The sequence below is a fragment of the Microbispora corallina genome (assembly GCF_016863035.1).
GTDB lineage: Bacteria > Actinomycetota > Actinomycetes > Streptosporangiales > Streptosporangiaceae > Microbispora > Microbispora corallina.
Genome location: NZ_BOOC01000050.1, coordinates 1 through 54,913 on the forward strand (window position 1 = coordinate 1; position 54,913 = coordinate 54,913).

Consider the following 54,913-nt stretch of genomic DNA (forward strand, 5'->3'; position numbering starts at 1 on the left):
TGAACCTCGGCAGCTTCAACTACATGATCCTCGCCACCGAGGGATACCAGAGCAGCGGCAACTCCAACATCACGCTGGACGGCTCCACCTCCACGCCGCCTCCGAGCAGCCCGCCCCCCGGCGGCGGTGGCGGGACGATCAGGGGCGTCGGCTCCGGCCGCTGCCTGGACGTGCCCAACGCCAGCACCACCGACGGCACCCAGGTCGCCCTCTGGGACTGCAACGGCAACAGTAACCAGCAGTGGTCCTACACGTCCGCCCAGGAGCTCCGGGTCTACGGCAACAAGTGCCTGGACGCCGCCGGCACCGGCAACGGCGCCAAGGTCCAGATCTACTCCTGCTGGGGCGGCGACAACCAGAAGTGGCGCCGCAACTCCGACGGCACCATCGTCGGCGTCCAGTCCGGACTCTGCCTGGACGCCGCCGGCCAGGGCACCGGCAACGGCACCCAGATCCAGCTCTACTCCTGCTGGGGCGGCAGCAACCAGAAGTGGACCTGGTGAACTGATCCGCGAGGGCTACGGCGAGACCTCTCCTCCTGGTGAGTGACGCCTCCGGTGCGGCGGACGCCGCCGCACCGGAGGTGCGCCGACCGACTCGCCTACCGGGTCTGGTCGGTCGGGCGGATGAGGATCTCGTTGACCGCGACGTGCTCCGGCTGGGTGACCGCGTACACGATGGCGTCCGCGATGTCCTCGGGCTGCAGGGTGCGCATGGACGCGGCCATCTTCCGCGCCATCTCCCGCATCGCGGGGTCCTTGACGTGGGCCATCAGTTCGGTGGCGACGAAGCCGGGTTCGACCACGACGACCCGTACGCCCTGGGCGGTGATCTCCTGCCGCAGCGACTCCGCGAAGGCCGTGATGCCGAACTTCGTCGCCGCGTAGACGCCGCTGTTGGCCGAGGCGATGCGGCCCGAGGTCGAGGAGATCTGCAGGACGGTGCCCTTGCTCTCCAGGAGGTGCGGCAGGGCCGCGTGGACCGTGTACATCGACCCGAGCAGGTTCGTCTCGACCATGCGCGTCCATTCCGAGGTGTCCGCCCCCAGGACCGGGCCGTTGAGCATCACCCCGGCGTTGTTCACCAGGACGTCGAGGGCCCCGAAGCGCTCGACGGTCCTCGCGACGGCGCTGCGCACCGACTCCTGGTCGGTGACGTCCAGTTCGAGAACCAGCACCTCGCCGGGAGCCTTGTCCGCCAGCGACTCCAACCGGTCGGTCCGCCGGGCTCCGACCGCGACACGGGCCCCCTCCGCTGAGAGGGCCAGGGCGGCCGCCTCACCGATGCCCGACGACGCTCCGGTGACGAGGACGACCTTTCCGTCCAACCTGGTGCTCATGTGCTTCCTTTCCCTACATGGTCTCCGCCGCCGTATGACCATGTGCGCACACATGATCTAAACGGACCGGCTGGTCACGTTGAGCGTAACACCAAAGCGGACCGCACGGTCATGTTGGGGGCGTAGACTGCTGGCGGAAGGAGGCACATGACCGGAACGACGTCCGCCGTCCCCTCGCGCAGCGACGCTGTGCGCAACCGCCGGCTGCTGCTGGACGCCGCGGCCGCGATGTTCGCCGAGCACGGAGTCGAGGTGTCGATCGGTGAGATCGCGCAGCGTGCCGGGGTGGGGAAGGGCACGGTCTTCCGCCACTTCTCCTCCAAGGACGAGCTGTTGGCGGCCATCATGCTCGGCATGCTCGGTGAGCTCCTGGACACCGGCACCGCCCTGCTCACGGCCGACGATCCCGGCACTGCGCTGCGGGAGTTCATGGCGGCCGGCGTGGAGCTCTTCGTCAGAGATCGCGCGTTCTGTGAGGTGATCGGACGCCCGTCCCTGCAGCACGCGGAGGTGCGCGACGCCATCGACCGCCTTCGCGACGTCGCGGAGGGGCTCACCGCCCGCGCCCGTCACCAGGGCGTCGTCCGCCCGGACGTCACGGGCACCGACGTCGTACTCCTGCTGGCCGGCATCCAGCACACGGCGGCGCCGTTGCTGGTCACCGAGCCGCAGGCGTGGCGCCGGTACCTCCAACTGGCCCTCGACGGCATCACCACCCAGACAGGGCGGAGCCTTCCGTACCCACCGCCGAGCCGCCTGCCCCTGGCTCCAGCGGATACCGACCAGGCGCGCTAACGGCGCCCGAGGGTGGAAATCGCTTTGCCCGGCGGCGATCGGCATGCCCACACTGATGGGGTGATACCGCTGCTTCCCGTCGCCGACATGGACGACGAGCATCTGGTTGACGCGCTGGCGAGCGCGCCTCGCAGAAGCACGGCCCATCGTGAGCTGCTCCGGCGCGGCAGATCCGCGGTTCCCGCCATCCAGGCCGGTCTCGGCCACGCCGAGGAGGACGTACGCGAACAGTGCTGCAGGCTCCTCGACCAGCTCCTGGTCGAGGAGGCTCTCGACGGGCTGGTCGCGATGCTGAACGACCTGAGCCCGAAGGTGCGGGTGGCGGCGTTGCACGCCCTGGCCTGCGAGCGATGCAAGCAGGACGCGTGCCGGCCGTCCGAGGCCGCTGTGCTGCCGCCCGCGACGCGCCTGCTTCGCGGCGATCCGGACGCCCACGTGCGGGCGATGGCCGTCGAGCTGGTGGCCTCCTTCGCGCACAGCCGCCAGGAGGCGGTCGAGGCGCTGATCGAGGCCAGGGAGCACGACCCGTCCCCGACCGTTCGCAAGAAGGCGGGCTGGTACGCGCCCGGCGGGGTGATCCATCGCCGGACCGCTCCCCGCGCCGGCCGGGCCACCCGGCGCCGGGCGGCCCGCTCAGGAATGCCGAGTGACTGACCCGCGGCCGGGTGTCCGCCTCGGTCCACGAGACGGCTCTCCTCGCTCCGCCGCGCACGACAAGGCACATGTGGCCCGGCCGTGAACCCGGGAATCCTCGGGCAGGCGGCCGGACTGTTCGCCGTGACGAACGTCGACGACATCGTGGTCCTGGCGCTGTTCTTCGCGCAGGGGGCCGTCCACCGAGGTGCGGCCGCACGCATCGTGGCCGGTCAGTACCTCGGTTTCCTCGCGATCCTGGCACTGTCCGTGGCCGCCGCCTTCGGCGCCGCCTTCCTCCCCGAGCAGGCCGTGCCCTATCTCGGCCTGCTGCCGCTCGCCCTGGGCGGCAAAGCCGCCTGGCAGGCGTGGAGGAACCGCGGAGAGGAGGAGAACGGCGAGGAGGGCCGCCCGGCCACGACAGGGCCGAGGACGCTGGAGGTGGCGGCCGTCACCTTCGCCAACGGGGGCGACAACATCGGCGTCTACGTGCCGGTCTTCGCCACCGCCGGTCTCGGCGCGACGAGCGTCCACGTCGCCGTCTTCCTGGCATTGGTCGGGGTCTGGTGCGCCGCCGGACGCTTCTTCGCCACCCGTCCCCTTGTCGCCACGGCCCTCGGCCGGTGGGGACATCTCCTGCTCCCCCTCGTCCTGATGGGCATCGGTCTTCTCATCCTCGTCGAGGGCGGCGCCTTCGGCCTCTGACCGTTCGCCGACGGGTGTCCTCTACGCGCCACCCTGTTCGACGTCCCCAGTGAAGGGGGCCGCGACGGCGGCCTCATCGAGTCGAGGAGGACGAACATGAGCAAAGTCATCACCACGGCGAGCATGTCGCTCGACGGCTTCATCTCCGGGCCGGACGAGTCAGGGTTCGAGCACCTGTTCGCGTGGTACGGGAACGGCGACGTCCCCGTGCCCACCGCGCAGCCCGAGCGCACCTTCCGCATGACGCCGGAGAACGCGCGCCTGTGGGCCGGGCTCACCGCGGCGACCGGCGCGCTGGTGACCGGACGCAGGCTGTTCGACATCACCGGGGGATGGGGCGGCACTCATCCCCTCGGCGTCCCCGTCGTCGTCCTGACGCACACCGTGCCGGACGACTGGCCGCACCCCGACGCGCCGTTCACGTTCGTCACGGACGGGATCGAGAGCGCCGTCGCCGAGGCGCGACGGCTCGCGGACGGCAAGGACGTCGGGGTCGCCGCCGGAACCATGGCGGCGCAGGCCCTGGACGCCGGGCTGCTGGACGAGATCTGGGTGATGCTCACCCCGGTCGTCCTGGGCGGCGGCACCCCCTTCTTCGAGGGTCTCCGGCAGCTTCCCGTCGTCCTGGACGACCCCGAGGTCACCGTCGCCGCGGGCGTGACCCACCTGCGCTACACGCTCCGGCGGTGAGACGGCGTTCCAGGCAGGCACGGCGCCGGCGGAGGGATCGGCGCGTGCCGGTTTGTCGGTGGCAGGCGCAAGAATCGGCTTCATCATGACCACCAGCACGTCGCCGACGGCGCCCTCACGTCCCCTGCCGGTCGAGCTCGTCGACGGGCTCAGCGGCCTGCTCTATCTCGTCCCCCGCGGGCCGCTCACCCTCGACGAATGCGAGGCCCTGTCCGCGGTCCTCGCCGCACGGGCCGCCGCCGTCCGTACGCGAAGAGCGGACGCGGACCGGGGCGCGCCGGTCGCCGGGTAGCCCGGCTGTCAGCCGTGCTCGATGGCTGCGAGGTAGGTCCAGTCGCCGTCGTGGCGGACGAAGCGGCTGTGCTCGTCCATGTGGCCGTCCACGCCGCAGTCGACGTAGTGGGCGCGGAAGCGGACCGTGCCGTCGGTGTGGACGACCGAACCGCCGGTGGTGCCGAGGATCTCCAGCCGTGTCCAGCTCACCCGTCGATCCAGGTCCACGCGCGGGGGACGCGTCGAGGGATGCCAGGTGCGCAGGAGGTAGCCGGCGTCGCCGACGCTGAACGCGCTGAACCGCGACCGCATCAGCGCCTCCGCCGTCGTCGCCGAGGCTGCTCCCCGGTGGAACCGCCCGCAGCAGTCCTCGTACGGCGAGGGCAGCCCGCAGGGGCAGGCAGACCCGGCGGGCTGGCGGGTGGGCCGGTCGCGTCGTGGCACGTTTCCATTCTGCCCCGGGCGCGCGACGGCTTCTCGCAGGCGGGCGGCCTTTAGACCCGCGTTACGACCCGCTCGCTACGGTACGGCCGAAGCCGTCTCGGGAGAGTCGCGGGAGTTACCCATGTCACAGCGGAAGGTGAAGCGCAGGCGCGCCGCCCTGCGGCGTGAGGAGGCCAGGCGCCGGGAGGAGCAGCGGCGTCTGGCGCGCAGGTTCGCGTTCGCCGCCGCCGCCGTCGTGGCGGTCGCGGTCGTCGCGGTGGGGGTCGTGGTGACGGTCTCCGTCCGTTCGCCGGGGACGAGCACCGCGGCCACGAGGAGCACGGCGAGCGCGACGAGCACGGCGGCCACGAAGGGTGCGGCCGCGGGCGCGGCCAGCACGGCGGGCGCGACGAGCGCGGCCAGCGCGGGGGGCGCGGGGTTCGCGGCACGCCCCTCTGCTTCGGCGAGTCCGGCCACCGCGTCGCCCGTCCCCAGCCCGTCGCCCACCCGGTAATCCATCCGGTCGCCCACGCACAGCACGAAGGCGGCAGGCCGGTAAGGCGGGGCCCGGCCTGATCGGGTACCGCCGGCGGGCGGTTCGGCGAGGTCCCGCGGACCGCGCGCACCACGGCACGGTCCGCGCGACGACCGTACGGGGCACCGCATGCGACTCCCGCCGATTGTCGGTGGTCGGTGGTTCAATGAGCTGCCATGAGGGCCAATCGATCCATCCCGGCGTCCACCGTCATACCGGTCCTTGTCTATCCCGACGTGCGGGAGGCCGTGGCGTGGCTGTCGGCGGCCTTCGGGTTCGCCGAGAGGGTGCGGATCGGGGAGAACCACCGCGCCCAGCTCCGGTTCGGCGACGGCGCCGTCATCGTCGGCGACGTCCACGGCGAGCGCCGTCCGCCCCGTCCCGGCGAGGTCACCCACTCCGTGACCGTGCGGGTCGAGGACGCCCGGGCCCACTGCGAGCGGGCCAGGGCGAACGGCGCGCGCATCCTCATGGAGCCGACCGACATGCCGTACGGCGAGCGGCAGTACACGGCCGAGGATCCCGCGGGCCACCTGTGGACGTTCTCCGAGACCCTCGCCGACGTCGCCCCGGAGGAGTGGGGCGGGGAGCTCGTCGATCCCGGATGAGCCCGGGAGCCACACGGCCCGTGAACCTTTCACGGCCCGGCCTCCGGCCGGGCGCGGAGGCGGCGGGACGACCGGCCGCCACCCTGCGGATCCGCCGGGCGCCTCGCTGAACGGCGTCGCCGGATCGTTGACCGCATGATCGGCGCCGTTTACGGTTCCGGTGCGCAATGCCCTGTACCTCGCTCCACGATGACGCGACACGGAGGCATCGATGTCCCGGAAGCTCGTGCGGTTCGTCCCCCTGACCGCCGCGGCCGTACTGGCCACCGCGCTCGCCACAGCGGCGCCCGCCGTCGCCGGTGCGGTCGATCCCGCACCGATCGGCCCGAACCAGTACTTCTCCGGCCTGGTGAACGGGCAGTCAGGCACCTCGACGATCAAGATGGCCTGCTTCGGCCCGGTGTACCCCGGTCAGACCGGCCACCCTCTGGCGGGCCAGACGGTGGAGGTCCGGCGGGCGCTCTCGACCTCGACGACCGGCGTGGGATACACGGGCGGCGCGGCGAAGGCGATCGGGGTCGCCTTCGGCAACGCCACCTCCGCCACCGCGCCCATCGTCCTGCGCTTCTACGGGGCGCCGGCCGAGATCCCCACCTCGCTCAACCTGCCGTGCTACGGAAGCGGGACCGTCTCGTTCGTCCCGGCGCCGTCCAGCCCGTCCGCCCGCCCGGCCACGGTCACGGTGAACTTCGTCGGCCAGCCCTGACCTCGGACGACGGAGGTCCGGCGGCGCCGGGGCACGCCCCTCAGGCCGGCACGCACCTGCGCGGAGACGCGGGCGTCGCCTGATCCGGTCATCCGTACGCCGGGCGTCCCGGGGAGGGCGCCCGGCCACGGCGTGCGGGAGGATGGCCACCGCCGGGCCGCGTCACGGCCGGGCGTGAGGAGGCGGCCGATGTCCATCCAGGTGCGTGCGGGCGGTCCCGGCGACGTCCCGGTGCTGCTCCGGATGTTCGACGACGCCGTGAGCTGGCTGACCGCCCGGGGGAGCGCCGGCCAGTGGGGGACCGAGCCGTGGTCGCGGGACCCCCGGCGGATCGAGCGCGTCCGGGGCATCGCCGCGAGCGGCGGGCTGTCGATCGCCGAGATCGACGGCGTGCCCGCCGGGGCGATCGCGGTCACCGAGCGGCCGCCCGCCCACATTCCCCCGGTGGACGAGCGGGAGCTGTACGTCGACATGCTCATCACCGCCCGGTCCCACACGGGACGCGGGGTCGGCGCCGCCCTGCTCGACGAGGCGCGGGCCGAGGCGCGGACACGGGGCGTCACGCTCCTGCGGGTGGACTGCTGGGCCGGTGGGGACGGCGACCTGGTGCGCTACTACCAGGGCCAGGGCTTCACGCCGACCGGGAAGTTCGACGTCGGCGGCTGGATCGGCCAGGTGTTCGAGCAGCGCCTCACGTGAGCGGGCTCACCGGTAGACGACGGTAGGCCTCCCGTGCCGGGGAACACCATGACCAGCAGCTCCACGGCGCATGACAGCGGAGGCTACCGGCAGGAGCCGGGAGGCGTCAGTGGTCGGTCTCCGCGGGGCGGACGGTCGCGGACCACCGCTGTTCGATGCGGCCGAGGCGCCAGACGCCCAGGGCGACGATCCAGGTGACGAAGAACAGCGCCACGATCACGTATCCGACGTGGTTGAGGTCGAGGCCGGCGACGGCGGCGAGGGGGCCGGTCTCGATGCCGAGCTTGTCGGCGACCAGGCCGACCAGCTCGACGGCGCCCACGATGACGGCGACGGCCACCGACAGGGCCGTGATGGTGATGTTGTAGTAGATCTTGCGGACGGGCTTGGCGAAGGCCCAGCCGTACGCGAAGTTCATGAAGCAGCCGTCGATGGAGTCGAGCAGGCTCATCCCGGCGGCGAAGAGCACCGGCAGGGTCAGCACCGCGTACCAGGGCAGCGCGAACACCGCGGCGCCGCCGGCCAGGACCAGCAGGGAGATCTCGGTGGCGGTGTCGAAGCCCAGGCCGAACAGCAGGCCGACCGGGTACATGTGCCAGGGCTTGCGGACCGCCCGGGTGGCGCCGCCGAGGATGCGGTTCATGAAACCGCGCTTGTCGAGCTGCTCCTCCAGTGCCGCCTCGTCGTAGTCCCCGCGGCGCATGCGCCGGAAGACCTTGACGATCTGCCACAGCACCACGGTGTTGATCAGAGCGATGATCATGAGGAAGACGCCGGAGACCAGGGTGCCGATGAGCCCGGTGACGACCTGCAGGGTGGAGGCCTCGTTCTCCACCTGGCCCGCCAGGGCCCGCACGCCGATCCCGAGCAGCAGGCACAGCCCGAAGACCACCGACGAGTGCCCGAGCGAGAACCAGAACCCGACCGAGACGGGGCGCTGGCCGTCGCTCATCAGCTTCCGGGTGGTGTTGTCGATCGCGGCGATGTGGTCGGCGTCGAACGCGTGCCGCATGCCGAGCAGGTACGCGGTGACGCCCAGGCCGACGGTGAAGCCGCCCGCGGTGCCGAGCTGGTAGTGGCGCGGGACGATCAGGGCGATCAGCGAGAACCAGCCGACGAGGTGGAGCGCGATGACGAACAGGGCCATCCCGCCGATGCGCCGCCACTCCCCGCGGGAGACGGCGCGGATGGGGACGGGTGTGCTCATGTGCCACTCCGGGTGTCGCGGGGATCGGCGGCGAAGGCGTGGGCACGCCCGGTACGACATCTCCCCTTATTTGCAAACTCCTCGCAACTACAAATATCAGGCGATCATTCGTGGAGCGCAAGGGGGTGGCACACGAGGTGCGGCGGGTCAGGCGGCGCGCACCGCCTCCATGGCCGCCTCCAGCGAGGGCTCGACCTCGAACGCCTCGTACAGGCCGGAGATCACCATCATCCGTTCCAGGTAGGCGGGCAGGGCGGCCAGGATCAGCCGCCGGCCGGAGTCGTGGCGCTGGTCCAGCAGCCGGGCCAGCACGACCAGGGCCGAGGAGTCGGCGAACGTCAGCTCGCGGAGCACGATGACCAGGACGCGGTCGTCCCCCGTCTCCCGCCACGCCGCGCCGACCCGCTCCTGGAAGCGGTCGGCGTTGCGGTAGTCCACCTCTCCGGCCACGTCGGCGACGAGGCACTCCTCGTGGGGGAAGATGACGAGGCGGAAGCCGTCGTCCGTCTGCTCTGGCATCGATCATCCCGTCATGTGCTCGCGGGTTCCGGGCAAGCGCCTGCGCCCATGTCTACCCATGTTCTCGGGCTGCTCACGACCGTGCGCACGCTTCTACTCACCGGTACGCAGCGGGAGGCGCAGGACGAAGCGAGCACCGGACGGGCTGTCCTCGATGGCGAGCGTGCCTCCGTGGCACTTGGCGATCTCCCGGGCGATCGGCAGGCCGAGGCCGGTGCCGCCGACGTCCCTGCTGCGGGCCGTGTCCAGCCTGGTGAAGCGCTGGAAGACGACCTCCCGCTGATCCCGGGGGACGCCGGGCCCGTCGTCGAGCACCTCGGCGACCGCGCTGCCGTGCGGGTGGCCCGGATCAGCGGGCTCGGCGCGGACGGTCACGACGATGGTGGTGGCGGCGTGCCGTTCCGCGTTGTCGAGGAGGTTCCCGAACAGGCGGGAGAGCTGGAGGCGGTCGCCGAGGATCTCCGTCCCGTGGTCCAGGCGCCTGACCACGTTCTTCGCCGGGCCGCGCTGGTCGAGCTCCTCGTCGACGAGTTCGGCCAGGTCGATCGGACGGTGGTCGGCCGGCGCCCTGGCGTCGAGCCGCGACAGCGTGAGCAGATCGGTGGTGATCGCCTGCAGCCGGTCCAGACTGGGCAGGAGGGAGCGGGCCACGGCCACGACCTCCCGGCTCTCCCCCGCCAGCAGCACGTCCTCCACCTGGGCGCGCATCGCGGCCAGCGGGGTGCGCAGCTCGTGGGAGGCGTCCGAGGCGAAGCGGCGCTGCTGCCGCATCGCCGTCTCGAGCCGTTCCAGCGTGCGGTTCACGCTCTCGGCCAGATGCTGGATCTCGTCCCGGCTCGGCGGCACCGGCACGCGCTGCCCCGGAGAGGTCAGGTTGATCACGTCCAGCTCGGTCTGGATGGCGGTCACCGGCCTGAGGGAGGCGGCCGCCGTACGGCGCCCGAGGCAGGTGACGACCACGACGAGCAGGACCGCGCCGCCGATGACCGCCGCGATCAGCCGGACGTTCCGCCACGGGGGAACGAACGGTGAGGCGGAGTAGACGACCCAGTCGCCTCCCTGACGGTGGGCGCGCTGGGCCACGACGATGTCGCACTCGCCCCGGGGGAAGGTGCCGCCGCAGACGACGGAGGTGGCGGCCCGCCTGCCGTCGGGGACGAAACGCCACATCACCGGCTTTCCCTGAAGCGCGGGCGTCGTCGCGATGATCCTTCCCTGGGCGTCGACGACCTGGATGTTGCGGTGCGGCCGGTCGGCGAGGGGGAAGTCGAGCCGGCCCCGCTCGACCTGGAGGGCGACGCGCCCGCCGGCCGCGGCCACCTCCGCCCGCAGGTTCGCGGCGGTGAAACGATCGACGGCGATCATCAAGGAGATCGCCAGCAGGGCGGAAAGCACGGCCGCCACGGCGCTGGTGAAGAGCGTGATGCGGGTTGTGATGGGCAAGCGTCCCGCGCTCATCGTCCACCCCTTCGACCAGTGGACCACACGCCCCCTGGGGCGACGGCGACGGGGTTCGCGAGGGCCCCGGCGCGGGGGATCGCGCCCGCGCAGAACTACAGAAGTAGTGCCTTCCACAACTATGGTAGTGAAAGGCACTACGATGGTAGTGTCAGAGTATGGCGAACCGGCGCGACGACCTCCTCGACGCGGCGATCCAGGTCCTCGGCGAGCGCGGGATGCACGGCCTGACCCATCGGGCCGTCGACACCGCGGCGGGCGCGCCGGCCGGCTCGTCGTCCAACCACTTCCGCACCAGGGAGGCGCTGCTCACCGCCGTCGTCGAGCGGTTCGCCGAGCGTGAGCGCGCCAACTGGGAGGACATCGCCGTACGGGTCTCCCCCACGACGCCGCTGGAGCTGGCCCGCGTGACGGCGCTGTTCGCCCAGGACGCCGTGGGCCCGCGGCGCGTCCTCACACTGGCCAGGTACGCGATCCTCGTCGAGGCCGCGATCACCCCGTCGCTGCGGGCGCAGCTGACGGCCACCGGGAGCCGCGTGGACGCCTGGTTCACCAACTGGCTCCGCATCGCCGGCTCCCCGGACCCGGAACGTCACGCGCCGATCATCATGAACCACGCGACGGGGATCATCCTGCACCAGCTGGCCAACCCCGATCCGGCGTTCGATCCGTTCCCGCAGATGTCGGCGCTCGTCACCGCCCTCATCCACCCCCAGCCCGCGGAGGTGTCTCATGACCGCCGATCAGCCCCCGACCGGCCTCCTCGACCGCGACCAGGTGTGGCGGGCCATCGATGAGCAGCGCGCGCGGGTCACGGACCTGCTCCGATCGCTCACCGACGAGGAGTGGGGGCGGCCCTCGCTGTGCCGGGGATGGACCGTGCGGGACGTCGCCGCGCACCTGACCCTCCAGCAGGTCGGCCTCGGCGCCGCCCTCGCGATGACCGTCAGGGCCCGCGGTGACCTCGACCGGGCCATCGAACGGGCCGCCCGTGAGCGGGCCGGCGCGCTGTCGACGGAACGAATGATCGACGAGATCCACGGCATGATCGGGTCTCGCCGGCACAATGTCGGGGTCACCTGCCGCGAGACGCTCATCGACATCCTCGTCCACGGTCAGGACATCGCCGTCCCGCTCGGCCGTACCCTCCGCATCCCGCCGGAGGCCGCGGCGGCGGCGGCCACCCGGGTCTGGACGATGCGCTGGCCGCCGCCGTTTCCCGCCGTACGGACGATGCGGGCATTCCGGGTGACCGCCACGGACACGGCCTGGTCGGCGGGCGAGGGCGCGGAGGTCCGCGCGCCCATCGGCGCGATCCTGCTGCTGGCCGCCGGGCGCCTCGTCGCGTTGCCGGAGCTGTCCGGCCCGGGCGCGGCCGCCCTCACCGCCCGCCTTTCTGCGCCGGCGGCGCGGGGGCGTAAAAATGCGGTGCGATCGGGCGAGGACCGCCGATAGCGTCGGCGCTCGTGGCCCCACAACGCGTCCGCCCTCCCCTGGTCGCCGACGAGCGCACCCAGCTCCTCGGCTGGCTCGACATGCAACGGGCGATCATCCACTGGAAGTGCGAAGGGCTGTCCGACGAGGACGCCCATCGGCCCGTCCTGCCGAGCTCCCCTCTCATGACGATGGCGGGTCTCGTCTCCCACCTGCGATGGACCGAGAACACCTGGTTCGAGGTCCTGTTCCTCGGGCGTCCCGCCGAGGGGCCGCAGTTCGCGGACGATCCGGAGGACGCCGACATGAGGGTGGACGGCGTGCCGCTCGCCCGGCTCCTCGACGACTACGAGCGGCAGTGCGCGGTCTCCAACGAGATCGTCGCGGCCCACTCGCTCGACGAGGTGGGCCGCCACCCGGAGTTCCGCTCGGCCGGCGCCACCCTGCGGTGGATGCTGATCCACATGGTGGAGGAGACCGCCCGGCACGCCGGCCACGCCGACGCCGTCCGCGAACTGCTCGACGGCCGGGTCGGCTACTACTGACGCCTGAGGGATCCCGATGCGCATCGTCATGCCGCTGTTCGACCGGTTCACCGCGCTCGACGTCGTCGGACCGTACGAGGTCCTGAGGTTCCTGCCGGACGCGGAGATCGTGTTCGCCGCGGCCACGCCCGGCCCGGTCAGGGACGGGGCCGGACGGCTCACCCTCACCGCCGAGGCGGCGTTCGCCGAGATCGCCTCCGGCGACCTGCTCCTCGTCCCCGGAGGCCCGGGCACTCGCGGGCTCGTCCACGACGACGCGCTGCTCGGCTGGATCCGGCGCCTGCACGGCACGACGACCTGGACGACCTCTGTCTGCACCGGGTCCCTGCTGCTGGCGGCCGCGGGGCTGCTCGACGGGCTGCCCGCCACCACGCACTGGAACGCCGCCGACCTCCTCGAGTCGTTCGGCGCCTCCTACACGCCCGAGCGCGTCGTCTTCCAAGGGAAGATCGTGACCGCGGCCGGGGTGTCGTCCGGGATCGACATGGCGCTGTCGCTGGTGGAGCTGCTCACGGACCGGACGACCGCCGAGGCCGTCCAGCTCGCCATCGAGTACGACCCGCGCCCGCCGTTCGACGCGGGCTCGCCCGACAAGGCCCCTCGGGAGGCCAGGGACCTGCTCGCCCGCAGTCTGCGGCGGTGACGGCGGCGCTCGGCGGCCGTCGCCGGTCTCAGGCGGCCGCGGCGTAGGAGCCGGTGGTCAGCTCGTCGAGCAGGCCCTTCGCGGTGGCCCGCCAGCCGAACAGCCGCTCGGCCCGGGAGGCGTCGAGCGGCGAGGAGCGGACGAGCACCGCGGCGTACGGGCCGAGGGCCTCGGCCGCCTGCTCGAAGGTGATCGAGACAGCCCGGGTAGCGGTGATCCGGGCGACGGCCTCGGCGATCTCGCGCATCGAGGCCGGCTCGCCGGAGGACGCGTTGACGACCGTGCCGCCGGTGCCCCGCTCCACGGCGGCGACGTACAGCCGGGCGAGGTCGTCCACGTGCACCGACGACCAGCGGTTGGCGCCCTCGCCGATGTAGGTGGCCGCTCCCCGGGCCCTCGCCCCGCCGATCATCCCCTCCAGCAGGCCGGAGCCGCCCCGGCCGTACACGAGGGCGGCGCGGACGACGATCCCCGCCGCCTTCTCGTGGGCGAGGACGGCCCGCTCGCCATGGATCTTGTACGGCTGGGGGGACGCCGCCGGGTCGACCGGGTGGTCCTCGTCCACCGGAACGCCGCCGGTGTCGGGGTAGACGAGCCCGGTGCTCGTGTAGACGAACGGCCGCCCGCCGTCGGTCCCGTCCAGCATCGCCCCGAGGGCGTTCCGCTCGATCTCCGGCATCCGGGGGTTCAGGTAGTCGACGGCCGTGTGGACCACGGCGTCGGCGCCGGCCACGGCCGCGCGCAGGACGTCGAGGTCCTCCAGGCCGCCCGCGACGGCGGTGAGCCCGAGCCGCCCGGCCCGCTCCCGGGACCCCTCCGACCGCGCGAGCGCCGAGACCGTGTGCCCGGCGCCGAGGAGGTGCTCGGCGACGACCCCGCCCAGGTATCCGGTCGCCCCCGTCATGAACACGTGCATCGTGTGCCGCTTCCTTCCGTGGTGCCCGGCTCCGTGCCGGACCCTTTCCTCCACGGTGCGCGGGGGCGGCCGGCGCAGCCAGGGACCATGGGTCCATGGCTGGGCCGCCCGGGGGACGCGTACGGTGACGGCATGGACAGACTGGCCCTGGCGGAGTTCCTGCGCGGCAGGCGCGAGCGGATCGCGCCGTCCGACGTGGGCCTGCCGCGCGGTCCACGCCGGCGCACCCCGGGACTGCGCCGCGAGGAGGTCGCGCAGCTCGCCCACATCTCGGTCGACCACTACACCCGGCTGGAGCAGGCCCGGGGCCGGCGTCCGTCCCGGGGCGTGCTCGCCGGCATCGCCCGCGCCCTGCGGTTGTCGGACCAGGAACGGGCCCACCTGTTCGCGCTCGCGGGGGAGCTCGAGGACGACCGGCGGGCGGGGCCGTCCCGCGAGGTGCCCGCCGGCACGCTGAACCTGATCGACCGGCTCACGGACGCGGCGGCCATCGTCGTCGACCCCACCTGCCGTGTGCTCGCCTGGAACCCGCTGGCCGCGGCGCTGTTCGAGGACTTCTCGGCCCTGCCGGGCGGCGAGCGCAACGTCATCCGCCGCTACTTCCTCCATCCGGACAGCCGTCACCGCTCGTACGGCATGGGCGATCCCGAACGGTTCGCGCTCACGGCGATCGGGTACCTGCGCGTCGCGGTGGCCCGCTATCCGGACAGCCGCGAGCTGAAGACGCTCATCAGAGAGCTGCTGGAGGGCAGCGAGGAGTTCGCCCGGCTCTGGAGCTCCCACCAGCTCGACATCGAGCACCACCACCGGCAGACGGTCCATCACCCGGAGGTCGGGCCGATCGAGCTCGACTACGACGTGCTCAGCGTTCCGGACCAGGACCAGCAGGTGGTGATCTTCACGGCCGAGCCCGGCACCGAGGCGTACCGGACGCTCCAGCTGCTCAAGGTCATCGGCACCCAGCGCATGGACGTCGACGCCTGACATCGGGCGTCGGCCGGATCTCTGACACGAATTCCGCTCTGGCAGAATCCACAGTGTGAAACGCGCGGTGCAGCAGACGACACGCGACCTGCGTCGCCACAACCGCTCCACCCTGCTGTCGTCTCTGTACCTGCAGGGGCCGCTGAGCCGGCAGGACCTGATCAAGGAGTCGGGCCTGAGCTCGGCCACCGTCAGCAACGTCGTCTCCGACCTGATCGGCGACGGCGTCGTCGAGGAGGCCGGGCTGGTCGGGTCCGACGGCGGCCGCCCGCGCACCCTCATCCGCGTGCGCGGCGACTTCGGCAGGGTCGTCGGCGTGGACATCGGCGAGACGCACGTCCAGATCGGCCTGTTCGACTACACGCTCGACACGATCACGACGGCCACCTACCCCATCGCCGGCATCAGCCTGGAGCCGGAGGCGGTGGCCCGGCTGGTCGTAGCCGGGATCGACCAGGTGACCGCGGAGGTCGGGCTGAACCCCGCCGACCTGCTCGGCGTCGGCGTCGGCGTCCCCGGCGCGGTGGCGACCGCGGCCCACGAGCTCGTCTACGCGCCGACCCTCGGCTGGTCGGCCGCCCCCCTCGCCGACCTGATGCGCCGGGACGTCTCCGTCCCCCTCTACATCGACAACTGCGCCCGCACCCTGGGCAAGGCGGAGATGTGGCGCGGCGCCGGCCGGGGGTCGAGCCGGGCGGTCGTCGCCCTCATCGGCGTCGGCGTCGGCGCGGCGGTCACCACGGCGGCCGACCCGCTCCGCGACGCCACCAGCATGACCAGCGAGTGGGGCCACACGGTCATCAACGTGGACGGCCGGCCGTGCCGGTGCGGCTCGCGCGGCTGCCTGGAGGCGTACGTCGGAGCCGAGACCATCCTGGAGGACTACCTGTCGCTCCCGGGCGCCCGGTCGTTCGAGAGCGACCACACCGAACGGCGGCTCGCCGAGCTGGTGGAACGGGCGGCGCAGGGTCCGGGCCCCGAGGCCGAGATCCTCGGCAGGACCGCGAAGTACCTGGGCATCGGCATCGCCAACCTCGTCAACCTGCTCAGCCCCGACCTGGTCGTGCTGTCGGGGTGGGCGGGGGCCATGCTCGGGCCCGCCATCCTGCCCGCCGTGCGGGACACGGCCACCCGGCACGCGCTCACCTACCTGCACGGCCAGGTACGGATCAAGCTGGGCGAGCTGGGGACGGAGGCCGTGGCGATGGGCGCCGCGACGCTGCCGGTGATGCAGGTCCTCGCCAACGGCGGCTTCCCCCTCCAGCGGGCTACCGCATAGGCGCCGATTGACCGTTTTGCCGAAGGGACTTAACTTAAGTCATGGACTAAGTACCCTGACCGTGGTGCGGAGCGCCACCGGAGATCCCCTCGGAGTTCAGATGACGTCACGTCCTGCCGACAGCCGCCTCTACATCGACGGAGCGTGGCGGCCGTCGGCATCCGGCCAGGTCGGCGACGTGGAGGAGAAGGCCACCGGTGCGCGCATCGGCGGCTACGCCCTCGGTGACGAGCGTGACGTCGACGAGGCGGTGGCCGCGGCTCGGGCCGCGCAGCCGGGATGGGCCGCCCTCGCCGCCCCCGAGCGGGCCTCCTATCTGCGGAAGATGGCCGACTACCTGCGCGAGCACTACGAGGAGCTCGTCACCCAGAGCATGCGGGAGACCGGCGGCGTACGGGCCAAGGGTGAGGACGAGGTGTCGACCGGCATCCGCCAGCTCGACATCTCCGCCGTCCAGGCCACGGAGAACGCGGGCGAGATCCTGCCGCCGTACAAGGCCGGGAAGCTGTCGCTGTCGCGGGTCGTGCCGCTGGGCGTGATCGGCGTCATCACGCCGTGGAACTACCCCCTCAACCTGGCGATGCGGGCGGTGGCGCCCGGCCTCGCGTTCGGCAACACGATCGTGCTCAAGCCGGCCGAGCTGTCGCCGGTCATCGGCGGGCAGGTGCTCGCCGAGGCCGCCGACCACGCGGGGCTGCCGCCCGGGGTCCTCAACGTGGTGACCGGCGACGGTCCCTCGGCCGGCTGGGCGCTGGCCACCCACCGCGGGTTCGACCTGGTCGACTTCACCGGCTCGCGCTCGGTGGGTCTCGCCATCGCCGCCGCCGCAGCGGCCGAGCTGCGCCCGATCCGGCTGGAGCTCGGGGGCGATAACGCGTTCCTCGTCCTCGACGACGCCGACGTCGAGCTGGCCGCGTCGAGCGCCATGATCGCGTCGCTGGAGTTCCAGGGCCAGACGTGCATCAGCTCCAGTCGCCACATCGTCGTACGGGACGTCGCGGAGGAGTACGTCGCGGCGGTGACCCGGCGCGTGGAGGCCCTGCGCGTGGGCGACCCGATGAGCGGCGAGGTCGAGCTCGGGCCGCTGATCAGCGTGGCCCAGCGGGACCGGGTGCACCAGCGGATCGTCGAGCCCTCGGTCGCCATGGGGGCGAAGCTCGTCACCGGCGGCACGTACGACGGCCTCTTCTACCGGCCGACCGTGCTGACCGGCGTCACCCCCGAGATGCCGGCGTTCACCGAGGAGATCTTCGGGCCCGTCATCCCGATCACCGTGGTCGAGGACGAGGAGGAGGCGATCGCGCTGACGAACGGCCACCCCATGCTGATGAACTCGGTCTTCACCGCAGATCTCATGCGGGGCATGCGGGTCGCGGAGCTGCTGCAGGCCGGCGAGGTGCACGTCAACGACGCGCACGCCCGGCACGGCGCCGAGAACCAGATGCCCGGCTTCACGCGCCGCCAGTGGATCGGTGTGCAGCGCACCCCGCTGACCCTCCCGGCGTGGACGGCCGACCCGGCGGGCCGGGCGTGAGCGGGAGCGAGCGCAGGGCGCTCATCGTCCGCGGCGGCTGGGAGGGCCACGTCCCCGTCGAGGCGACCGACCTGTTCCTGCCGTCGCTGAAGGAGGCCGGTTTCGCGGTCACGATCAGTGAGGACCTGGACGTCTACCGGGACGCGGAGCTGCTGGCCGCCACCGACCTGATCGTCCAGTGCTGGTCGATGGGAACGCTCACAACGGAGCAGTGCGCCGGCCTCGTCTCGGCGGTCCACGCGGGCACCGGGTTCGCCGGATGGCACGGCGGCGTGGTGGGGACGTTCAACGAGAGCCTCGACTACCTGCGGATGGTCGGCGGCCTGTTCCTGCACCACCCGCCGGACTTCCTCGACTACCGGGTCACGATCGTCCCCGAGCACGCGGACCACCCGATCGTCGCCGGGCTGGGGGACTTCGACGTCACCACCGAGCAGTACTGGATGCTCACCGACTCCCACAGCACGGTTCTGGCCCGCACCTCCATCGAGGCCGGGAACGGCGGCCACGGGGGCGACCCGGTCGACATGCCCGTGGTCTGGACCCGCCGCTGGGGCGCCGGGAAGATCTTCTTCTCCGCCATCGGGCACCGGATCGCCGACCTCACGCCGCCGACGGTCCGCACGCTCACCGAGCGCGGCCTGCTCTGGGCCGCACGATGAACGCCGCGGGCGTGGTGCTCGCCATGTTCCCCAACCTGCCGTCCCGGCTGTTCCCGGGGGAGTGCGGAGACCGGCTGCGCGCCGTCGCGGGCGGCGACCCCGGGCCGCCGCTCACCGGCTTCACCACCCGCGAGGAGCGCGAACGGCTGGCCGGGGCGCGGATCCTGCTGACCGGATGGGGGAGCCCGGTGATCGACGAGATCGCGCTCGCGTCCACGCCGAACCTGGTCGCCGTGGTCCACGCGGCCGGCACGGTCAAGGCCCACGTCACCCCCGCGGTGTTCGAGCGGGGGATCGCGGTGAGCTCGGCGGCCGACGCGAACGCGGTGCCGGTCGCCGAGTACACCCTGGCCGTGATCCTGCTGGCCAACAAGGCCGTGCCGGACCTGGCCAGGCAGTACCGCGCCCGGCGCTCGGCCATCGACCTGATCGAGGAGTTCCCCCGCATCGGCAACTACGGCAAGACCGTGGGCCTGGTCGGGGCCTCCCGCATCGGCCGCCGGGTCGCCGAGCTGCTCCGCCCGTTCGACCTGGAGGTGCTGGTCAGCGACCCGTACCTGGACGAGGCCGGGGCGGCGGCGCTGGGCGCGCGCCTGGTGTCCCTGGACGAGCTGTTCCGCGCGTCCGACGTCGTGTCGCTGCACGCGCCCGCCGTCGAGGCGACGCGCGGCATGGTGACCGGGGCGCTCCTCGCGTCCATGCGCCCGGGCGCCACCCTCGTCAACACGGCACGGGGATCGCTGGTGGACCAGGACGCCCTGGTGGCCGAGCTGGGCCGCGGGCGCATCCGGGCGGTCCTCGACGTCACCGAGCCCGAGATCACGCCGCCGGGGTCGCCGCTGTGGGAGCTGCCCAACGTCGTCCTCACCCCGCACGTCGCGGGGTCCCTCGGCACGGAGCTCGTACGACTCGGATCGCACGCCGTGGACGAGGTGGCGAGGGTCGTGGCGGGCCACCCCCTGGGCCACCCCGTCGACCTCGCGGTCCTGTCGGTCACGGCCTGACGCGTGGCCGGCGCCGTCGAGGGGCGACCGGCGGCGGCCGGATCAGCGCGGACGCCGCCAGAAAACAGCCCTGTATCAATGTTTCGGATGTGTTGACGGCCAATGGCTAGAGACTTACCTTAAGTCTTGTACAAAGCCTGGGCCGACGTGGTCGGCGCTTCATACGGCGACCCGCGGGTCTGGCGAATCGTCCTCGAACCCTCCTCGAGAAGACGGCATTTCCGGCCTTGTCCAGGGTCTCCAGGGTCCCCGGTTCGTAGCACACGGAAGCGAAGGAATGGCGATGAAAGCGAGCCATGCAGGGTTCACGGGCGTGATGCTGGCGGGCGTCCTGCTCGCCGCGGGCTGCGGCGGCAGCGAGAGCGGCTCGACCGCCCCGGCTCCGGCCTCCGGGGCGTCCTCGGCCGCCGCCGGCCCGGTCAATCTGACGTTCTGGGACTGGGACCCCAACATGGACAAGGTGGTGGCGCTCTGGAACGACGCCCACCCCGACATCCATGTGACCCTGGCCAACCCGGCCGGCGGCGACCAGCTGGTCAGCAAGATGATCACGGCCCACCAGGCCAAGAACGGCCCGGACATCGCCAAGGTGGAGTATCAGTCGCTGCCCGCCCTCGTCTCCGGCGGCGTCGTCCGCGACATCACCGACCTGACCAAGGACACGGTGACCAAGTTCGACGACGTCACGCTGAAGTCGACCCGCTTCGAGGGCAAGGTCTACGGCATCCCGCAGGACTTCGCGCCGCTCATGCTGTTCTACCGGACCGACGTGTTCAAGAAGTACGGCATCGACGTCCCCACCACGTGGGACGAGTACGCCAAGGCGGCGGCCGACCTGCACAAGAAGGCGCCGAAGGTGTACATGACGAACTTCGACGCCGGCGACCCCGGCTGGTTCACCGGCCTCGTCCAGCAGGCGGGGGCCGACTGGTGGACCACGAGCGGAACGTCGTGGCACGTCGACATCAACGGGGCCCCCTCGAAGAAGGTGGCCGACTACTGGGAGAATCTGGTCAAAAGCGGCATCGTCCAGAAAAATCCTTCTTTCTCTCCCCAGTGGAACAAGCAGATGAATGACGGGACCCTGGCCACCTGGATCTCCGGCGCCTGGGCTCCGGCCCAGCTCGGCGGGATCGCCCCGGCCACCAAGGGCAAGTGGGCGGTGGCCCCGCTCCCGGCCTGGACGGCGGGCGACCCCACCACCGGCATCTGGGGCGGCTCGGCGACGACGGTCACGACCGACTCCAAGCACCCGGCCGAGGCGGCGCAGTTCGCCGCCTGGCTGAACACCGACGACGCCGCGGTCAGCGCGCAGATCGAGAACATCAACGTCTACCCGGCCTCCACCTCGGGCCGCTCGCTTCCGCCCCTGAAGTCGGCCCCGCCGTTCCTCCCCAACCAGGCCGACTACTACGACGTCGTCGGGAAGGCCGCGCCGTCCGCCCGCGCGTTCTCGATGTGGGGGCCGAACGTCACCGTGACCTTCAGCAGCTACACCGACGCGTTCGGCGCGGCGCTGCAGTCCGGCACGCCCTTCAGCGGAGCGCTCGACAAGATGCAGGACGCGACCGTGGCGGACATGAAGAAGCTCGGCTTCTCGCTCAGCTGACCTCCCCAGACGTGAGGCCCCACGGGACCTTCACCTGAGAGCCGCCGGGGTCCGCGAGGGCGGGCCCCGGCCGACCATCTCCTCCGCCGGCAGGGCCCGGGTAAGGCGATCGACGACATGGTGACAACTGCTGCGACATCGAGGCGGAGATCCCACCGCCTCCCGTACCTGCTGGTCCTGCCGGCGGTGCTGCTCTTCCTGCTGTTCGTCCTGGCGCCGGGCGTCTACGCCCTGGTCCTCAGCTTCCAGGCCCGCAAGGTCACGGGCGGCCTGCTCGGCTCGACCAGCAAGGTGGTGTACGCCGGGCTGGACAACTACCGGAGCGTGCTCGGCGACTCGGCCCTGTGGACGAGCACGCTGCGGATGGTCGCCGTCGGCGCGATCGTCATCCCGGTCACGGTGGGCCTGGCGCTGCTGTTCGCCCTGCTGCTCGACACGCCGCGGGCCCGGCTCGTCCGGTTCTCACGGCTGTCGATCTTCCTGCCGTACGCGGTCCCCGGCGTGATCGCCACGCTGCTGTGGGGCTTCATGTACCTGCCGGCGACCAGCCCCATCGGCGGCCACTACGTCGACTTCTTCGGCTCCACGCAGGTGTTCTTCTCGGTGGCGAACATCTGCGTGTGGGGCGGGGTCGGCTTCAACATGGTGGTCATCTTCACCGCCCTGCGCGCGCTGCCACCCGAGATCTACGAGGCGGCCCGCATCGACGGCGCCTCCGAGACGCAGATCGCGCTGCGGATCAAGGTGCCCATGGTGCTCCCGGCCGTCGCCATGTGCACGCTGTTCACCGTGCTCGCGGCGCTCCAGCTGTTCAACGAGCCGAACACGCTGAAGCCCCTGTCCAACGCCATCTCCTCCGACTGGGTCCCGCTGATGAAGATCTACACGGACGCGTTCGTCAACGCGGACATCTACCACGCCGCGGCCACCTCGATCGTCTTCGCCGCGGGCGTGCTGATCGTGTCGTTCGCCGCCGCGCGCATGGTGCAGTCGCGCGCCGACCTGGCCGGGAAGGGCGAATGATGACCGCGGTGACGGCGGCGGGAAGCATCGGGCGCACGGGTGCCTCGCGGAGCGGGCGGCGCCGCCGGGTGGCCCTGCTCCCCACGGTGGCGCTGGTGGTGGGCGCGCTCTACTGCATCGTCCCCACCCTGTGGATCCTGATCGCGTCGACGAAGTCGCCCGCCGAGCTGTTCTCGACGGAGACCTACCTGCCCTCGTTCAGCGGCGGCCTCGCCGGCAACGTCCGCGACCTGTCGTCGTACGGGGGCGGCGTCTACTGGCACTGGATGCTCAACAGCTTCCTCTACGCCACGATCGGCGGGCTCGCCGCCTCGACGGTCTCGGCCTGCGCCGGGTACGCGATCGCGAAGTACGCGTTCCGAGGGCGGAAGCTGCTGTTCAACGCGATCCTCGCGGGCGTCCTGCTCCCCCAGATCGTGCTGGCCATCCCGCAGTACCTCCTGCTGTCGAAGGTCGGGCTCAACGACAGCTACGCCTCGATCATCCTCCCCCAGCTGTTCAACCCGTACGGCATCTACCTGTGCCGGATCTACGCCGCCGCCTCGGTGCCCGACAGCGTGCTGGAGGCGGGACGGATGGACGGCGCGAGCGAGTTCCGGCTGTTCCGCTCGGTCGGGCTGCGGCTGATGGGGCCCGGTCTCGTCACGGTCTTCCTGCTCCAGTTCATCGTGATCTGGAACAACTTCCTGCTGCCTTTCGTGATGGTGACGAGCGACGACAAGTTCCCGCTCACGGTCGGCCTGTACAGCATGCTCCGGCACGGCGCGGACGAGGCGGCGCTCTACTCCCTGGTCATCACCGGCACCCTGCTGTCGGTGATCCCGGTCATCGCGCTGTTCCTGTCGCTGCAGCGCTACTGGCGGATCGACCTGGTCACCGGCGCCCTGAAGTAGCGGCCTGATCGGGGCTGTGGGCGGGCGTGGCGGCCCGTCCGCAACGAGCGGGCGGATTCGCCGCGAAGTCATTGCCGCGATACGCGGACGGGCGTACCTTCCGGGCATGGGCGTCATGCACAAGAACCGCGTGGCATGGGACAGTGCTCGGGTGTTCGTGGCCGCCGCGAGCGCCGACACCTACTGGTGGCTCAGCGAAGCCGTCGGACAGCAGTTGGGCGCCAGGTATCAGACGAATCTCGCCGAGACCCGGCGCCGGCTGCAGACCGAGGACGCCGTGTCGATCGAGGCGGGCGCCTGGCGGGCCCGCCTGTTCGACCTGCTCGACGGGCGGCCCGACCTCGCCCCCCATGTGGTGCGGCTCACCGAGGAGGCCGCCCGCCGCATGGCGAGCTAGGTCCTTTCCGCCTCGCCGGGCCGTCGCGTCGTCCACAGGCTGTGGACGACGTCCGGGAACAACGCGCGCTCACGGTGAGCCGGAGGCGGCCGGCCGTCCGAGGGCCTCCGCGACGAACATGCGCTCGGAGTGCGGCAGGCGGGCCGCGTCCAGCGACGCGATCGGAATCAGCCGGCGCACCGCCTCACCGGGCGCCCGGCGCTCGTCCGCCGCATCGGTCCCCGCCTGAACCTGCGCCTGAACCTGCGCCTGAACCTGCGCCTGAACCCCCGCCGTCTCACCGGGTGCCGCCGCCTGGACCAGCGCTGCTCCCTCCGCTGCGGCGACCGCCTCGTGCGGCAGCGGCGCGGTGAAGGCGAGGCGGCGGCCGGGGAGGCCGGACGCTGAAACGTAGTCGTCCGCCCCCACGAACCTGGCCTCTCCGTCGGTCCCCAGCCCGGCCAGGGCGTCCTCCACCCCTTCCCCCGGCCGTACGACGGCGGAGGGGAGGCGGTCGGTCTCGGCGTCGGAGAGCACGAGCACCGCGTCGCTGCGCAGGCCGACGAGGCAGACCGTCACCTCGGAGAACCCGGCCCGGACGGCCTCCGCGCCCAGATCCCGCGCGCCGGGCCGCTCCCAGCCGTGCAGGCTGAAGGCCGACCCCGCGTGGACGGCCTCGATGCCGGCCCGCGCGTACGGCACCGTGCGCTCGGGCAGCCGGTCGAGCGGGAACCAGGCCAGCTCCGCGCACTTGTGCGGCTCGGCGTTCACCGGCGTCCCGGTGACCGTCGCGGCCGTGAGGAACAGCCCGATCCGCGCGGTGCCGCCCGCGTTGCGGTGGTGCATCACGTGCGCCACCTCGCATCCCGCCACCTCGATGCCCAGCTCCTCCCGGGCCTCCCGCACCGCGGTGCCGACGACCGACTCCCCCTCCTCCAGGTGCCCGGACGGCATGATCTGCCACTCGCCGTCGGCGTACCCGGTGCCCTGGCGGCGGCCGAGCAGCACCCGCCCCTCGTGGAGCAGCAGCAGGTGCACGTCGACCACCGGCCGGAAGCGCCCGGGGGCGTAGGCGGCCGAGTCGAGCAGCGCGGGCAGCGACGGACCGGCCTCGGCCAGGAACTCCCCCAGCTCGGCGGGCACGAGGGCCAGCTCGCGCGCCTTCTCCGGCCGTACGCGCTGGATCTCGTGGATCCCGATGTCCGGCTCCAGGAACTCGGGGCCGCTGCGGCGCGACAGGTCCATCGAGACCAGGCGGCAGGCGAAGACGGTGCCCAGATGCCCGGGCTCCACCAGCGTGAACACGCGCAGCGCCGGTCCGGCGACCGCCCCGAGCTCCTCGTCGAGCTCGCGGCGCAGGGCCAGCTCCGGCGAGGCGTCGCCGGGCTCGACCCCGCCCCCCGGCGTGATCCAGTACGGCTCGCGCCCCGGACGCAGCCGCTTGAACAGGACGATCTCGTCCCCGTCGAACAGGAGGGCCCGTACGCTGTGCCGCACTGACGTCATGGGCCTCATCCTGTCCCATCCCCCGCCCCTCAAGGGTGATCCCCCTGCGGCTGTGGACAACGTCCTGAATACGGTGAGGGGAGACGACGGAAGGGGACGACCATGCGCGTTGCGGTGCTGGGCATGGGCCGCATGGGCCGGGCGCTGGCCCGGCGGCTGCTCGCCCACGATTTCGCGGTCGCCGTGTGGAACCGGACGCCCGGACGCGCGGCCGAGGTGCTCGACGCGGGCGGCGAGGAGGCGGCGACGCCCGAGGCGGCCGCCGCGGGCAGGGACGCCGTGCTGCTGTCGCTGGCCGACGACGAGGCGGTGCGCGAGGTGATGGAACGCTTGTGGGGCATCGAGCCCGGGCCGGTCGTGGTGGACACGAGCACGATCTCGCCCGCCGCCTCCCGGGCGGCCCGCGACCTCGCCCCCGGCAGGAGCTACGTGGCCGCGCCGATCGCGGGCGGGCCCACGATGGTGATCGAGGGCAAGGCGACCGCGCTGATCGGCGGCGACCGCGCGCTCGTCGAACGGCTGGAGCCGATCTGGGCCGACGTCTTCTCCTCCACCGCGTACTGCGGGGAGGACCCCGGCACGGCCGTGGCGTACAAGCTGCTCAACAACTACCTGCTGATGTCGGGGCTGGCCGCGCTCGGCGAGGTGGTGGCGACCGCGCAGGCACTCGGGCTCGACGAGGGCCTCACGCGGGCGCTGCTCCTCCAGTGGCCGACGGTCGCCCCGATGCTGCACGGCCGCCTCGACGACCTGATCACGGGGGACCACGGCGGCTGGTTCACGACTCGGCTGGGCGCCAAGGACCTGCGCCTGGCCCGCATGCTCGCGGCGGGCGCGGGCGTCGACCTCCCCCTCGCCCGCCTCGTCGAGAGGCGGTATGAGGAGGCGGCCGAAAAGGGATGGAGCGACCACGACATCGCCGCCGTGGTCGAGCTCCTGCGACAGTGAGAGGCAATGACATGACGGACATGACCTACCGCCGGCTTGGAGACTCGGGGCTGGTCGTCTCGGCCCTCGGCCTGGGCGCCAACAACTTCGGCCGGCGGATCGATCTGGACGCCACCCGCGCCGTGGTGGACGCCGCCCTCGACCTCGGCGTCACGCTCATCGACACCGCCGACATCTACGGCGAGTCGGAGACGTACCTGGGCGAGGTGCTGAAGGGCCGCCGCGACCAGGTGGTGCTGGCCACGAAGTTCGGCGGCGACGTGCAGGGGGACAACGGCCCCGACTGGGGCGCCCGCGGCTCCCGCCGCTACATCCGCAAGGCGGTCGAGCGGTCGCTGCGCCGTCTGCAGACCGACTGGATCGACCTCTACCAGCTGCACTTCCCCGACCCCTCGACGCCGATCGAGGAGACCCTGTCGACCCTGTCCGACCTGGTCCGCGAGGGCAAGGTCCGGTACGTCGGATCCTCCAACCTGACGGGCTGGCAGGTGACCGACGCCGACTGGATCGCCCGTACGGAGGGGTACGAGCGGTTCGTCAGCGCCCAGAACGAGTACAGCCTGCTCGACCGGCGGGCCGAGCGCGAGCTGGTCCCCGCCCTGCTGCACCACGGCATCGGCCTGCTGCCGTACTTCCCGCTGGCCAACGGCCTGCTGACGGGCAAGTACCGCCGCGGGTCGGACGCGCCGGAGGGGACGCGCCTGGCCGATCGCCCGCAGTACCTCACGGACGAGCGCTTCGACGTCGTCGAGCGGCTGGACGACTTCGCCCGCAGGCAGGGCGTGACGCTGCTCGACGTCGCCATCGGCGGTCTCCTCGCGCAGCCCGCCGTGTCCTCGGTGATCGCCGGCGCGACCCGTCCCGAGCAGATCAAGGCCAACGTGGCCGCGGCCGCGTGGCAGCCGGACGACGAGGTGCTGGCCGAGCTCGACGAGATCGCCCCCCGCCCAGCCTGACCGCCCCCCGCCGCGAGCGGGACCGTCCTCCCAACGAGAGCGGGACCGTCCTCCCAACGAGAGCCGGGCCGTCCCCGCCACGAGCGGGACCGTCCACCGCCGAGCCAGGCCGTCCACTGCCGCGACCGCGGCCGGGCGGCCCGCCCTCGGGGTTCCGTGACCTGCGTCGTAGCGTGGGCTTAGGTCCGGGGCGCGCGACGGCAGGGCCCCGGACCCGGGGGATGCGGGGAGGGCCGACATGGGGGAGACCGGCTTTTCGAACGGCTCGCGCTATCTGCCGATCGCCGACCACGGGCTGATCGGCGACCTGCGGACCGTCGCGCTCGTGGGCGCCGACGGCACGATCGACTGGTACTGCTGCCCGCGCTTCGACTCCCCCAGCGTGTTCGGCTCGATCCTCGACGCCGGCCGCGGCGGGTCGTTCGCGCTCTCGCCCTGCGTCCCGGCCAAGGCCAAACAGTTCTACTTCCCCGACACCAACGTGCTGATCACGCGGTTCTCCGCACCCGACGGGGTGGGGGAGGTCCAGGACTTCATGCCGGTGCGGGAGGAGCGGTGCGAGATCGACCGCCACCGGCTGATCCGGCGGGTGGTCTGCGTCCGGGGCTCGTTGCCGTTCCGCGCCCGGATGGCCCCCCGCTTCGGGTACGGCACCGAGGCCCACCGGCTGACCCGGCACGGCGGCCACGCGCTGTTCCAGGCGCCGTCGCTCGCGCTCTCGCTGACGACGACGGCCCCCTTCGAGATCGACGGGCCGGACGTGGTGTCGGAGTTCAAGCTCCACGAGGGCGAGACCGCGGTCTTCGCCCTCGACCGCCTCGACGAGCACGTCGACATGCGGGGATGCCCGCTGGAGGAGGCGGAGGAGCAGTTCCGGGCCACCGTCGGCTTCTGGCGTCGGTGGATCGCCGGGTCCCGCTACCGGGGGCGCTGGCGCGAGATGGTCCAGCGGTCGGCGCTGACGCTGAAGCTGCTCACCTACGAGCCGACGGGCGGCATCGTGGCCGCCCCGACGACGAGCCTCCCCGAGCAGCTGGGCGGCCGGCGCAACTGGGACTACCGCTACGTGTGGATCCGCGACGCCGCCTTCTGCGTGTACGCCCTGCTGCGGCTCGGCTTCACCGAGGAGGCCGAGGCGTTCATGGACTTCCTGTCCGAGCACGTCGGCCTGCACGGCGCCGACCCGACCGGCCCGCTGCAGATCATGTACGGCATCGACGGCCGCCGCGACCTGCCCGAGTACGAGCTGACCCACCTAGAGGGGTACGACGGCTCCGCCCCCGTGCGCGTGGGCAACGCCGCCGTCGGCCAGCTCCAGCTCGACATCTACGGCGCCCTGATCGACTCCATCTACCTGTACGACAAGTGGGGCCGCCCGATCTCCAGCGACCGCTGGGACGAGGTGTGCACGCTCGTCGACTGGGTGTGCGACCACTGGGACCAGCCCGACGAGGGCATCTGGGAGACCCGCGGCGGCCGGAGGAACTTCGTCTACTCCCGCCTGATGTGCTGGGTCGCGATCGAACGGGCCATGCGGATGGCGATCCACCGCGGACTGCCCTCGAACCTGCCCCACTGGCGCGAGGCGAGGGACGCCCTCTACCGGCAGATCATGCGGCGCGGCTGGTCGCCCTCGCTGCGGGCGTTCGTCCAGCAGCTCGACGGCGACCTGCTCGACGCCTCTGTCCTGATGATGCCGCTGGCCAAGTTCGTCTCCCCGACCGACCCGAAGTGGCTGTCGACGCTCGACGCGCTCGGGAGCGGACTGGTCTCCGACTCGCTCGTCTACCGCTACGACACCCGTCTCAGCCCGGACGGCCTGGCGGGCCAGGAGGGCACGTTCTCCATCTGCTCGTTCTGGTACGTCGAGGCGCTGACGAGGGCCGGACGGCTGGACGAGGCCCGGCTCGCGTTCGAGAAGATGCTGACCTACGCCAACCACCTCGGCCTGTACGCCGAGGAGATCGGCCACACCGGGGAGCAACTCGGCAACTTCCCCCAGGCGTTCACCCACCTGTCGCTGATCAGCGCGGCCTTCTCCCTCGACCACGCCCTGGGATGACCAGCTCACATTCCCTTGCGTTCATATAACTCGGCGGGTATGTTCGGAATCGTGTCATCGACCTTCGACGTGCTCGCCGAGCCGACCCGGCGGCGGATCCTCGATCTGCTGCTGGAGCGCCCCCGGATGGTCGGCGAGCTCACCGAACGCCTGGGCCTGACCCAGCCCGGCACGTCCAAGCACCTCAGGGTGCTGCGCGACGCCGGCCTGGTCCGGGTCCGCCACGACGCCCAGCGCAGGTGGTACGAGCTGCGCCCCGAGCCGCTCGCCGAGATCGACGCGTGGCTCACGCCGTACCGGCGGTTGTGGGCCGGCAGCCTCGACGCTCTGGAACGCCACCTGGACGACATGCCCGACGAACCCCCGTACGAGGAGGACGACCAGTGAACGAGACCCTGACGACCGAGGGCGGCCGGCCCGTCCTGCGCATGGAGCGCACGCTCGCCCATCCCGTGGAGAAGGTGTGGCGCGCCGTCACGCGGCCCGCCGAACTGGCGCACTGGTACCCGTTCTCGGTCGCCGAGCTGGACCTCCAGGTCGGCGGGAAGATCCGGTTCGCCAACCCCGACGGCACCACGGCGGACGGCGTCGTGACGGAGGCCGACCGGCCGCGGGTCTTCGCCTTCCGGCAGGACGCCCCCGCCGGCATGCGCTACGAGGGCGAGACGGAGATCCGCATCGAGCTGCGCCCGGAGGAGGGCGGCTGCCTGCTCGTCTTCACCCAGGTCTTCCACGACCGCCCGGCGGCCGCCAGCTACGCGTCCGGGTGGCAGGTGTGCCTCGACGCGCTGGAGGCGACCCTCGCCGACCGGCCCGTGCGCCGGCCCGAGGACAACTTTCCCCACCTCCACGAGTCGTACGTGGCGGCCTTCGGCCTCGCCGAGGGGACGGCGGAGCGCGACGGGGACGGCTGGCGGGTGCGGTTCGAGCGCCAGCTCACCCGGCCCGTCGAGGAGGTCTGGCGCCGCCTCGGCGGCCCCTCCGCGCGGGTGGGCGGGCCCGCCCCCGGCCCGTACGGGACGATCAGCGGGGTGGAGGACCTGGCTCTGCTGGAGGCGGAGGACGGGAGGGTCCGCTGGGAGCTGTCACAGGGGACCGGCCACGGCGCCCGGCTGACCGTCACCGAGACGGGGCTGGCCGACCCCGCTCCCGCGCTCGCCGCCTGGCGGGACCGCATCGAGGCCCTCGCCCGCGACCTGCTGCCGTAGCCCTCAGGCGGGGTGGCCGAGGATGTCGAGCAGGCGGCGCAGGTACGGCGGCACGTTGCGCAGCCGGACGGAGGGGTCGCCGAGAGGGCCGGGGGCGAGCAGCGCCCGCAGCCCAGCGAGGTCGACGAAGCGCAGGCCGCCGGTGTCGACGACGAGCGGGTCGGAGCCGCCGCGCGCGTACGCGAGGGCCGTGCCCACGGCGTCGCTGTTGGACACGTCGAGCTCGCCGTTCAGCAGCAGGGACGAGTCGGCCGTCGACCAGACGACGCGCAGATGGGGGTCGGTGTAGAGGACGTCTCCCTCACCGAACTCGCCGGGCCCCGCCTGGGGGCCTCCAAGCGAGGTCACCCCAGGCCCGGGCGCGGCTGGTGGCCGGTGGAAGCGCCGGAGCCCACGGACGGGAAGGCGATCCCGGTGCAGGACGTGGTGATCATTACGAGTCGTACCTTCCTGCTGTCCAGGACGAAGGGATGTTTCGAGCGTCGTCGTCCGGTAGTACAGGTGTCAATGGTTTGACCAGATAATATTCACCAAAGATCAAACGTCTGTGGGGATAAGTCGGTATAAGGCCCCTGAACAGGGCGTCAATTACTCCGGGCGGCTTTCTTGCGGCCGACGCCGCCGAGCACCCACATCTTGTCCGACGGCGGCCGGAGGCTTCCCGGGTCCGGGCGCCAGTCCATGACCTGGACGATGCCCGGCTCGACGATCTCGAGGTCCCCGAAGAGCGGCTCGACCTCGGCGCGGCTGCGCACCTGCGGCCGTCGGGAGCCGGTGACCAGGCGGGCGTCCTGGAACAGCGCGGCGAGCCTCGCCGTCGTCTCCGGGCGGATGTCGGAGACCGCGTGGGAGACGGCCAGGTAGCTCCCGGGGGCGATCGCCTCACGCAGGCGGGCCGTGACGGCGGCCACCAGGTCGTCGTCCGAGATGACGTTCAGGACGGAGATGAGGAGCACGGCCACCGGCCGGTCCAGGTCGACCAGCCGGCGCAGGTCCGGGTGGTCGAGGATCGTGTCGGGGTCCCTGAGGTCCCCCCTGATGACGGCGGTGCGCTCGTCGTCCTTCAGCAGCGCCTGGCCGTGGGAGACCACGACCGGGTCGTTGTCGGCGTACACCACCGTGACGTCGGGGGCGCACTCGCGGGCGATCTCGTGGACGCTGCCCTGCGTCGGCAGGCCGCACCCGATGTCGACGAACTGCCGGATCCCGGAGGCCGCCAGGAAGCGGACCACCCGGCCGAGGAACCTGCGGCCCTCCCGGCACATCATCGGCAGCTCGGGCGCGATGGCGATGGCCCGCTCGGCGGCCTCCCGGTCGGCGGCGAAGTTGTTCTTGCCGCCCAGCCAGTAGTCGTAGACCCGGGCCTCGTTGGCGACGGCCGGATCGAAGCCGGCAGGCTCGACGCTCGTGAAACCCGGCATGCTCCTCCATTCGGCCCGGATGCCGATAGTAACGGCAGCGGAACCGGTGGAGGCGGCCGTACCGGCATTCCCGCGCGCTGTGTACGGCGCGTCGAGGAGGGCGGGCGTGGGCGGCGGGCGGGTTGCGTTGTGTTGCGGGCGGACGTGGCCTCAGCGGCAGGCTTCGATCCTGGCCCTGCCGTCACAGAAACCGGCCCACACGGCCTTTCCGGTGGGACGCAGCGCGGTCCACCCCCACATGCGGCTCACTCCGGCGACGACCTGGAGGCCGCGGCCGGTCTCGGCCACGTAGTCGGGCTCACGGAGGACCGGCGGGTCGCTGCTCGGGTCGGTGACCATGCACAGCAGCGAACGGCACGAGCGGAACATGAGCAGCCGGACCGGCACCGAATGGATCGCGGGATGCCGCAGCCCGTGGCGGACGGCGTTCGTCACCAGTTCGCAGACCGCGAGCGTGGCGTCGTCGGCCACCTCCGGCATCGCCCAGGCCCGCAACACCCCGGTGGTGAACCGCCGCGCGCTGCGGGCGGGTAACGTCTCGCGCTGGAAGTCCTGGACCGCGACCTGCAGCACGACGGGCCGGTCGTCCTCCGGCGCCCAGGGCCACCGCATGCCGTCCGGAAAGACCTGAGTGAGGGTGCTGAGCCAGGGTTCCCAGCCCTCGCTATCGGCTTCGGCGAGGGAAGCGCGGTCTGTCCGATAACCAGTCATTGAGAGCCCTATGAGGTTGCTGTCGGCCATGTGGCGTGATGACTCAGTTAGTCATAGTGCTCCCGATGGTGCCGCTGTGCAAGTACGGATGCACGTGCAACTGCACGAAAGTCGTATCCTGGCCGGGAAAAAGCGGAAATGAGGGCACATATGACCGCTGTATACAACGGAATGCCGGCCTCACAGCTGGGCGACGTGCGCTGGCGCAAGAGCCGGCACAGCAACCCGGACGGCAACTGCGTCGAGCTGGCCCGGCTTCCCGACGGCCGGGTGGCCCTGCGGAACTCCCGGCACCCGTCCGGTCCGGTGCTCGTCTACCACCCGGGTGAGGTGGCGGAGTTCCTGAAATCGACGAAAGACGGTGAGTTCGACGACTTGATACTTGAGCATTCACAGACCTTGCGCCCTTGATCCTGCGGAGTATCGTGAACGTGGCGTAAACATCGGTGCACCCAGAAGGACCCCATATGACTGCGGCCTCCACGGAGGGTGCGCCTCACCCCCGCAATCTCACGGCACTGCCGGACCGCAGCCCCACGGTCCTGCGCATTCTGCTCGGCACCCAGCTCCGCCGCCTTCGTGAGGGCCGGCACATCAAGCTGGAGGAGGCCGGGCGGGCCATCCGCGCCTCTCATTCGAAGATCAGCCGGATGGAGCTGGGCCGGGTCGGCTTCCGCCTCCGCGACGTCAGCGATCTCCTCACGCTCTACGGCGTGACCGACGAGACCGAGCGCGAGGCCATGCTCTCGCTCGTCGCCCGGGCCAACGCCCCCGGCTGGTGGCACAACTACGACGACGTCCTCCCGTCCTGGTTCGAGGCGTACGTCGGGCTCGAGCAGGCGGCCACCTCGATCAGGAACTACGAGGTGCAGTTCGTTCCCGGGCTGCTGCAGACCGAGGACTACGCCAAGGCCGTCGTACGGCTGGGCCACCCCACCGCCGGCGACGAGGAGATCGCCCGCCGCGTGCGGCTGCGGATGGACCGCCAGGCCGTCCTCACCCGGCCGGACCCGCCCCACCTGTGGGCGGTCATCGACGAGGCCGTGATCCGCCGCCCGCTCGGCGGCCCCGACGTCATGCGCGCCCAGATGGAACGCCTGCTCGACCTCGTGGCACTGCCGAATGTCACGCTCCAGATCGTGCCGTTCAGCGTCGGGGGCCACGCCGCGGCCGGCGGACCGTACAGCATCCTGCGCTTCGCCGAGCTCGACGTGCCGGACGTGGTCTACCTGGAGCAGCTCACCAGCGCCATCTACCTGGACAAGCGGGAGGAGACCGACCGCTACCTCGCCGTCATGGAGCGGCTGTGCCTGGAGGCCAACCCTGTGGCGGACACGAAGCGGATGCTCCAGCGGGTCATGACGGAGCTTTGACCTGTGCGCTAACGTCCCCATCAGCCTGGATGCCGCACGCCCGCGCCCGGTGGAGCAAGCTGTGGCCGAAAATACGTGTCAGGTGCGTATAGGCGGTAAATGGAGTAGTGCCAGTGTGCTGGGAAGCGGGAGGCGGTGAGGACCTTGACGGGCAGCCTGCTCAGCCTGGAGTTCGACCGGAGTTCGGTCACCCGGGTGCGGCATCTCGTCACGGTGTCCGCGCAGGAGGCCGGGCTGGAGGGTATGGCCCTGGAGGATTTCGTGCTCGCCGTGCACGAGGCGGTGACCAACGCCGTCCGGTACGGGACACCTCCGCGGGGGATCGCCATGTGGCGGGAGCCGGGGGTGCTCATCTGCGAGATCACGGACCAGGGGCCGGGGATCCCGGCGGAGGCCCTCGACCGGGACGAGCCGGCCACCCGGTTCGACTTCGGGGGCCGGGGGTTGTGGCTGATGAACCGCTTGGCCGATCTGACGGTCCGTACGGGATCCGACGGCACCGCCGTCCGCCTCTGCGCCTCTCTCGCCTGATCCGGGCGCCCCTCGGGTGACACGCGTACCCGTGACCTCCCTGCGCGGGTCCCGGGCGCTCCGATAGCTTCCGCTGTGAGCGGAGCCGGAGACCGCCGTCCGAAACTGCACCCCCAACCCCGCCCCCCGTCCCGGTCCGCGAGGGTTAGCTCCGACGCGAGCTGGGCATTTCTGATCTCACCCACCCGCCGTACGGAACGTGTCGCACACCCGGCGGGCACGCCGCTTTCCATGATTCGGTCCACCGGAATTCGGAGCAATCCGGGCTGGGCGCCGAAGCCTTGCTAGGCTGCAGGGAACTGAAGAACCGGGCGTTGTCTCACCCGGCAGGTGAGACCGTTGAGAAGTGGGGTCACACCGTGAAGAAGCTGCTTGTTCTCGCCCTGGTCGCCCTCGGTGGGCTCCTGGTCTGGCGTAAGGTCCAGGCCGACCGCGCCGAGCTGGACCTGTGGACCGAGGCCACCGGTAGCGAGAACTGACCACACGGAATGGTGCGTGATCGTGGCGAAGGAACGGGAGTGACGCCCGTGAAGCTGGCCTGTCTCGACCTGGCCGGCACCACGATCAGCGACATCGACATGGTCGAGCGGGCGTTCGCCGAGGCGATCGCCACGCAGGGCATCGTTCCCGGGACCAGTGCCTATGCCCGTGCGATGGTGCATGTGCACAGGTCCCGGGGATGCCCGAAGATCGAGGTCTTCCGGGGCATCTTCCCGGGCAACGAGGCGCAGGCGCAGGCGGCCAACCTGACGTTCGAGCGCTCCTTCGAGGGCGCCATCGAGCGCACCGGGCTCGTCCCGGCGCCCGGCGCCGTCGAGGCCCTGGAGAAGCTGCGCGACGCGGGTGTGAGGATCGCCCTCGTCACCGGGTTCAGCCGCTCCACCCTCGGACGCGTGCTGGGCTCCCTCCCCTGGGCCGACAAGTTCGACCTCGCCCTCTGCCCGGAGGACGCGGGCCGCGGCCGGCCCTACCCCGACATGGTCCTGACGGCCGTCCTGCGCTCCGGTGTCGAGGACGTGCGGCACGTGGCCGTCGCGGGCGACTCCGAGAGCGACATGCTCTGCGGCCGCCGCGCCGGCGCCTCCGTCGTCGCCGGCGTCCTGACCGGTGTGCACAGTCGCGAGCGCCTCCTCGGGGGCGGCGCCACCCACATCCTCGACTCCATCGCCGACCTCCCCGCCCTCCTCCTCGGTGCCGACGCGCCCGCCTCCGAGGCCCGGGCCTCCGCGCGCTGACCCGCGTATCGAGTGGCGCGCCGGCGCGCGCTGTTGCTACGGTGTACGCGACCGACAGCATGACGATCTGCGCGTTTGCGCAGGTACGGCTGACTCGGGGCCTTAGCTCAGCTGGCAGAGCGCCTGCTTTGCAAGCAGGAAGTCAGGGGTTCGAATCCCCTAGGCTCCACCTCGAAAAACACCGCCTCCCTGAGTTTGGGAAGCGGTGTCCGGGCCATTAACGGGCCATTAGCTCTCAGCACTGCTCTCCTTCTTGCGGTTGGCCGCCTTCCGGTCGGCTTCGACACGGGCGCTTAGTGCGTCGGCGATTCTCTGGTCGGCGTCGCGCGTGGCGTGCTGGTAGATGAGCGCGGCCCGGTCGCTGTCGTGGCCCATCCGTGCCTTGAGGTCGGCGAGGCTCGCGCCCGACTGCGCGGCGAGCGTGTTCCCGGTGTGTCTCAGGTCGTGGAAGTGCAGGCCCTTGACGCCCAGCTCCTTGAGCGCTTGCGCCCACTTGGCCTCTCGCCGGAAGTTGCCACCGCGCAGGTAACCGCCTCGCTTGCCGAGAAAGACGAACGCCTCGTCGGCCTGGCCGACGAACTCGGCCAGGTGGTCGGTCAGCGCCGGGACGATCGCCGAGGGGATGCTGACCGTGCGCTTGCCGGCGCGCGACTTGGGCGGTGCGAGCACCATGTCTCCGCCGTCCAGTTCGATGAGCTGTTCCCGCACGCGTACTGTCCGCGCCTTGAGGTCGATGTCCGACCGCCGCAGGGCGATCACCTCGCCCCATCGAAGGCTGGCGAACGTGGTCAGCAGGATCAGCGCCCGAAAGCGCCGGTCGGCCATCTTGTCGGCCAGCTCGAAGACCTGGGCAACGGTGAGAATGGGCCGCTCCGGCGTCTGCTCGTTGTCCGCGCCCTTGATCCGGCAGGGGTTCCGGCTGAGCAGCTTGTCCTCTTCGACGGCCGTCATCAGTACGGCCCGCAGCAGGCGATACGCCTTGGCCGCGGTGGACACCGAGACACCGTTGTCGATGAGCTTGGCCCGCCACGACCGGATCATCTGCGTCGTCAGCTTGCCCACGGCGACACCGCCCAGGCCCGGGACGATGTGCCGGTCCAGGAGCCAGGTGTAGAGCTCAACCGTCTTGGGCCGCAGGCCAGGACGCTCCTTGATCCACGTCCGGGCGTAGTCGGCGAGCAGGACTTTCCCGCGATCGGGGTCCGTCCACTCCCCTGAGATCATCTGCGCTTCGATCAGGGTCAGCGCGCGATCTGCTTCGGTCCGCGTGGCGTAGGTGATTGGGCCGGTATGCATCCGCCCATCCGGGCCGGGATAGCGAATCTGAAAGCGGCCGGACTCTCGCTTGCGATATTGCCGAAACGCCGGTGACCGTCTCTGTTCGCCATCAGGCCGCTCGTCCCTTCGGGGCCTTCATCGGCTCGACGAGCCCGGCTGCGATGAACGCTTCGAGAGCGGCCTCGGGAATGCGAACGCTACGGCCGACGCGGACGAAGAAGATACGCCGTTCGGCGATCAGCCGACGAGGAAACCGAACCGAGGTGTTCAGCCGTTCGGCCGCCTCTTCGACGCGGAGAAGACGGCCTTGAGCCTCGGGCGGGAGCGGCGTAGTGGGCGAGGTTGTATTCGTCATGCGGCCCTCCCTTCAGTTGCCGAAAAATCTCTGCCGTCTGCCTGGGCTTCGAGTCGGTTCATGTGGTTGCGCCAGCGCTGGCGTTCGTGGACCGAGCGCAGGAGCCGTACGCCAATCGGGGCCAGGTCTGGGTCACCGGGCTTGACCGGCCGCCAGATGTAGCGGTGGGGATCGACCGGCTCGTCAGGGACACCGAGCGCTTCCAGAACCCACGTGCGCCGGTCCTGCTTGTGCTCGCTCAGGGTCTTGTTCGACCACTTCCTTGAGACGAGGACGCGGCGGCCCGCGTAGCCGAGGTGGTCGGGCTTGTGCGCCTTACCCTTGCACCGGCCCGGAGCCATCCCCGGCTTGGCACCCTTGGGCTGCACCCCGTACTGCAGCCAGTTCGGGCAGGCCGGCGAGCACGGCTCAAACCGCAACGCCTCCAGCAGCCGTTCGGCATGAGCCTTCCGACGAGGGTCATCAGCGCCGAGCGCGTTACCGAGGGACTTGGTCAGGTACTTCGACAGGTATTGAATGAGCTGGTCGGCATCCGGCGTCCCGGCGAGCACGCTCTGAATGTCGAGCTGATCGCCGAAGCGGAGCACGTGCAGCGGTTCCGCCCCGTCGTCCTGGTCGAGCCGGTCGAGGGCCTGTTCCCAAGTCGGCAGCACTTCCCCCGTGGTCGGGTCGAGGTAGCCGGCCCCGTCCTCCCAGACCGGCAGGTGCTCCCCTTCGAACCGGACGTCATCAGTCGAGGGCCACCACACCTGGTGATACGTGGCGGCGATGACTGCCGCAGCTCCGCACGCGGAAGGGTCCCGCGGATCGCCATGTGCAGATGAGGTGCGAGCCGCTTCTGAGGCTCGACCGTGGCGAAGTACTGCACGTCATATCCCGCCACCCGGCGAAGGTTCTGCACGAAGCGGTCCACCAGTTTTGAGAAGTGCAGGGCGTCGCGGGCCGCCCGCGCGTAGTCGTAGCGGTCGGGGTCGAGGGGCGCACCCTCTAGTAGCCGCCCATAGGACGGCAGCGTCAGGGTTACGAACATCGACGGCCGGTAGGTCTTGCCGTCCGAGCCGGTGAAGGTACGCCCAAGGGTGGTCTTGGTCATCTGCCGCTTGGGCAGATCCGGGGCCGTCCTGCCGCCGCTTGGTCGAGCGCGTGCGCTTGTCGGAGGTGCGGCCGAGGGCGTTGCCGCGCATGCCCGCGGCGTTGATCTCCTCGTCCAGGTCCTCGATCGCGGCGTCGAGGTCGGTGGTGTCGCCGCTGGCCTTTTCGACTTCATCCCGCCAGGCTTGGGCGTCGGCCCGCAGCTCCACGAGGTGACGCTGATACTCATCCGGGTTGTCCGGGAGGTTCACGGGCTCGTGGTCGAGGTGCCAGCCCTCCCGGCACTGCGCCCGCCGAAGCTGCCGGTTGCGCTTGGCACACGGCGGACACTTGCTCTCCAACGTGGCCCCGCACGGCACGTCGATCACCTCAGCCTGTCCGGTGAGGATGTCCTGCCGCCGCAGCGGAACCGGGCGGATGCAGACGCCGTACTGCTTGGCGATCTCTTCCACGACCTCACGGGCCAGCGGTTGGGCCATCCGGACGGCCCGAGGTGTGGAGCGGTCGTTGAGCCGAGCGGGGGAGATCTGTTGGTCTCCCCCAGCCTGATGGGCGTCGGTGAGGTCGATCAACTGTCCTCCTCTGCGGTCTCGGGGATGGTGAGGGCGGTCTGGCCGCATTCGTGGCACTCGACCAGGCCGCGGATGGGGTCGAGCCACAGGACGTTGAGCGCTCCGCAGATGGAGCAGCGCAGCCCGTCGAGGAAGTGCGCCAGGCCGTTCATGCGGCCTCGCTTCGACCGCCGTACTCGGTGACCATCGCGCGTATGTCGGCGTCGGAGACGTACGCGGCCCGGACCCGCACCGGATCGGGGGAGGTTTCCAGCCGGACGTAGCCGACGCCCGCGCCCAGCTCCGGGACCGGTGAGATGTGGTCAGCGAGCGCTCCCCGGTCCCGTGCGCCATCGCCGAGGACCATGTCCACCTGTTCCGACTCGTCCAGACGGAGGGCGATCTTGTCGGGGAACAGATTGCGGATGTTCATGACCTCCTTTCGAGGGTCCTGAAGCGCGGCCATCACGCCGACACCGACCGCCCGGCCCTGGGTGGTGAGCGTGGCCAGGGCCGCCGTGATGCGTTGACGAAGGCCCTTGTCCGACTGGTAGGCGGTGAGGAAGGCGACCTCGTCGACGAGTACCAGGACGACGGGTCATCGACGGTCGGCGCGTGCGAGCGTTGGAGGCCGGCGAACCGGTCGGCCCGCTCCTGCATCACGCTCACGGCCTCATCGAGGAGGTCGGCGCACTCCTTCGAGTCTGCGGCATACCTCGCGCCGAAAAGTGCCCGCCCGAAGGACAGTTCCATCCGCTTGGGATCGAGTGCCCACACCTGGACCAGGCCCGCCCGCACCGCGGGGAGCAGGCCGCGGATTGTCGACCACAGCCACGAGCCCTTACCGGCCCCGGTCGCGCCCGCGATGAGGACGTGCGTGCCGTGGACCTTGAGTAGGTAGGGCGTGCCGTCCTCGCACCGGCCGACCTCCACCGGCCCGACCGTTGCCACCTCCGGAACCGGGACGGCGGGCAGGGGCTCGGCGAGGGGATCACGCCGGGGGAAGGTCAGCACGAGCCGCCCGGCCTTGGCGACGGTGACCCGGCAGGAGGGGGAGCCGAAGCCGTGGGCGAGGTGGTCGGTGCGGTCGGCCCAGTCCTTGACGGCCTGCCCGGACAGCATGCGTGCCATCGTTCACCACCTCCTTGTCCAGCCCCCTAGACAGTGACGGCCTATCCGCAACGAGGACTGTCTAGGGAGGGTATGCAACCAACGATAGCCTGTGTTTACCCTGACTGTCTAGGGGGGTAAACACAGGCTGGATATTAGGGTCGATTCAGAAGAGATGAAGATCAGGCGTCGATGGTGAACGCCTCTTCGTATACCCACTCAGTTGCCACGTCCTCGTATACCACTGTGGGACGCAGTCTGTTCCATCGATGGCCGAGTAAGAGTGCCAAGCCCATGGGGCCAGCCTGAAAGAGGTGAATGCGAGCCGCGCCACCGCTGGCGCGGCGGAGGGTGTCTCGGATTCCGACAGCCAGCGCGTTGGCCATTGCGGCGTTCGGGACAGCGTTGTCCTTGGCACCAGTTGGCGGCCGAAATACCAAGAGGCGTGATACGGGTACGCCCTGCTGGCGCAGAAACCGGAGAACATCCTCCGTGGGATCCGTAGCCACAGCGATGGCGACCGCCAAGTCTGAACCCTGTCCGATCTCGTAGTCCTCCTGCACCGGTACGAGGCCGGTGTCGTACGGCGCGGCGGAGGACCATAGCTGTCCACGTTGAAGGACGGCGATGTCCGCGCCGGTAACCATGCGGAAGGCGGTGCCGGTCAAAAAGGCGGGCGCCAGACGGAGGCTGCCGGTCACCGCCACGGCGGTTGCTCCCGGGGGCAGCCGGCTCGGTGCGGCTTCGATCTCCTCTTGGAGTTGGAACCAGGTTGCCGGAGCTAGGGGACGGCGCTTGGAGTAGGCGGATGCGCCGTCGAAGCGATCGACCCAGTCGATGGCGTAGTCCGCCTCCGTGGCTGCGGGGTCGGGCTTGAGAGTGGCGATGGACACCACGCTGCGAACAGGGCCCGCTGTGAGCTGTAGGGATTCGATGGCTTCCTTGATTGCGGTGAGAGTCAACTTCCGCTGACCATCACGAACCTCACGAGCCACCCAATCAGCCCCGACATGGATCGCTGGGTCCTCCGTGCGGAGACCCGCGGCCAACATCAGGAGTTGCAAGTGGTCATGTAGATGACTCACATCACGGGCGAGGTCGAACCGCAGCACCCCGAGCAGGTCGCAAAGCTCTGCTTCGCTCAGTTCGGCGTTGACCGCCCACTGCTGGCGCGCGCGGCCCTTTTCCGATCGCGAGCCCCCTTGACCAGCTTTGGGCATGAGCAGCTGGGTGCGGGAGTCGCGGACAGATATCAGTGGGTCCCTGGGATCGGGGAATCGGTTGGTGATTATCGCCAGGTCGACTGGGGTGCCGTCGGCGGACAACGATCGCCAAGTCTTGGCGATCTTGTTCAGAATCGACGGCCCGCCAGAGTCGCTGGACTTGAGCAGATACTCCGTATTAGCGGGGCTGCTGCTGTCGACGGTGTATTTGACCTGGGCGTAGGTGTGCGGTGGGGTAACGCGATACAGGACGACATCGTCCAGGTTGCCGGTGCCATCGACCTCAACGCCGACAGCAACCACCGGATTGGGTGTATGGGCGGAGGCGTCCCGGACCGCCGTCACGCACCCTAGCCAGGCCAGCTGCCACTGGTACATGTCGCCGGCGATCCGGACGCCTGTCGCGCTGGGCGTGGGCAGCGCGGTCATCAGGCCCCTTCGGTGAAGACCGGGCTCGGAGCGAGCTCGTTGGCGAGAGTGAGAAGGTGCTCGTCGCGAACGGGCCCGTCAGGGAAGGCCTGAAGAACAGCTGCCGGGATTAGTCGCTGCGTGAGGTCCGAGAACGTATACCCAGGCCGATCTACTGTCGGACCAGTCAGCTCGACCAGCTTGTCGAGAGTGTCCGCGCGTACGGATATGCCGTGCAAGGCTTGGGCGAGCACGGCGCGGCGCTGTTCGCTGTCGGGACGAGCGAAGGTGAAGGTCGCCGCAGCACGACGCATGACAGCGGGGTCGAGCGCGCCGACACGGTTCGTGCACAGGACGACTAGAACAGGCAGGCGAGCACCTGCCAGGCTGTCTACCCCTGCGAGGAACGCGTCCACGCCGGCGCGGTCTTCATGGTGCATCTGCTGGGCCTCGCGGGACTGGACGAGCGCATCCGCTTCGTCGACGACCAGGATGAGCACGGAGCTGACACCACGGGCGTTACGTGCCCGGCGACCCTCGCTGTACAGGAACGAGAAGGCATCACTGATCAAGGCGGTCATCTCGCCAACGAGGCCACTGCCGCGAGTGGCTAGTTTCAGTCGATACAAGTAGACCGGAAGGTCAAGCTGCTCGGATAGGTCGCACCCGAAGGACTCAGCGAGTGCAGACTTTCCTGAGCCGACATCTCCGGCGAAGACGAACAACGGTGCCCGATCAGCAAACAGCTGGAGCGCTGCAGGGTCCGCCTCAGGATGATGGCGGCGCGCCCACGTATGGAGACGCTCGGGGTCGGACAAGAGGATGGCCTCCTTGCGCAGTTGGCGCTTAACGGCGTCCAGGCCCACGAGGCGGTCATACCTAGCCTTCCGCGTGGTCTCGGGGAGCTCGATCACAGGATGGAAGAAATCTTCCTGACTACTCACAATGAGTCCTCAATGTTGGAGGCGGTTAGGTCAGAAGGCCTGATAGACGTCGCGGTCAACGCCTGCGCCGTTGCGGGCGTAACCGTGGCCGGTCTGGCTGACGCCAGCGTTCGCTGTTGGGGCAGCGGCACCTGTTCGAGTGACCGGCAAGGACTCCTTGAATCGGGCCTGCTCGGCGGTTATGAGCCGATGGAAGGAAGGACTGTAGGTGAGATAGCTGTAGAAGCTGAGTCCGACGACGTCGATGCTGGCCGGCAGACGCCCTGGTCGGCTGTCGACCAGTTGGCCGCCGGTCGTTGCGCGGTAACGCAGGCGGAGCTTCCAGGCATTGGACCCGACGTCGCGGAAACCGAAGTCCACGGTGTCGAGGTAACCGTCCTTCAGGAGAAGGGCTATCTCCTCGGTGTACTTGTCGATGCTCGCGAGCGTCGGGTTACCGTAAAGACTGTTCAACTGGCGGAGGTCTGCGCCGACCTTTGCTCCAACGTAACGCGCGTCGGTAAGAGTGAAGGTCGCAGAACGGGCGTAGGAGGTAGCCACGGGTCAGGCCCCCTCGAACGAGGGACCGAACAGAGTGCGCCATGCGTCGTTGGCGGCCCCCTTCGTTGGTGCCGTTGCCGCCCAAGAGACCTCGTCCAGCGCGGCCGCTGCCCGGTCCACCAGGCGTCGGCGGTCATGTTCCATGTAGCTGGAGGCGACGTTGTTATCGGGATTGACCGGGTCCCACACCTGAATGGCGTCGAGAGAACTCCCCACTTCAGTGGGTCTGTAGAAATCGTCAAAGACGATCGGAGACTTGAGCCCGGTCCGGACGATGTAGGCCAGCACCTGCTCAATTGCGCGCGGATAGTCGTTGACCTGCAACGGCTCGCCGTTCCAACCGCTCGCCCACAGGTGAGCGACGATGAGTTCGAGCAAGAAGCTCTTGCAGCGCAGATGGGAGTCGAGGCGCTTGCACTCACGGATCCAGGCCTTGAGGAGCCGAATGAGTTCCAGGTAGCCAGGGCCGGCCTTCCTTCGGCGCTCCCGGATAAACTCCAGATGCTGCGTTACGGACGTCAGTACCCGCTCGCCCTGTCGCGTGATCAGCCACCCCTGGTCGTCGGGCCCGCCCAAGTAGAGCACCGGCGCGACATCGATCTTGAGCCCAGATCCGCGAAGGGTGATTCCGACCGCGTGCTTGGAGATCACGAAGTCATCGGCGACCTTGGTCTTCCCGTATACCTCGACGCAGCGGTCTCGCAACCACTCCAGGAGGTCGGCCTCGGGCACGTTGGGATCGGAAGACCTCACATAGGCGGCCATGTCAGCGTCGGAGCCTTCCCCCCTGCGCCGCTTGATCGCGGTGTGCTTCGCGGTACTCCCAGATGCCCGAAGCTTGACCAGGTCGTAGTCCGGGTGGACCTGTATGTAAGACTCCAGCCGCTCCCTCAGGTGGTTGACCTGCCGCCGACGCTCCTGGGCTTCCCCTTGAGGGACATTCACCTTGTCCTCGGCGTGCTGCGCCAGCACCTTGTGATTGACATGACCATCCCCCGCCATAGCGCTCCCCCGATCTTCCTTGCGGATCCACCCGCATGGTTGTCCAGAATTTGCATGCACCTAGTAGGTGCATGCAATGCCTTGATCTAGGTGGGAGAGTAGCATGGAACAGATCGGTAAACACAACTCGATCTGGCGGTGCACCAGTTGAAGATCGTCTTCGGAGACGGCGAAGTGGCCCGGACCTGCAATGACGACGACGAGAGGGTCGGCCGGTACGGTCCAACGCTCGCCATGACGATCCGCCGGCGTCTCGGAGAGATCGCCGCCGTTGCCTCGCTGGCCGAGCTCCGCCGGTTACCTGCTGCACGTCTCCGTCATCATCCGAACTCGGGCAACGGATACTTACTCGTCTCTCTGGGAGGGTCCGCCGATCTGCTCGTGCGTCCCCGCGACGACCCAGCCCCCACGCTCACGGACGGGCGTCTCGACGAGCATGCCGTCCGCGCTCTCGTCGTCGCTGCCATCGTTCCGTGATGCAACTAACTGACCGCACGGCCCCTTCCTCGCCAGAAGAGAGGCACTTCCGATGACCCTCGACAACGTCGCCCCAATCGAGTACGCACCTCAGACCGTGTCGTCCCCCGGTGAAACTCTGAAAGAGACCCTGGAAGAGCTCGGTATTCCCCAGGCCGACCTTGCTCGCCGCACAGGTTTATCGACCAAGCACATCAATCAGATCGTTCAGGGTGCAGCAGCCATCAGCCCGGAAACCTCACTTTTACTTGAGCGTGTAACCGGCGTGCCCGCCAACGTGTGGAACACTTTGGAAGCCGCCTGGCGTACCCAACAAGTGCGACAAGAGGAATACGATTCCCTCGTCAGTCAGGTCGAATGGCTTGACAGGTTCCCGTTGGCTGATCTCGTCGCTCGGAATGTTCTTCCCGACCGGAGTAAGACCGTGGCGAATCTCCAGCGACTCCTCGACTTCTTCGGTGTTGCAAATCCTTCAGTGGCCGAAGACTTGTGGAGCGGATACAGTGCTGCTTTTCGGCGGTCCACCATGGCGTTGCCGAACGAGTACGCCACCTACGCTTGGCTCCGGTTATGTGTGCTGATGGCGCGGCAACTTCAATGCGAGCCATATCGGCGTGAGACTTTGCATGAGCTACTACCGAGCATTCGTGGTCTAAGCAGGAAGGAGCCTGAGCTATGGATGGCACAGCTGCCTGAACTATGTGCACGGGCCGGAGTGGCCGTAGTCTTTTCTCCTGCGTTCAAAAACACCCACCTATCGGGTGCCACTCGGTGGCTCACCCCAGATAAGGTGATGATCGCACTAACGGATCGACACAAGAAAGATGACCGATTCTGGTTCACGGTATTTCATGAAATCGCACATGTGCTACTGCACGGAAAGCGTCTTACATTCCTAGACGACGATCCATTCAAAGGGACTGGTGAAGCAGAGGAGGAGGCGAACAACTTTGCTGCTAATGTGCTAATCCCACAGGAATATCTACCGGAGTATGACGCTCTACGACAACGTCCGAAGCCATTTGCTCGCATTCTGCGCTTCGCAGAAGAGGTCGGTATTGCCCCTGGGATTGTCGTTGGACGTCTTCAGCATGACGAGGCGCTTAACTGGAAAGAAGGAAACAAACTCAAGCGAGATTTCGATCTCGCGGCGCTAGCAGCCTTTGAAAAAGGCAGTAAGGCGCCACAGTTGTGACTCCCCTGAGGGGTGCTTCAGCTTCTCGATCACTGCGCGGCAATATGTTCCAAGTCACAGAGAGCCGCAGTTGCATCGTCGTAGACCTTGCTTCGTGGCCATTGTTTGCCATGCGGGTCCGACTGTTCGGCTGCGCGGACTCGGCGGATCAACACAGCTGGCCCATGCTCAGCGAGGGTGTCGAGGAGTCCGCGCCAGGTGGTGAGTTGGTAGCGGTTGACGGCGTCGGCGGCTCCGTCGGTGAGCAGGGCCGCGGCGTGTACCTGGTCGGTGGGAGTGGTGCCGGTGAGGGCTTGGTCGGCGGCGAGGGGGTCGGTGGAGGCGACCCAGAATCCGCGGTCGCGGTTGCGGTAGGTGCCGAGGGTTTCGACGTACTCGCGGCGGGCGTCGGCGTGTTCGGGTGTGCCGCCGCGCAGGCTGTCGAGGCGTGTGCGGTGGGGTGCGGCGACCTGTTCTAGTCGGTCGTCGCTGATCACCTTGGGCTCGGGTGTGCCGGTGTCGAGGATGAGGGTTGAGTCGCCGAGGACGAGCCAGTCGAGGCGGTCGGCGGTGTGGCGGAGCATGATGACGGTGGCGGAGGGGGAGCCGCCGTGGGTCAGGTCGCAGGTGAAGTCGTGCAGTGAGGTGACGTGCTTGATGCCCTGGGCGAGGAGTTCGGGGAGGGGGCCGGTGCTTTGGGTCATCTCGGCGAGCAGGGTGGAGCCGAGGGTGTGGGAGTACCAGCGGACGCTGTGGGAGCAGGCCGAGGTGATGCCTGGGGGGATGCTGGCGCCGTCGAGCAGGACGACAGCGTCGGCGGTGGCGCCGATGAAGTCTTCGTTGGGCCGGTCGGGGTAGGCGGGTTCGTTGGCGAAGGCGACGCGCATCAGGTGTCCCCGTGCCGGTAGAGCGGGCTTGCCAGTTCCGCCCGCACTGGCTCCCCAGTTTGCAGGTCGTATTCGACGCCGACCACGCAGGAGAAGCGGCGGTCGCCGACCTGCCCCCACAGGGTGGCGATCTCGTTGGCGAGTAGGTGGATGACGCCGAGGGAGCCGTTGGGGTGGATACCGGCGATGGCCAGGAACGACCCGTTGCCGTCCGGCCGGGGCAGTCGGCCGAGGAAGGCCGAGTCGGTCGGCTGCTGTGGGTCGAGCTGGGAGCCGGAGCGGTACTCGCGGCCGGTGCGGGTGTCGAGGAGCTTCCAGCCTTTGTCGTCGCGGTCCCAGCGGATGACCGGGTCGGCGTCGTACGCCTGCTGCATGGCCTCGGACATGCGGGGGCCGCAGATGACGAGCAGGCCGGGCCGGTTGAGGTTGATCTGCCCGTCCACCGTGACGTTGTCGGTGGTCACGGTCAGGCTGAAGGTCCGGGCGAAGTCTTCCAGCCGCTTGCCGGCGCGCATGTCGTCCAGGGCGACCATGGAGCGGCCGGTCGCGGCGTCGTGCCGCAGCGGGGTCACCACGGTGACCGACCCGACACCGAGGAACGCGCCTTCAGGTGCAGGGCCGGTGTGGCGGATCTGGTGGATACGCCCGCGGGACAGGCCGGCCTTCTCAGCGATCTGCGCATACGACATGCCTTGGGCGTGGAGTTCCTGGATGACGCGGCGGCGGAGCCGGGCCAGTTCGGTGACTTCTTGCTGGGCGGCGTTGAGTCGTTCGGTGGCGACCCGGAGCAGCAGGTAGGGATCGTCGATGGCGGCGATTTTGTCCAGGTCGCTCGGTGGCACGGTTCCTCCTTTATGGTGCGCCACCGAGTCTAGGGCCCTAGACGAAATGCCGTCTATCCCTCTTGACAGTACGGTTGTGACGGGTTTGCCGGTTGTTGAGTCCACCGCCCGGATCGCCGAGCGCCGGTTGGGGACACCCCTGGGGGCTCACGGGTCACGGCGCCATTCCGGACAGCAGCGCCACCCAGACCTCACGCGCCTGCTCGATTCGCCAGCGGTGCGTCTCGCGGATCTCTGGAGGCCTCGTCGTATTGGAGGGTGCGGCGGATGAACCCTTGGCCGCCGACCTGGCACAGCTCGTACACAGTGGCGAGACAGTCGCAGGTCCAGGCGAGCACGAGCATCCGCGCTCCGTCCGAGGGCTCGAACCAGGCCAATTTCTTGCATCCGGGCTGTCGGCGATCGGGGACGTGCGGGCTCACGCAGCTCATCACCGGCACGTCGCCGGAGCGGCGGCGGCGATGAGGTCGACCTTGAGCAGCGCCCAGACGGTACGACCGGCTTGGTTGCCGTACACGCCCCAGTTGTCGGCCAGGTTGGCGACCAGCAGCAGGCCGCGGCCGCCCTCGTCGTCGGCGGGCCGGACGAGCCGGGGGACTTCGGGGCCGCCCTCGTCGGTGACGCCGAGCCAGACCTGATCGGGTTCGGCCTGGATGCTGACGATGAACTTGCCTCCGAAGCGGGCCGAGGCGGTGTGCCGGACCGCGTTGGTTGCTAGTTCGCTCACGATGAGTTCGGCTGACTCGACGACGGGCCGTGCGCCGAGGGTTGCGGTGATGAATCGGCGGGCTTCGGTGACCGAGGCGGGACGGCCGAGGAAGTGCCGGGACAGGCGCCATGGGGGCACGGGACACGCTCCGTCGTATAGGGGGCTAGACATGCCTTCGACTGGAGCGTATGACTAACGCTGGAAGGTTCTCAAGGAATAGGACGCATAAATGCGTTAGTTGTCGAGCTGCTTCGCCAGCTCCCGGAAGTCCGTCGCGATCTCACCCAGCAGCGCCCGCAGCTCATCCCCGTACACGGCCGCCCCCGCGAACGCCTCGAATGCCTCTTCATGCGCGCCGATCTCGGCCGCCTCCGTCAGCGTGAGGTCACCGGTCAGGCTCTCCACCACACTCATGGACCCGTCGAAGATGGTGAACCCGTGCAGGGGAAAGGCCAGAGCCTCCACCTTCCACGGCACGACGCCGAGCTGGACATGCGGCAACGTCGACACCTGGGCCAACCGGTCAAGCTGAGCCAGCATCAACGACGGCGACCCCGGCCAGGTACGCACTGCTCCCTCAGACAGCACGAACGCGAATCGCCGGCCCTGCTCGAACAGCACCGCTTGAGCATCGACTCGTACGGCGGCGGCCTTGGCCGCATCGTCCTCGTCCACATCCCGGCCGATCGCCACCGCCAGCCGCGCATACTCCGCCGTCTGCAACAGCGCCGGGATCACCGCCGAAGAGAAAACGGCCAACCATTGAGCCGAGCGAACCCTTGCGGCGTTCGCCGCCTCCCGACCGGCAAGCCCACCCCTCAAGCGGGACACCTCATCACGCAGCCGCAGCAGCAGCGCGTCCAACTCACGCCGCCTGTCCTCGTCGAGGTTAAGCGCCGCGGATACCCACTCAACCGTCGCAGGAGTCGGGAGTAACCGCCCGGTCTCCATCCGAGAGATCGTCGGCTGTGCCACCCCAGCCCGCTGCGCCAGCTCCTTACCCGTCAGCCCCGCATCCTTGCGCAGCCGCCGCAGCAGCTCGCCCAGCTCTCGCAACCGATCCCGCCGCTCCTCCACATTCAGTTTCTACCAGTAGATCTCTACTACTTACCAACGCGAACGAGTGTTACGAATCATTATTGGCTGTGATCCACCTGCTGATCGCCTTTAGTCGCTGTGCAACTAGGTCTATTGCCGCAGTGGGCTTGAACCGCTGTCGATCCGCTCCGCTCAGCGCCGAGAGGAAGGGTGAGCTCAGAAGGTGGATCGCCTCGGATACGAGGCCTGGATCGAGATTCCGCAGGTCCCGCTGGACATCCCTTTCTTCTAGAAGGCCATCGCCATAAGGGCTCCGCTGCTCGGCTACAAGTTTGTTCAGGACTTCCTTGAGCGCGTTCAGCTGATGAACACGTGCCGTCCATGAAATCTCGACCGCCTCGTGTCGCTGATCAGCCGTGAGCGCTGGGTCTAGAAATTTTCGGATCTCCTCAGTTGAGAACGGATACCGCTCATGCAGGAGTAGGAGCCGACTCAAGGTCTCTGTGTGCATAAGTGCAAACCCACGGTCCTTGCTCGCTTCAGCGTGGGTGTCGGTATGAAACTCAGGACCTATGGCGACAGTGGCAACCGCACCAACCTGCTCCCGGTGCCGCTCCAGCTTAACTGAGCGTAACTCAGCCGGTGGAACCGGTCCCGCGCTTGCAGTCTTGACCTCGATGGCTATTGGGGGAAGCGCTGGCGCGGTGGAGCGGATCAGTGCGTCAGTTTTGCCCGGACCTCCAATCGGCTGAACTTCAAAGCCAAGGGAACGGAGTGCTTCACAAACAAGCTGTTCGACTTGCTTATGCTTGCTTCCGTCCCTGCTGTATCGCACAAGCAGATCCGCTAGCTCAACGGCACGAGTTGGCCCAGTGGCCGCAGCATTCGCCTGATTCGTGCCTTCGTCGGCCTGGATTATGGCGAGTTCGGCGCGGTCTTGAATGGGAAGAATCTCAATCATCCCTCGCCCAGCTGGAGTAAGGCGAAAATCCTTACTAGATACCTTCTCCACCATGTCAGCGTCGAGCAGAAATCGAAGGCGCATGGAAACCGCTTGCGGAGACAGAGGATCGCGATTGTATAGCGAACTGATTTTCGCTAGCTCGCCAGCTGATTTAGCGGTATCTGCTAGTTCTCTTAAGATCTCGCCGACAAACCAGACGGAGGCGTGCACAAGTGCGACGAGATCAATAGGTTCGTTAGATTCAAGCCACTGACGCGCGCCTTCCGTCGCGCCCCAGTGATTCATCCGGCTCCTATAGATCAGGCCGGCCGCGACAAGAGAAGCCCGCGCTTGTCGAGTTGATGCAGGCGCCGATTGGAACTCTGATTGAATTAGATCCTCAAGTATCCGTTCTTGGATCTCCGGAATGGCATATTCAACTGTGGTGGCCATAAAATCGAGCGGACCACGATCATCAGGGCTGGGGAAGTATAGCGATTGTGCTGTCTTTCGTGACGCGTGTCCAGAAGTCCGCAAGCTTTCCAGCAGGTTGCCGATGGGACCTGTCCGATCACCAACCTTGGTGGTATAGGTGCCTGCTGCTGGAGGACCACCAAGGGCGAGTTTGGTCAGCATGGCCTCGCCTTTGGGCGTGATCCGAACGAGGCCGTCGTAGAGTTCGACCGCGCCGGTTCCGCGCAGCCAATTAGTGCGCCGCCTGACTTGATCCAAGGCGTTCCAGCCCATTGCATACCGCTGATTTGCACACTCTAGGAGAGAGTCGTGCGATAATGGCGCATCTGCCAACTGAGCCAATACTTCTCCGAAGAACCTGACATGCCTATGCAGGTGGCCGACTAAGGCATGCGTTGTGGGGTTTTGCAGCCATTCCTGTGCATCGGGGGTGAGTTTGACACTCTCGCCCGATCGTTTGACGAACGACTTGCCGAGCGTCTTTAGCAACTGCTGGGCGGGCACGTCACGGTTCTCATCAACCGGGATCGACGACGTGAGGGCACTACCATCTATCGTCCGGAGGATGTCGGGCAGTCGCTGCACCCACGTCTCGACCGGGCCAGGCAGACTAGGGGCTGTCTGCGATCGCTGGTACCAATCTCTGCCAGTAGCCTCGCTATCGAGGGAATCACTCATGCCATAAGGATGGCTAAGGCAGACACTACTTGCAACCGACATCTGGAACCATCTGGCTATCGACGGGCTGTCGCTGGAGCTGCTTACCCAGCACGCCGACGTTGGAGTGACCCGGCGGCAGAACAGCGATCGGGCACACTGGATGGTGCAGTCTTTGTAGAGGCTCCGCGGCGTTGCCAGCACCGGGCGCAGCGCGATGCCCGGTAGCTAACTGTAAGTTGTCTGCCGAGTTGTTCACATAGGAATCAAGGGCGGCGCTGCGCGCCGCCTCGCGGCCCGTCGCCCGCTCGGCGGCCGGGCATGCGGCCTGGGGGCCGGTCCCGGCCGCCGGCGGCTCCAAGCCACGCAACTGTGTCGATCTCCTATTGAACAAACGAGCTTGCCCAGACAAGCGGGCTGACGTAATTGTGAGGCATCGCCTTGCTGGAGGAGACCGTGACACCCAATCGATGGCCGACCGGCACCTTCATGCACCGTCTGACGGACGAACTACGTTCGGAGCTCCTCGAACTCGGCATCCTGCGCACGTACCCGCCTGGCCACATCTTGATCAAGCAGGGGGATCACAGTACATCTGTCTGGCTCTTGCTAGACGCGCTGGTCAAGGTTACCGGAACTGTTGAGAACGGTGTGGAGGCGACGCTAGCCATCCGGGTATCAGGCGACATCGTTGGCGATATGTCAGCCATGGATGGGGCACCACGGTCGGCGACTGTGACGACATGCGGGCATGCGGTCTGCCAGCAGATCAAAGGCCCAGTGTTCCGCTCTTTCGTGGCGCGACGCCCAGCTGTAGCGCTAGCGCTGAGCCAGGTCATCGCTGATCGATTGCGTTGGTCTAACCAGCGGCGCCTTGATTTCGCTGGGTACGAGACGAAGATCTGTTTGGCGCGTGTGCTGATCGCACTGATCTCGCGGCACGGGCGGGCCACGGGTGACGGAACAAGCATTGGCGTGCCGCTCACCAGGGCTGAGCTCGGATTGCTGGTCGGTGCGAGGAAGATTACGACGCAGAAGGCTCTGCGCGAACTAGCCGCCGACGGGCTCATACGGCGGGGACACCGCGACGTGGTGGTGACGGATCTGGCAGGGCTCACTAAGCTTGCCGGACTCCAATTTCCCTCCGAGCCATATTTATAAGGCTTCTCCTTCCGGGTCATGCCTCACTCTTGAGCTCACCCGCTCATTGGAGACGCCATGACCTCTCATGATTACCGTGTCCTGCTCACTGCCGACATCGAGAACTACGGCAGTCGCGGAGACGCCCAGCAGCGAACCCTTCAGTCTGGGCTGATCACGGCCGTTGACACGGCGGCGGACCGCGCCGGTCTGGACCGGCAGTCGTGGCTGCGTCAAGTCGGTGGAGACTCTCTGACCGCCGTCCTCCCCGCCGAGCCCGGCCCTCTCGTCACCATTCCACTCCTTCTCGATCAGTTCTTGACAGGGCTAGACCTCGCCATTGCGTTGCACAACAGCCGTCGCGCCGACCCCACCTGGTCTCGGATGCGGGTACGGCTGGCCGTACACGTCGGGCCGCTGTTCTTGGACGGCGAGGCTGGATGGCCAGGACAGCACGCAGTACAGCCCGCGCGATTACGAGATTCGGCGCCGATCCGGGCCGCACTCGACACCTTCCGCGACGCCGACCTAGCGCTGATCATCTCGCAGGATGTGTTCCGCGACTACGTGTCACAGGGGCCGGGGCGGCCGAGACCGTCGGAGTTTCTGGAGGTGGCAGTGGCGGAGAAAAAGCAGGCCTACCAGGCGTACCTGTATGTGCCGCACTTCGACGTCCGTGACCTGGAGCTTGCCGCTCCTTCCCTCTCCCCCTCAGGCAACGACGCCGCGTCCCCTCAACCGTCCTCGACGATCGGATCAATCAAAAACCGGGTGAAGGGAGGCGACGTGCACATCGCGCAGCGAGACATGAACGTCACCTATGACTCGAAAAGGAGGGGGAAGTGAGCGACTCCCCACCCGAGCAAACGGGGTCCGAGGCCTCACAGCCGGAAGACTTACGGCTCAAGGACGTTTCTTCCGAGGAAGAAGACGAGACGTCCTACGAGCCGGAGGTCAACCAGTCGATCCGCAGTGAGATGACTGCCTCTGGGCAGGAGTGGCTTGAGCGCAGGCAGAGCCTGGACGACTTGTTTGCTGATGAGCGGCCCAGCGCCGGCACCCGCGACTGGATCGGCCGCGTGACCAACCGAATCAAGGACGGGAATGTCTACGTTGCCCAGCGCGATATCCACGTGGACCAGGGGCGCGTACAACCGACAGCGACGATACATGAACTGACGGAAAACGACATTAAAGAACTGCGGCGAACGCTGGTATCGACCCAGTCACAAGCGGAAGCACGCAGGATGCTTGATAGCGAACGCCTGGTCCTCCTTGCTGGTCCAGCGGAGACCGGAAAGGCGACCGTCGCCCTGGCTGCGCTGCTGGACTGGGGCCGTAGGGCGAGCTGGATCATTCCGCACGGAGCGAGTACGCCGAATCCCCGTGATTGGAAACTGGAATCAGGCCATGGTTACTTACTAGATCTGGTCGATACCCCCGACTCCGTCGACAGAGTAACTACGAATCTCAAGCGCGCTGGCGTCAGCGCTGACTGCAGGGTGATCGTCCTTGTGCCCGAGCACACTAGATCCGCGGTTGCGCCAGTGATAGATCACGATCCACCATCAGGCAACAAGGTCTTCGCCAAACATCTATCGATCCAGGCAGATGGTGCGCGGCTTGCTCCGGAAGATCAGCAACTCCTGAATGAGGAGATTCGCGCATACTCCGCACCCTGGCAGATGGTTGGGCTGGCCAAGCAAGTGGCGGCCACCATACAGGCCGGCACCTCCATCGAGGAGATGCTGGATAAACGGTTTCATCGAATGCGGGCGAAGGTGGGCATCGACCTTGACAAGCGCAGACCGACCCTGGGTCGTTGCTTCATGACAAGTATCGCTGTACTCCACGGACTGCCTGAGGCAGAAGTCTCCGGTGCGGCTTTAGCCCTAGCTGAGCGGCTCGATGAGAAATGGCGTCGTGATCACTCACCAAGACCGGTCCAGCTCTGGGAGAAGCTACCCCTTTGGCTGGATTACGTAGACGCCGAGGCTGTGCCAGCCGGGCCTGGTGGCGGGCGGACCATAAAATTGAGACGCCCGAAGCTGGCGGCCATCATGCTCCGCGTCATTTGGGAGGATCAACCGACCATCCGCGATTCCCTGGTCGACTGGCTGCTCTCGCTCGGCGGTGAAGGATCTTGGCATACGAGGATCAGGGTCGGGCACGCTGTCGGGAAGCTTGCCACATTCGACTTCGACATCGTGGATGAGCGGTTTTTACGGGTATGGAGTCGGTCCCGCCGCACCCAGGATTACCAACTTGCGGCCCTGGCCCTGGAGGCTGCTGCCGAGGATCCGTCACTGACACGCCGCGTGCATCTCCATCTCCAGTTGATGATCGGGGGACGGGATGCGGAAAAGGCGATCGCGATCCGCGCCTACGCCTCGTCAGTAGGTCTCTCCGCGCCAGATCAGGCCCTTTCCGCGTTCAGGAGTCTGGTCTTAACTAAGGGTGCAAAATTCCATCAGGATGTCGCCCAGTCCATCGCCTACCTATATCGAGTGGGCACCAGCCACGTCATCCTGAACCACCTCGCAGACTGGGTGAGCGACGGAGGTCCGGCGGGGCGTCGCGGCGCCGCTCTCGCCTTCGCACGGCTAGCAGCACCGATTAGCCCTAC

Annotated in this window: 61 protein-coding genes, 1 tRNA gene and 4 pseudogenes (1 of these 66 cut by a window edge); 38 read left to right on the forward strand and 28 right to left on the reverse strand. The window is 69.0% G+C overall.

Translation table 11 applies throughout. The features are described 5' to 3' along the window. Positions 1 to 503 (forward strand): RICIN domain-containing protein (locus tag Mco01_RS34565; RefSeq protein ID WP_204061031.1); only part of this gene is annotated, 503 nt, incomplete at its 5' end. 98 nt (positions 504 to 601) lie between these two features. On the opposite strand, the gene Mco01_RS34570 is transcribed toward Mco01_RS34565, so the two are convergent. After that, positions 602 to 1,339, reverse strand: a complete 738-nt coding sequence (locus Mco01_RS34570) for an SDR family NAD(P)-dependent oxidoreductase (protein ID WP_204061032.1) — start codon at positions 1,337 to 1,339, stop codon at positions 602 to 604. A gap of 147 nt (positions 1,340 to 1,486) precedes the next feature. Between Mco01_RS34570 and Mco01_RS34575 the strand changes: the two genes are divergently transcribed. The 5 genes from Mco01_RS34575 to Mco01_RS34595 all read left to right on the forward strand — a co-directional run bounded on the left by Mco01_RS34575 (position 1,487) and on the right by Mco01_RS34595 (position 4,454). Continuing rightward, on the forward strand, positions 1,487 to 2,134 hold the full coding sequence (locus tag Mco01_RS34575; protein WP_204061033.1) for a TetR/AcrR family transcriptional regulator: 648 nt from the start codon (positions 1,487 to 1,489) through the stop codon (positions 2,132 to 2,134). 60 nt (positions 2,135 to 2,194) lie between these two features. Next, positions 2,195 to 2,788 (forward strand): HEAT repeat domain-containing protein, encoded by a 594-nt coding sequence (locus Mco01_RS34580; protein ID WP_204061034.1) that lies wholly within the window; start codon positions 2,195 to 2,197, stop codon positions 2,786 to 2,788. A gap of 81 nt (positions 2,789 to 2,869) precedes the next feature. Beyond that, a complete protein-coding gene (locus Mco01_RS34585) occupies positions 2,870 to 3,472 on the forward strand; it encodes a cadmium resistance transporter (protein ID WP_204061035.1) in 603 nt (200 codons plus the stop codon). A gap of 96 nt (positions 3,473 to 3,568) precedes the next feature. Next, on the forward strand, positions 3,569 to 4,162 hold the full coding sequence (locus Mco01_RS34590) for a dihydrofolate reductase family protein (protein WP_204061036.1): 594 nt from the start codon (positions 3,569 to 3,571) through the stop codon (positions 4,160 to 4,162). 85 nt (positions 4,163 to 4,247) lie between these two features. Further along, positions 4,248 to 4,454, forward strand: a complete 207-nt coding sequence (locus tag Mco01_RS34595; protein ID WP_204061037.1) for a hypothetical protein — start codon at positions 4,248 to 4,250, stop codon at positions 4,452 to 4,454. Positions 4,455 to 4,462: 8 nt separating this feature from the next. Here the strand turns inward: Mco01_RS34595 and Mco01_RS34600 are convergent, their stop codons facing one another. Beyond that, a complete protein-coding gene (locus tag Mco01_RS34600) occupies positions 4,463 to 4,879 on the reverse strand; it encodes a YchJ family protein (RefSeq protein WP_204061038.1) in 417 nt (138 codons plus the stop codon). A 75-nt stretch (positions 4,880 to 4,954) separates the two neighbouring features. Next, entirely contained in the window at positions 4,955 to 5,377 is a 423-nt protein-coding gene (locus Mco01_RS34605; RefSeq protein ID WP_204061039.1) for a hypothetical protein, read from the reverse strand. A gap of 192 nt (positions 5,378 to 5,569) precedes the next feature. Here Mco01_RS34605 and Mco01_RS34610 point away from each other — a divergent pair, with 192 nt between their 5' ends. The 3 genes from Mco01_RS34610 (at position 5,570) to Mco01_RS34620 (ending at position 7,406) form a co-directional block, all read left to right on the forward strand. Further along, on the forward strand, positions 5,570 to 6,001 hold the full coding sequence (locus Mco01_RS34610; RefSeq protein ID WP_204061040.1) for a VOC family protein: 432 nt from the start codon (positions 5,570 to 5,572) through the stop codon (positions 5,999 to 6,001). Positions 6,002 to 6,212: 211 nt separating this feature from the next. Beyond that, positions 6,213 to 6,707, forward strand: a complete 495-nt coding sequence (locus tag Mco01_RS34615; RefSeq protein ID WP_204061041.1) for a hypothetical protein — start codon at positions 6,213 to 6,215, stop codon at positions 6,705 to 6,707. 189 nt (positions 6,708 to 6,896) lie between these two features. Next, positions 6,897 to 7,406 (forward strand): GNAT family N-acetyltransferase, encoded by a 510-nt coding sequence (locus Mco01_RS34620; protein WP_307825733.1) that lies wholly within the window; start codon positions 6,897 to 6,899, stop codon positions 7,404 to 7,406. Between the two features lie 106 nt (positions 7,407 to 7,512). Here Mco01_RS34620 and nicT read toward each other — a convergent pair whose 3' ends face one another. The 3 genes from nicT to Mco01_RS34635 form a co-directional block, all read right to left on the reverse strand. Continuing rightward, positions 7,513 to 8,613 (reverse strand): Nickel transporter NicT, encoded by a 1,101-nt coding sequence (gene nicT, locus Mco01_RS34625; protein ID WP_204061042.1) that lies wholly within the window; start codon positions 8,611 to 8,613, stop codon positions 7,513 to 7,515. Between the two features lie 147 nt (positions 8,614 to 8,760). Next, positions 8,761 to 9,132: an STAS domain-containing protein gene (locus Mco01_RS34630; RefSeq protein ID WP_204061043.1), complete on the reverse strand. Its 372-nt coding sequence runs from the start codon at positions 9,130 to 9,132 to the stop codon at positions 8,761 to 8,763. A 93-nt stretch (positions 9,133 to 9,225) separates the two neighbouring features. Then, positions 9,226 to 10,590, reverse strand: coding sequence for a sensor histidine kinase (locus Mco01_RS34635; protein WP_204061044.1), 1,365 nt, complete (start codon positions 10,588 to 10,590; stop codon positions 9,226 to 9,228). 158 nt (positions 10,591 to 10,748) lie between these two features. Between Mco01_RS34635 and Mco01_RS34640 the strand changes: the two genes are divergently transcribed. Genes Mco01_RS34640 through Mco01_RS34655 form a run of 4 tightly spaced genes read left to right on the forward strand, consistent with a single transcriptional unit; the run spans position 10,749 to position 13,212 of the window. Continuing rightward, positions 10,749 to 11,387 carry a TetR/AcrR family transcriptional regulator gene (locus Mco01_RS34640; protein ID WP_204061045.1) on the forward strand — a complete coding sequence of 213 codons (639 nt, stop codon included), beginning with the start codon at positions 10,749 to 10,751 and terminating at the stop codon, positions 11,385 to 11,387. Continuing rightward, positions 11,323 to 12,045, forward strand: coding sequence for a maleylpyruvate isomerase family mycothiol-dependent enzyme (locus tag Mco01_RS34645; protein WP_204061046.1), 723 nt, complete (start codon positions 11,323 to 11,325; stop codon positions 12,043 to 12,045). The genes Mco01_RS34640 and Mco01_RS34645 overlap by 65 nt, the downstream gene beginning before the upstream one ends. 11 nt (positions 12,046 to 12,056) lie before the next feature. Next, positions 12,057 to 12,569, forward strand: coding sequence for a DinB family protein (locus Mco01_RS34650; RefSeq protein ID WP_204061047.1), 513 nt, complete (start codon positions 12,057 to 12,059; stop codon positions 12,567 to 12,569). A gap of 16 nt (positions 12,570 to 12,585) precedes the next feature. After that, positions 12,586 to 13,212, forward strand: coding sequence for a DJ-1/PfpI family protein (locus Mco01_RS34655; protein WP_204061048.1), 627 nt, complete (start codon positions 12,586 to 12,588; stop codon positions 13,210 to 13,212). A gap of 28 nt (positions 13,213 to 13,240) precedes the next feature. Here Mco01_RS34655 and Mco01_RS34660 read toward each other — a convergent pair whose 3' ends face one another. Then, positions 13,241 to 14,128: an NAD-dependent epimerase/dehydratase family protein gene (locus tag Mco01_RS34660; RefSeq protein ID WP_204061049.1), complete on the reverse strand. Its 888-nt coding sequence runs from the start codon at positions 14,126 to 14,128 to the stop codon at positions 13,241 to 13,243. A 132-nt stretch (positions 14,129 to 14,260) separates the two neighbouring features. Between Mco01_RS34660 and Mco01_RS34665 the strand changes: the two genes are divergently transcribed. From Mco01_RS34665 to Mco01_RS34705, 9 genes are all read left to right on the forward strand, one after another. Next, the gene (locus tag Mco01_RS34665; RefSeq protein ID WP_204061050.1) at positions 14,261 to 15,112 is read left to right on the forward strand and encodes a helix-turn-helix transcriptional regulator; all 852 of its coding nucleotides are present in this window, start codon (positions 14,261 to 14,263) and stop codon (positions 15,110 to 15,112) included. 55 nt (positions 15,113 to 15,167) lie between these two features. Then, positions 15,168 to 16,391 carry an ROK family transcriptional regulator gene (locus Mco01_RS34670; protein WP_204061051.1) on the forward strand — a complete coding sequence of 408 codons (1,224 nt, stop codon included), beginning with the start codon at positions 15,168 to 15,170 and terminating at the stop codon, positions 16,389 to 16,391. A gap of 100 nt (positions 16,392 to 16,491) precedes the next feature. Beyond that, entirely contained in the window at positions 16,492 to 17,925 is a 1,434-nt protein-coding gene (locus Mco01_RS34675) for an aldehyde dehydrogenase family protein (RefSeq protein WP_204061052.1), read from the forward strand. Beyond that, a complete protein-coding gene (locus Mco01_RS34680; RefSeq protein ID WP_239104135.1) occupies positions 17,895 to 18,587 on the forward strand; it encodes a ThuA domain-containing protein in 693 nt (230 codons plus the stop codon). Before Mco01_RS34675 ends, Mco01_RS34680 begins: the two co-directional genes overlap by 31 nt. Further along, positions 18,584 to 19,591, forward strand: coding sequence for a hydroxyacid dehydrogenase (locus tag Mco01_RS34685; protein ID WP_204061053.1), 1,008 nt, complete (start codon positions 18,584 to 18,586; stop codon positions 19,589 to 19,591). The genes Mco01_RS34680 and Mco01_RS34685 overlap by 4 nt, the downstream gene beginning before the upstream one ends. A 283-nt stretch (positions 19,592 to 19,874) precedes the next feature. Then, positions 19,875 to 21,200: an ABC transporter substrate-binding protein gene (locus Mco01_RS34690; RefSeq protein WP_204061054.1), complete on the forward strand. Its 1,326-nt coding sequence runs from the start codon at positions 19,875 to 19,877 to the stop codon at positions 21,198 to 21,200. 117 nt (positions 21,201 to 21,317) lie between these two features. After that, the gene (locus tag Mco01_RS34695; RefSeq protein ID WP_204061055.1) at positions 21,318 to 22,223 is read left to right on the forward strand and encodes a carbohydrate ABC transporter permease; all 906 of its coding nucleotides are present in this window, start codon (positions 21,318 to 21,320) and stop codon (positions 22,221 to 22,223) included. Then, positions 22,223 to 23,116 carry a carbohydrate ABC transporter permease gene (locus Mco01_RS34700; RefSeq protein ID WP_204061056.1) on the forward strand — a complete coding sequence of 298 codons (894 nt, stop codon included), beginning with the start codon at positions 22,223 to 22,225 and terminating at the stop codon, positions 23,114 to 23,116. The genes Mco01_RS34695 and Mco01_RS34700 overlap by 1 nt, the downstream gene beginning before the upstream one ends. A 106-nt stretch (positions 23,117 to 23,222) precedes the next feature. Next, complete coding sequence (locus Mco01_RS34705; protein ID WP_204061057.1) at positions 23,223 to 23,513, forward strand: hypothetical protein; 291 nt, start codon at positions 23,223 to 23,225, stop codon at positions 23,511 to 23,513. Between the two features lie 69 nt (positions 23,514 to 23,582). On the opposite strand, the gene Mco01_RS34710 is transcribed toward Mco01_RS34705, so the two are convergent. After that, positions 23,583 to 24,998 carry an NUDIX hydrolase gene (locus Mco01_RS34710; protein ID WP_239104136.1) on the reverse strand — a complete coding sequence of 472 codons (1,416 nt, stop codon included), beginning with the start codon at positions 24,996 to 24,998 and terminating at the stop codon, positions 23,583 to 23,585. Between the two features lie 102 nt (positions 24,999 to 25,100). On the opposite strand from Mco01_RS34710, the gene Mco01_RS34720 reads away from it, so the two are divergent. From Mco01_RS34720 to Mco01_RS34740, 5 genes are all read left to right on the forward strand, one after another. After that, positions 25,101 to 25,946, forward strand: coding sequence for an NAD(P)-dependent oxidoreductase (locus Mco01_RS34720; RefSeq protein ID WP_204061058.1), 846 nt, complete (start codon positions 25,101 to 25,103; stop codon positions 25,944 to 25,946). An 11-nt stretch (positions 25,947 to 25,957) separates the two neighbouring features. Further along, entirely contained in the window at positions 25,958 to 26,902 is a 945-nt protein-coding gene (locus Mco01_RS34725) for an aldo/keto reductase (RefSeq protein WP_204061059.1), read from the forward strand. Between the two features lie 238 nt (positions 26,903 to 27,140). Next, positions 27,141 to 28,964, forward strand: a complete 1,824-nt coding sequence (locus Mco01_RS34730) for a glycoside hydrolase family 15 protein (protein ID WP_204061060.1) — start codon at positions 27,141 to 27,143, stop codon at positions 28,962 to 28,964. A 51-nt stretch (positions 28,965 to 29,015) separates the two neighbouring features. Then, the gene (locus Mco01_RS34735; RefSeq protein ID WP_239104137.1) at positions 29,016 to 29,351 is read left to right on the forward strand and encodes an ArsR/SmtB family transcription factor; all 336 of its coding nucleotides are present in this window, start codon (positions 29,016 to 29,018) and stop codon (positions 29,349 to 29,351) included. After that, complete coding sequence (locus Mco01_RS34740; RefSeq protein WP_204061062.1) at positions 29,348 to 30,172, forward strand: SRPBCC family protein; 825 nt, start codon at positions 29,348 to 29,350, stop codon at positions 30,170 to 30,172. Before Mco01_RS34735 ends, Mco01_RS34740 begins: the two co-directional genes overlap by 4 nt. A 3-nt stretch (positions 30,173 to 30,175) precedes the next feature. On the opposite strand, the gene Mco01_RS34745 is transcribed toward Mco01_RS34740, so the two are convergent. The 3 genes from Mco01_RS34745 to Mco01_RS34755 form a co-directional block, all read right to left on the reverse strand. Then, positions 30,176 to 30,520: an STAS domain-containing protein gene (locus Mco01_RS34745; RefSeq protein WP_204061063.1), complete on the reverse strand. Its 345-nt coding sequence runs from the start codon at positions 30,518 to 30,520 to the stop codon at positions 30,176 to 30,178. A gap of 236 nt (positions 30,521 to 30,756) precedes the next feature. Continuing rightward, positions 30,757 to 31,593, reverse strand: coding sequence for an SAM-dependent methyltransferase (locus tag Mco01_RS34750; RefSeq protein WP_204061064.1), 837 nt, complete (start codon positions 31,591 to 31,593; stop codon positions 30,757 to 30,759). Positions 31,594 to 31,743: 150 nt separating this feature from the next. After that, positions 31,744 to 32,205: an ATP-binding protein gene (locus tag Mco01_RS34755; RefSeq protein WP_204061065.1), complete on the reverse strand. Its 462-nt coding sequence runs from the start codon at positions 32,203 to 32,205 to the stop codon at positions 31,744 to 31,746. 249 nt (positions 32,206 to 32,454) lie between these two features. On the opposite strand from Mco01_RS34755, the gene Mco01_RS34760 reads away from it, so the two are divergent. From Mco01_RS34760 to Mco01_RS34780, 6 genes are all read left to right on the forward strand, one after another. Beyond that, entirely contained in the window at positions 32,455 to 32,715 is a 261-nt protein-coding gene (locus Mco01_RS34760; RefSeq protein ID WP_204061066.1) for a DUF397 domain-containing protein, read from the forward strand. 56 nt (positions 32,716 to 32,771) lie between these two features. Further along, complete coding sequence (locus Mco01_RS34765) at positions 32,772 to 33,677, forward strand: Sco1979 family transcriptional regulator (RefSeq protein ID WP_204061067.1); 906 nt, start codon at positions 32,772 to 32,774, stop codon at positions 33,675 to 33,677. 135 nt (positions 33,678 to 33,812) lie between these two features. Then, positions 33,813 to 34,208 (forward strand): ATP-binding protein, encoded by a 396-nt coding sequence (locus Mco01_RS34770; RefSeq protein ID WP_204061068.1) that lies wholly within the window; start codon positions 33,813 to 33,815, stop codon positions 34,206 to 34,208. A gap of 359 nt (positions 34,209 to 34,567) precedes the next feature. Beyond that, on the forward strand, positions 34,568 to 34,687 hold the full coding sequence (locus tag Mco01_RS39445; protein WP_211264163.1) for a DLW-39 family protein: 120 nt from the start codon (positions 34,568 to 34,570) through the stop codon (positions 34,685 to 34,687). Between the two features lie 39 nt (positions 34,688 to 34,726). Further along, complete coding sequence (locus Mco01_RS34775) at positions 34,727 to 35,443, forward strand: HAD-IA family hydrolase (protein ID WP_239104138.1); 717 nt, start codon at positions 34,727 to 34,729, stop codon at positions 35,441 to 35,443. Between the two features lie 96 nt (positions 35,444 to 35,539). Then, positions 35,540 to 35,612 (forward strand) — tRNA-Ala (locus Mco01_RS34780). Between the two features lie 59 nt (positions 35,613 to 35,671). On the opposite strand, the gene Mco01_RS34785 is transcribed toward Mco01_RS34780, so the two are convergent. From Mco01_RS34785 to Mco01_RS34825, 12 genes and pseudogenes are all read right to left on the reverse strand, one after another. Beyond that, positions 35,672 to 36,667, reverse strand: coding sequence for a tyrosine-type recombinase/integrase (locus Mco01_RS34785; RefSeq protein WP_486348087.1), 996 nt, complete (start codon positions 36,665 to 36,667; stop codon positions 35,672 to 35,674). Positions 36,668 to 36,676: 9 nt separating this feature from the next. After that, a pseudogene (locus tag Mco01_RS40540) lies at positions 36,677 to 36,787 on the reverse strand (hypothetical protein); the annotation flags it as partial. Positions 36,788 to 36,830: 43 nt separating this feature from the next. After that, positions 36,831 to 37,076 carry an excisionase family DNA-binding protein gene (locus Mco01_RS34790; protein ID WP_204061071.1) on the reverse strand — a complete coding sequence of 82 codons (246 nt, stop codon included), beginning with the start codon at positions 37,074 to 37,076 and terminating at the stop codon, positions 36,831 to 36,833. Next, positions 37,073 to 37,825, reverse strand: coding sequence for a replication initiator (locus Mco01_RS40360; protein ID WP_344057006.1), 753 nt, complete (start codon positions 37,823 to 37,825; stop codon positions 37,073 to 37,075). The genes Mco01_RS34790 and Mco01_RS40360 overlap by 4 nt, the downstream gene beginning before the upstream one ends. A 68-nt stretch (positions 37,826 to 37,893) precedes the next feature. Next, a pseudogene (locus tag Mco01_RS40365) lies at positions 37,894 to 38,169 on the reverse strand (replication initiator); the annotation flags it as partial. Positions 38,170 to 38,203: 34 nt separating this feature from the next. Next, positions 38,204 to 38,788: pseudogene (locus Mco01_RS40370) on the reverse strand (replication initiator); the annotation flags it as partial. Next, positions 38,737 to 38,892 carry a hypothetical protein gene (locus tag Mco01_RS34800; RefSeq protein ID WP_204061072.1) on the reverse strand — a complete coding sequence of 52 codons (156 nt, stop codon included), beginning with the start codon at positions 38,890 to 38,892 and terminating at the stop codon, positions 38,737 to 38,739. The gene Mco01_RS34800 and the pseudogene Mco01_RS40370, both read right to left, overlap by 52 nt. Further along, a pseudogene (locus tag Mco01_RS34805) lies at positions 38,889 to 39,844 on the reverse strand (FtsK/SpoIIIE domain-containing protein); the annotation flags it as partial. The pseudogene Mco01_RS34805 and the gene Mco01_RS34800, both read right to left, overlap by 4 nt. A 167-nt stretch (positions 39,845 to 40,011) precedes the next feature. Continuing rightward, positions 40,012 to 41,481 carry an SAVED domain-containing protein gene (locus Mco01_RS34810; protein ID WP_204061073.1) on the reverse strand — a complete coding sequence of 490 codons (1,470 nt, stop codon included), beginning with the start codon at positions 41,479 to 41,481 and terminating at the stop codon, positions 40,012 to 40,014. Beyond that, positions 41,481 to 42,404, reverse strand: a complete 924-nt coding sequence (locus Mco01_RS34815) for an AAA family ATPase (RefSeq protein WP_204061074.1) — start codon at positions 42,402 to 42,404, stop codon at positions 41,481 to 41,483. Before Mco01_RS34815 ends, Mco01_RS34810 begins: the two co-directional genes overlap by 1 nt. A gap of 30 nt (positions 42,405 to 42,434) precedes the next feature. Next, entirely contained in the window at positions 42,435 to 42,944 is a 510-nt protein-coding gene (locus tag Mco01_RS34820; protein WP_204061075.1) for an HORMA-1 domain-containing protein, read from the reverse strand. A gap of 3 nt (positions 42,945 to 42,947) precedes the next feature. Then, entirely contained in the window at positions 42,948 to 43,946 is a 999-nt protein-coding gene (locus tag Mco01_RS34825; protein WP_204061076.1) for a CBASS oligonucleotide cyclase, read from the reverse strand. Between the two features lie 147 nt (positions 43,947 to 44,093). On the opposite strand from Mco01_RS34825, the gene Mco01_RS34830 reads away from it, so the two are divergent. Next, positions 44,094 to 44,423 (forward strand): hypothetical protein, encoded by a 330-nt coding sequence (locus tag Mco01_RS34830; protein ID WP_204061077.1) that lies wholly within the window; start codon positions 44,094 to 44,096, stop codon positions 44,421 to 44,423. A gap of 52 nt (positions 44,424 to 44,475) precedes the next feature. Beyond that, on the forward strand, positions 44,476 to 45,618 hold the full coding sequence (locus Mco01_RS34835; protein ID WP_204061078.1) for a HigA family addiction module antitoxin: 1,143 nt from the start codon (positions 44,476 to 44,478) through the stop codon (positions 45,616 to 45,618). A gap of 29 nt (positions 45,619 to 45,647) precedes the next feature. Here Mco01_RS34835 and Mco01_RS34840 read toward each other — a convergent pair whose 3' ends face one another. From Mco01_RS34840 to Mco01_RS34860, 5 genes are all read right to left on the reverse strand, one after another. Beyond that, positions 45,648 to 46,484: an integrase gene (locus Mco01_RS34840; RefSeq protein ID WP_204061079.1), complete on the reverse strand. Its 837-nt coding sequence runs from the start codon at positions 46,482 to 46,484 to the stop codon at positions 45,648 to 45,650. Further along, on the reverse strand, positions 46,484 to 47,326 hold the full coding sequence (locus tag Mco01_RS34845) for a sigma factor-like helix-turn-helix DNA-binding protein (RefSeq protein WP_239104139.1): 843 nt from the start codon (positions 47,324 to 47,326) through the stop codon (positions 46,484 to 46,486). The genes Mco01_RS34840 and Mco01_RS34845 overlap by 1 nt, the downstream gene beginning before the upstream one ends. 430 nt (positions 47,327 to 47,756) lie before the next feature. Next, positions 47,757 to 48,173: an ATP-binding protein gene (locus Mco01_RS34850; RefSeq protein WP_204061080.1), complete on the reverse strand. Its 417-nt coding sequence runs from the start codon at positions 48,171 to 48,173 to the stop codon at positions 47,757 to 47,759. A 96-nt stretch (positions 48,174 to 48,269) separates the two neighbouring features. After that, positions 48,270 to 49,112 (reverse strand): Scr1 family TA system antitoxin-like transcriptional regulator, encoded by an 843-nt coding sequence (locus tag Mco01_RS34855; protein ID WP_204061081.1) that lies wholly within the window; start codon positions 49,110 to 49,112, stop codon positions 48,270 to 48,272. 49 nt (positions 49,113 to 49,161) lie between these two features. Continuing rightward, positions 49,162 to 51,168 (reverse strand): restriction endonuclease, encoded by a 2,007-nt coding sequence (locus tag Mco01_RS34860; protein ID WP_204061082.1) that lies wholly within the window; start codon positions 51,166 to 51,168, stop codon positions 49,162 to 49,164. Between the two features lie 420 nt (positions 51,169 to 51,588). On the opposite strand from Mco01_RS34860, the gene Mco01_RS34865 reads away from it, so the two are divergent. The 3 genes in view from Mco01_RS34865 to Mco01_RS34875 are tightly spaced (at most 57 nt apart) and all read left to right on the forward strand, a layout consistent with a single transcriptional unit that may run on beyond the window. Beyond that, a complete protein-coding gene (locus Mco01_RS34865; RefSeq protein ID WP_239104140.1) occupies positions 51,589 to 52,308 on the forward strand; it encodes a Crp/Fnr family transcriptional regulator in 720 nt (239 codons plus the stop codon). 57 nt (positions 52,309 to 52,365) lie between these two features. Beyond that, complete coding sequence (locus Mco01_RS34870; protein ID WP_204061083.1) at positions 52,366 to 53,133, forward strand: hypothetical protein; 768 nt, start codon at positions 52,366 to 52,368, stop codon at positions 53,131 to 53,133. Then, positions 53,130 to 54,913: the 5' portion of a hypothetical protein gene (locus tag Mco01_RS34875; RefSeq protein ID WP_204061084.1), read on the forward strand. The gene runs 307 nt beyond the window's last position; only the first 1,784 of its 2,091 coding nucleotides appear in the window; its start codon is at positions 53,130 to 53,132; its stop codon lies off the right edge, out of view. The genes Mco01_RS34870 and Mco01_RS34875 overlap by 4 nt, the downstream gene beginning before the upstream one ends.

Coding starts and splice junctions, on each gene's coding strand:
- Mco01_RS34570 (WP_204061032.1), bottom strand. CDS start 1,339: ATGAGCACCAGGTTGGACGGAAAGGTCGTCCTCGTCACCGGAGCGTCG.
- Mco01_RS34575 (WP_204061033.1), top strand. CDS start 1,487: ATGACCGGAACGACGTCCGCCGTCCCCTCGCGCAGCGACGCTGTGCGC.
- Mco01_RS34590 (WP_204061036.1), top strand. CDS start 3,569: ATGAGCAAAGTCATCACCACGGCGAGCATGTCGCTCGACGGCTTCATC.
- Mco01_RS34595 (WP_204061037.1), top strand. CDS start 4,248: ATGACCACCAGCACGTCGCCGACGGCGCCCTCACGTCCCCTGCCGGTC.
- Mco01_RS34605 (WP_204061039.1), bottom strand. CDS start 5,377: ATGGATTACCGGGTGGGCGACGGGCTGGGGACGGGCGACGCGGTGGCC.
- Mco01_RS34610 (WP_204061040.1), top strand. CDS start 5,570: ATGAGGGCCAATCGATCCATCCCGGCGTCCACCGTCATACCGGTCCTT.
- Mco01_RS34615 (WP_204061041.1), top strand. CDS start 6,213: ATGTCCCGGAAGCTCGTGCGGTTCGTCCCCCTGACCGCCGCGGCCGTA.
- Mco01_RS34620 (WP_307825733.1), top strand. CDS start 6,897: ATGTCCATCCAGGTGCGTGCGGGCGGTCCCGGCGACGTCCCGGTGCTG.
- nicT (WP_204061042.1), bottom strand. CDS start 8,613: ATGAGCACACCCGTCCCCATCCGCGCCGTCTCCCGCGGGGAGTGGCGG.
- Mco01_RS34630 (WP_204061043.1), bottom strand. CDS start 9,132: ATGCCAGAGCAGACGGACGACGGCTTCCGCCTCGTCATCTTCCCCCAC.
- Mco01_RS34635 (WP_204061044.1), bottom strand. CDS start 10,590: ATGAGCGCGGGACGCTTGCCCATCACAACCCGCATCACGCTCTTCACC.
- Mco01_RS34640 (WP_204061045.1), top strand. CDS start 10,749: ATGGCGAACCGGCGCGACGACCTCCTCGACGCGGCGATCCAGGTCCTC.
- Mco01_RS34645 (WP_204061046.1), top strand. CDS start 11,323: ATGACCGCCGATCAGCCCCCGACCGGCCTCCTCGACCGCGACCAGGTG.
- Mco01_RS34655 (WP_204061048.1), top strand. CDS start 12,586: ATGCGCATCGTCATGCCGCTGTTCGACCGGTTCACCGCGCTCGACGTC.
- Mco01_RS34660 (WP_204061049.1), bottom strand. CDS start 14,128: ATGCACGTGTTCATGACGGGGGCGACCGGATACCTGGGCGGGGTCGTC.
- Mco01_RS34665 (WP_204061050.1), top strand. CDS start 14,261: ATGGACAGACTGGCCCTGGCGGAGTTCCTGCGCGGCAGGCGCGAGCGG.
- Mco01_RS34675 (WP_204061052.1), top strand. CDS start 16,492: ATGACGTCACGTCCTGCCGACAGCCGCCTCTACATCGACGGAGCGTGG.
- Mco01_RS34685 (WP_204061053.1), top strand. CDS start 18,584: ATGAACGCCGCGGGCGTGGTGCTCGCCATGTTCCCCAACCTGCCGTCC.
- Mco01_RS34690 (WP_204061054.1), top strand. CDS start 19,875: ATGAAAGCGAGCCATGCAGGGTTCACGGGCGTGATGCTGGCGGGCGTC.
- Mco01_RS34695 (WP_204061055.1), top strand. CDS start 21,318: ATGGTGACAACTGCTGCGACATCGAGGCGGAGATCCCACCGCCTCCCG.
- Mco01_RS34700 (WP_204061056.1), top strand. CDS start 22,223: ATGACCGCGGTGACGGCGGCGGGAAGCATCGGGCGCACGGGTGCCTCG.
- Mco01_RS34705 (WP_204061057.1), top strand. CDS start 23,223: ATGGGCGTCATGCACAAGAACCGCGTGGCATGGGACAGTGCTCGGGTG.
- Mco01_RS34710 (WP_239104136.1), bottom strand. CDS start 24,998: ATGACGTCAGTGCGGCACAGCGTACGGGCCCTCCTGTTCGACGGGGAC.
- Mco01_RS34720 (WP_204061058.1), top strand. CDS start 25,101: ATGCGCGTTGCGGTGCTGGGCATGGGCCGCATGGGCCGGGCGCTGGCC.
- Mco01_RS34725 (WP_204061059.1), top strand. CDS start 25,958: ATGACGGACATGACCTACCGCCGGCTTGGAGACTCGGGGCTGGTCGTC.
- Mco01_RS34730 (WP_204061060.1), top strand. CDS start 27,141: ATGGGGGAGACCGGCTTTTCGAACGGCTCGCGCTATCTGCCGATCGCC.
- Mco01_RS34750 (WP_204061064.1), bottom strand. CDS start 31,593: ATGCCGGGTTTCACGAGCGTCGAGCCTGCCGGCTTCGATCCGGCCGTC.
- Mco01_RS34755 (WP_204061065.1), bottom strand. CDS start 32,205: ATGCGGTGGCCCTGGGCGCCGGAGGACGACCGGCCCGTCGTGCTGCAG.
- Mco01_RS34760 (WP_204061066.1), top strand. CDS start 32,455: ATGACCGCTGTATACAACGGAATGCCGGCCTCACAGCTGGGCGACGTG.
- Mco01_RS34765 (WP_204061067.1), top strand. CDS start 32,772: ATGACTGCGGCCTCCACGGAGGGTGCGCCTCACCCCCGCAATCTCACG.
- Mco01_RS34785 (WP_486348087.1), bottom strand. CDS start 36,667: ATGATCTCAGGGGAGTGGACGGACCCCGATCGCGGGAAAGTCCTGCTC.
- Mco01_RS34790 (WP_204061071.1), bottom strand. CDS start 37,076: ATGACGAATACAACCTCGCCCACTACGCCGCTCCCGCCCGAGGCTCAA.
- Mco01_RS34800 (WP_204061072.1), bottom strand. CDS start 38,892: ATGAACGGCCTGGCGCACTTCCTCGACGGGCTGCGCTGCTCCATCTGC.
- Mco01_RS34810 (WP_204061073.1), bottom strand. CDS start 41,481: ATGACCGCGCTGCCCACGCCCAGCGCGACAGGCGTCCGGATCGCCGGC.
- Mco01_RS34825 (WP_204061076.1), bottom strand. CDS start 43,946: ATGGCGGGGGATGGTCATGTCAATCACAAGGTGCTGGCGCAGCACGCC.
- Mco01_RS34835 (WP_204061078.1), top strand. CDS start 44,476: ATGACCCTCGACAACGTCGCCCCAATCGAGTACGCACCTCAGACCGTG.
- Mco01_RS34840 (WP_204061079.1), bottom strand. CDS start 46,484: ATGCGCGTCGCCTTCGCCAACGAACCCGCCTACCCCGACCGGCCCAAC.
- Mco01_RS34860 (WP_204061082.1), bottom strand. CDS start 51,168: ATGAGTGATTCCCTCGATAGCGAGGCTACTGGCAGAGATTGGTACCAG.
- Mco01_RS34870 (WP_204061083.1), top strand. CDS start 52,366: ATGACCTCTCATGATTACCGTGTCCTGCTCACTGCCGACATCGAGAAC.